The sequence below is a fragment of the Pseudoalteromonas sp. MMG033 genome (assembly GCF_057197785.1).
In genome coordinates this window covers 65,172-122,842 of record NZ_CM170070.1, presented here as the reverse complement: position 1 = coordinate 122,842, position 57,671 = coordinate 65,172, and the positions used below count along the sequence as shown (strand labels likewise).

General features: G+C 41.7%; 50 protein-coding genes (2 of these 50 cut by a window edge). 19 read left to right on the top strand and 31 right to left on the bottom strand.

The genetic code is table 11. The features are described from left to right. The 12 genes from lipB to leuS form a co-directional block, all read right to left on the bottom strand. A protein-coding gene (lipB, locus tag AC2CZC_RS00480; RefSeq protein ID WP_063361825.1) for a lipoyl(octanoyl) transferase LipB crosses the window boundary here: on the bottom strand, window positions 1–100 show its 5' end (the start). 554 nt of this gene lie to the left of the window's left edge; the window shows 100 of its 654 coding nt (coding positions 1–100); it begins with the start codon at window positions 98–100; the stop codon falls past the left edge of the window. A 12-nt stretch (window positions 101–112) separates the two neighbouring features. Next, entirely contained in the window at window positions 113–391 is a 279-nt protein-coding gene (gene ybeD / locus AC2CZC_RS00475; RefSeq protein ID WP_484583432.1) for a DUF493 family protein YbeD, read from the bottom strand. Between the two features lie 162 nt (window positions 392–553). Then, window positions 554–1,717, bottom strand: a complete 1,164-nt coding sequence (locus tag AC2CZC_RS00470) for a serine hydrolase (RefSeq protein WP_484584819.1) — start codon at window positions 1,715–1,717, stop codon at window positions 554–556. Window positions 1,718–1,864: 147 nt separating this feature from the next. Beyond that, window positions 1,865–2,620: a septal ring lytic transglycosylase RlpA family protein gene (locus tag AC2CZC_RS00465; protein ID WP_484583431.1), complete on the bottom strand. Its 756-nt coding sequence runs from the start codon at window positions 2,618–2,620 to the stop codon at window positions 1,865–1,867. A gap of 3 nt (window positions 2,621–2,623) precedes the next feature. Continuing rightward, entirely contained in the window at window positions 2,624–3,730 is a 1,107-nt protein-coding gene (gene rodA / locus AC2CZC_RS00460; RefSeq protein WP_484583430.1) for a rod shape-determining protein RodA, read from the bottom strand. Then, window positions 3,727–5,598, bottom strand: a complete 1,872-nt coding sequence (mrdA, locus tag AC2CZC_RS00455; RefSeq protein WP_484583429.1) for a penicillin-binding protein 2 — start codon at window positions 5,596–5,598, stop codon at window positions 3,727–3,729. The genes rodA and mrdA overlap by 4 nt, the downstream gene beginning before the upstream one ends. Window positions 5,599–5,605: 7 nt before the next feature. Beyond that, complete coding sequence (gene rlmH / locus AC2CZC_RS00450; RefSeq protein WP_063361820.1) at window positions 5,606–6,076, bottom strand: 23S rRNA (pseudouridine(1915)-N(3))-methyltransferase RlmH; 471 nt, start codon at window positions 6,074–6,076, stop codon at window positions 5,606–5,608. Window position 6,077: 1 nt separating this feature from the next. After that, the gene (gene rsfS, locus AC2CZC_RS00445) at window positions 6,078–6,395 is read right to left on the bottom strand and encodes a ribosome silencing factor (RefSeq protein WP_063361819.1); all 318 of its coding nucleotides are present in this window, start codon (window positions 6,393–6,395) and stop codon (window positions 6,078–6,080) included. A gap of 88 nt (window positions 6,396–6,483) precedes the next feature. Then, window positions 6,484–7,113 (bottom strand): nicotinate-nucleotide adenylyltransferase, encoded by a 630-nt coding sequence (gene nadD / locus AC2CZC_RS00440; protein WP_484583428.1) that lies wholly within the window; start codon window positions 7,111–7,113, stop codon window positions 6,484–6,486. Then, the gene (gene holA, locus AC2CZC_RS00435) at window positions 7,113–8,171 is read right to left on the bottom strand and encodes a DNA polymerase III subunit delta (protein ID WP_484583427.1); all 1,059 of its coding nucleotides are present in this window, start codon (window positions 8,169–8,171) and stop codon (window positions 7,113–7,115) included. Before holA ends, nadD begins: the two co-directional genes overlap by 1 nt. Continuing rightward, the gene (locus tag AC2CZC_RS00430) at window positions 8,171–8,731 is read right to left on the bottom strand and encodes an LPS-assembly lipoprotein LptE (protein WP_484583426.1); all 561 of its coding nucleotides are present in this window, start codon (window positions 8,729–8,731) and stop codon (window positions 8,171–8,173) included. Before AC2CZC_RS00430 ends, holA begins: the two co-directional genes overlap by 1 nt. Next, window positions 8,731–11,319 (bottom strand): leucine--tRNA ligase, encoded by a 2,589-nt coding sequence (gene leuS / locus AC2CZC_RS00425; protein ID WP_484583425.1) that lies wholly within the window; start codon window positions 11,317–11,319, stop codon window positions 8,731–8,733. The genes AC2CZC_RS00430 and leuS overlap by 1 nt, the downstream gene beginning before the upstream one ends. 342 nt (window positions 11,320–11,661) lie before the next feature. On the opposite strand from leuS, the gene AC2CZC_RS00420 reads away from it, so the two are divergent. The 4 genes from AC2CZC_RS00420 (at window position 11,662) to AC2CZC_RS00405 (ending at window position 15,498) form a co-directional block, all read left to right on the top strand. After that, the gene (locus AC2CZC_RS00420; protein ID WP_484583424.1) at window positions 11,662–12,120 is read left to right on the top strand and encodes a zinc ribbon-containing protein; all 459 of its coding nucleotides are present in this window, start codon (window positions 11,662–11,664) and stop codon (window positions 12,118–12,120) included. Window positions 12,121–12,166: 46 nt separating this feature from the next. Then, window positions 12,167–14,578 (top strand): Lon protease family protein, encoded by a 2,412-nt coding sequence (locus tag AC2CZC_RS00415; RefSeq protein WP_484583423.1) that lies wholly within the window; start codon window positions 12,167–12,169, stop codon window positions 14,576–14,578. An 8-nt stretch (window positions 14,579–14,586) separates the two neighbouring features. After that, window positions 14,587–15,066 carry a BamJ family beta-barrel-assembly machinery protein gene (gene bamJ, locus AC2CZC_RS00410; RefSeq protein ID WP_484583422.1) on the top strand — a complete coding sequence of 160 codons (480 nt, stop codon included), beginning with the start codon at window positions 14,587–14,589 and terminating at the stop codon, window positions 15,064–15,066. 66 nt (window positions 15,067–15,132) lie between these two features. Beyond that, window positions 15,133–15,498: a hypothetical protein gene (locus AC2CZC_RS00405; protein ID WP_484583421.1), complete on the top strand. Its 366-nt coding sequence runs from the start codon at window positions 15,133–15,135 to the stop codon at window positions 15,496–15,498. 34 nt (window positions 15,499–15,532) lie between these two features. Here the strand turns inward: AC2CZC_RS00405 and AC2CZC_RS00400 are convergent, their stop codons facing one another. Next, window positions 15,533–16,156, bottom strand: a complete 624-nt coding sequence (locus AC2CZC_RS00400; RefSeq protein ID WP_484583420.1) for a TIGR04211 family SH3 domain-containing protein — start codon at window positions 16,154–16,156, stop codon at window positions 15,533–15,535. A 328-nt stretch (window positions 16,157–16,484) separates the two neighbouring features. On the opposite strand from AC2CZC_RS00400, the gene AC2CZC_RS00395 reads away from it, so the two are divergent. Both AC2CZC_RS00395 and AC2CZC_RS00390 read left to right on the top strand, forming a co-directional pair. Next, a complete protein-coding gene (locus AC2CZC_RS00395; RefSeq protein ID WP_484583419.1) occupies window positions 16,485–18,002 on the top strand; it encodes a CYTH and CHAD domain-containing protein in 1,518 nt (505 codons plus the stop codon). 269 nt (window positions 18,003–18,271) lie between these two features. Beyond that, on the top strand, window positions 18,272–19,117 hold the full coding sequence (locus AC2CZC_RS00390; RefSeq protein WP_484583418.1) for an HDOD domain-containing protein: 846 nt from the start codon (window positions 18,272–18,274) through the stop codon (window positions 19,115–19,117). 43 nt (window positions 19,118–19,160) lie between these two features. Here AC2CZC_RS00390 and metK read toward each other — a convergent pair whose 3' ends face one another. Further along, window positions 19,161–20,312, bottom strand: coding sequence for a methionine adenosyltransferase (metK, locus tag AC2CZC_RS00385; RefSeq protein ID WP_484583417.1), 1,152 nt, complete (start codon window positions 20,310–20,312; stop codon window positions 19,161–19,163). Window positions 20,313–20,572: 260 nt separating this feature from the next. On the opposite strand from metK, the gene tkt reads away from it, so the two are divergent. Next, window positions 20,573–22,564 (top strand): transketolase, encoded by a 1,992-nt coding sequence (gene tkt, locus AC2CZC_RS00380; protein WP_484583416.1) that lies wholly within the window; start codon window positions 20,573–20,575, stop codon window positions 22,562–22,564. A gap of 126 nt (window positions 22,565–22,690) precedes the next feature. On the opposite strand, the gene AC2CZC_RS00375 is transcribed toward tkt, so the two are convergent. From AC2CZC_RS00375 to lptD, 7 genes are all read right to left on the bottom strand, one after another. Continuing rightward, a complete protein-coding gene (locus AC2CZC_RS00375; RefSeq protein WP_484583415.1) occupies window positions 22,691–24,706 on the bottom strand; it encodes a methyl-accepting chemotaxis protein in 2,016 nt (671 codons plus the stop codon). A 115-nt stretch (window positions 24,707–24,821) separates the two neighbouring features. Continuing rightward, window positions 24,822–25,622, bottom strand: coding sequence for a symmetrical bis(5'-nucleosyl)-tetraphosphatase (locus tag AC2CZC_RS00370; protein WP_484583414.1), 801 nt, complete (start codon window positions 25,620–25,622; stop codon window positions 24,822–24,824). 2 nt (window positions 25,623–25,624) lie between these two features. Further along, entirely contained in the window at window positions 25,625–26,014 is a 390-nt protein-coding gene (gene apaG, locus AC2CZC_RS00365; RefSeq protein WP_063361804.1) for a Co2+/Mg2+ efflux protein ApaG, read from the bottom strand. Further along, window positions 25,998–26,804: a 16S rRNA (adenine(1518)-N(6)/adenine(1519)-N(6))-dimethyltransferase RsmA gene (gene rsmA, locus AC2CZC_RS00360; RefSeq protein ID WP_484583413.1), complete on the bottom strand. Its 807-nt coding sequence runs from the start codon at window positions 26,802–26,804 to the stop codon at window positions 25,998–26,000. The genes apaG and rsmA overlap by 17 nt, the downstream gene beginning before the upstream one ends. Next, the gene (gene pdxA, locus AC2CZC_RS00355; protein WP_484583412.1) at window positions 26,801–27,793 is read right to left on the bottom strand and encodes a 4-hydroxythreonine-4-phosphate dehydrogenase PdxA; all 993 of its coding nucleotides are present in this window, start codon (window positions 27,791–27,793) and stop codon (window positions 26,801–26,803) included. Before pdxA ends, rsmA begins: the two co-directional genes overlap by 4 nt. Before the next feature lie 12 nt (window positions 27,794–27,805). Then, the gene (gene surA, locus AC2CZC_RS00350; RefSeq protein ID WP_484583411.1) at window positions 27,806–29,098 is read right to left on the bottom strand and encodes a peptidylprolyl isomerase SurA; all 1,293 of its coding nucleotides are present in this window, start codon (window positions 29,096–29,098) and stop codon (window positions 27,806–27,808) included. 14 nt (window positions 29,099–29,112) lie between these two features. Then, window positions 29,113–31,368, bottom strand: coding sequence for an LPS assembly protein LptD (lptD, locus tag AC2CZC_RS00345; RefSeq protein ID WP_484583410.1), 2,256 nt, complete (start codon window positions 31,366–31,368; stop codon window positions 29,113–29,115). Window positions 31,369–31,464: 96 nt separating this feature from the next. On the opposite strand from lptD, the gene AC2CZC_RS00340 reads away from it, so the two are divergent. Genes AC2CZC_RS00340 through djlA form a run of 3 tightly spaced genes read left to right on the top strand, consistent with a single transcriptional unit; the run spans window position 31,465 to window position 34,041 of the window. Then, window positions 31,465–32,505, top strand: coding sequence for an aminoglycoside phosphotransferase family protein (locus AC2CZC_RS00340; protein WP_484583409.1), 1,041 nt, complete (start codon window positions 31,465–31,467; stop codon window positions 32,503–32,505). After that, a complete protein-coding gene (murU, locus tag AC2CZC_RS00335) occupies window positions 32,502–33,179 on the top strand; it encodes an N-acetylmuramate alpha-1-phosphate uridylyltransferase MurU (RefSeq protein ID WP_484583408.1) in 678 nt (225 codons plus the stop codon). The genes AC2CZC_RS00340 and murU overlap by 4 nt, the downstream gene beginning before the upstream one ends. Then, window positions 33,169–34,041, top strand: a complete 873-nt coding sequence (djlA, locus tag AC2CZC_RS00330; protein ID WP_484583407.1) for a co-chaperone DjlA — start codon at window positions 33,169–33,171, stop codon at window positions 34,039–34,041. Before murU ends, djlA begins: the two co-directional genes overlap by 11 nt. A gap of 5 nt (window positions 34,042–34,046) precedes the next feature. Here the strand turns inward: djlA and AC2CZC_RS00325 are convergent, their stop codons facing one another. Beyond that, window positions 34,047–34,919: a DUF3530 family protein gene (locus AC2CZC_RS00325; protein WP_484583406.1), complete on the bottom strand. Its 873-nt coding sequence runs from the start codon at window positions 34,917–34,919 to the stop codon at window positions 34,047–34,049. A 130-nt stretch (window positions 34,920–35,049) separates the two neighbouring features. Here AC2CZC_RS00325 and AC2CZC_RS00320 point away from each other — a divergent pair, with 130 nt between their 5' ends. Beyond that, a complete protein-coding gene (locus AC2CZC_RS00320) occupies window positions 35,050–35,979 on the top strand; it encodes a DUF368 domain-containing protein (protein WP_484583405.1) in 930 nt (309 codons plus the stop codon). 287 nt (window positions 35,980–36,266) lie between these two features. Beyond that, on the top strand, window positions 36,267–37,712 hold the full coding sequence (gene nhaD, locus AC2CZC_RS00315) for a sodium:proton antiporter NhaD (RefSeq protein WP_484583404.1): 1,446 nt from the start codon (window positions 36,267–36,269) through the stop codon (window positions 37,710–37,712). Window positions 37,713–37,723: 11 nt separating this feature from the next. Here nhaD and AC2CZC_RS00310 read toward each other — a convergent pair whose 3' ends face one another. The 5 genes from AC2CZC_RS00310 to AC2CZC_RS00290 all read right to left on the bottom strand — a co-directional run bounded on the left by AC2CZC_RS00310 (window position 37,724) and on the right by AC2CZC_RS00290 (window position 47,121). After that, window positions 37,724–38,716, bottom strand: a complete 993-nt coding sequence (locus tag AC2CZC_RS00310; RefSeq protein WP_484583403.1) for a 6-phosphofructokinase — start codon at window positions 38,714–38,716, stop codon at window positions 37,724–37,726. 69 nt (window positions 38,717–38,785) lie between these two features. Then, window positions 38,786–40,654, bottom strand: a complete 1,869-nt coding sequence (locus AC2CZC_RS00305; RefSeq protein WP_484583402.1) for a choice-of-anchor I family protein — start codon at window positions 40,652–40,654, stop codon at window positions 38,786–38,788. A 159-nt stretch (window positions 40,655–40,813) separates the two neighbouring features. Next, window positions 40,814–41,212, bottom strand: a complete 399-nt coding sequence (locus AC2CZC_RS00300) for an MmcQ/YjbR family DNA-binding protein (RefSeq protein ID WP_063361791.1) — start codon at window positions 41,210–41,212, stop codon at window positions 40,814–40,816. A gap of 801 nt (window positions 41,213–42,013) precedes the next feature. After that, window positions 42,014–44,254 (bottom strand): sensor domain-containing protein, encoded by a 2,241-nt coding sequence (locus AC2CZC_RS00295; protein WP_484584818.1) that lies wholly within the window; start codon window positions 44,252–44,254, stop codon window positions 42,014–42,016. Window positions 44,255–44,430: 176 nt separating this feature from the next. After that, window positions 44,431–47,121: an insulinase family protein gene (locus tag AC2CZC_RS00290; RefSeq protein ID WP_484583401.1), complete on the bottom strand. Its 2,691-nt coding sequence runs from the start codon at window positions 47,119–47,121 to the stop codon at window positions 44,431–44,433. A 144-nt stretch (window positions 47,122–47,265) separates the two neighbouring features. Between AC2CZC_RS00290 and sixA the strand changes: the two genes are divergently transcribed. The 6 genes from sixA to yegD all read left to right on the top strand — a co-directional run bounded on the left by sixA (window position 47,266) and on the right by yegD (window position 54,217). Further along, the gene (gene sixA, locus AC2CZC_RS00285) at window positions 47,266–47,733 is read left to right on the top strand and encodes a phosphohistidine phosphatase SixA (protein ID WP_484583400.1); all 468 of its coding nucleotides are present in this window, start codon (window positions 47,266–47,268) and stop codon (window positions 47,731–47,733) included. Between the two features lie 664 nt (window positions 47,734–48,397). Continuing rightward, window positions 48,398–50,716, top strand: a complete 2,319-nt coding sequence (locus AC2CZC_RS00280; protein WP_484583399.1) for a TonB-dependent receptor — start codon at window positions 48,398–48,400, stop codon at window positions 50,714–50,716. Window positions 50,717–50,850: 134 nt separating this feature from the next. Further along, window positions 50,851–51,150, top strand: a complete 300-nt coding sequence (locus AC2CZC_RS00275) for a hypothetical protein (RefSeq protein WP_063361786.1) — start codon at window positions 50,851–50,853, stop codon at window positions 51,148–51,150. A 23-nt stretch (window positions 51,151–51,173) separates the two neighbouring features. Then, window positions 51,174–51,827 (top strand): HAD family hydrolase, encoded by a 654-nt coding sequence (locus AC2CZC_RS00270; protein ID WP_484583398.1) that lies wholly within the window; start codon window positions 51,174–51,176, stop codon window positions 51,825–51,827. 111 nt (window positions 51,828–51,938) lie between these two features. Beyond that, window positions 51,939–52,781, top strand: coding sequence for a DNA ligase (locus AC2CZC_RS00265; protein WP_484583397.1), 843 nt, complete (start codon window positions 51,939–51,941; stop codon window positions 52,779–52,781). 74 nt (window positions 52,782–52,855) lie between these two features. Beyond that, entirely contained in the window at window positions 52,856–54,217 is a 1,362-nt protein-coding gene (gene yegD, locus AC2CZC_RS00260) for a molecular chaperone (RefSeq protein ID WP_484583396.1), read from the top strand. Here yegD and AC2CZC_RS00255 read toward each other — a convergent pair. From AC2CZC_RS00255 to AC2CZC_RS00245, 3 genes are all read right to left on the bottom strand, one after another. Further along, window positions 54,214–54,672 (bottom strand): methylglyoxal synthase, encoded by a 459-nt coding sequence (locus AC2CZC_RS00255; RefSeq protein ID WP_484583395.1) that lies wholly within the window; start codon window positions 54,670–54,672, stop codon window positions 54,214–54,216. The genes yegD and AC2CZC_RS00255 overlap by 4 nt on opposite strands. 8 nt (window positions 54,673–54,680) lie before the next feature. Continuing rightward, window positions 54,681–55,319, bottom strand: coding sequence for a LysE family translocator (locus tag AC2CZC_RS00250; RefSeq protein WP_484583394.1), 639 nt, complete (start codon window positions 55,317–55,319; stop codon window positions 54,681–54,683). 249 nt (window positions 55,320–55,568) lie between these two features. Further along, complete coding sequence (locus AC2CZC_RS00245) at window positions 55,569–56,747, bottom strand: multidrug effflux MFS transporter (RefSeq protein ID WP_484583393.1); 1,179 nt, start codon at window positions 56,745–56,747, stop codon at window positions 55,569–55,571. A gap of 295 nt (window positions 56,748–57,042) precedes the next feature. On the opposite strand from AC2CZC_RS00245, the gene AC2CZC_RS00240 reads away from it, so the two are divergent. Beyond that, window positions 57,043–57,510 carry a hotdog fold domain-containing protein gene (locus AC2CZC_RS00240; protein ID WP_484583392.1) on the top strand — a complete coding sequence of 156 codons (468 nt, stop codon included), beginning with the start codon at window positions 57,043–57,045 and terminating at the stop codon, window positions 57,508–57,510. Here the strand turns inward: AC2CZC_RS00240 and AC2CZC_RS00235 are convergent. Further along, window positions 57,507–57,671 carry the 3' portion of a bactofilin family protein gene (locus AC2CZC_RS00235; protein ID WP_484583391.1) on the bottom strand. 222 nt of this gene lie beyond the right edge of the window, so only the last 165 of its 387 coding nucleotides appear in the window; its start codon lies off the right edge, out of view — the gene reads right to left on this strand; its stop codon occupies window positions 57,507–57,509. The genes AC2CZC_RS00240 and AC2CZC_RS00235 overlap by 4 nt on opposite strands.

The following is a 57,671-nucleotide window of genomic DNA, read 5'->3' as shown; positions in this document are numbered from 1 at the left end:
CTGAGTCATCACGCTGATCAGTAAAGTGCTGCATTTTTTGCCAAATAGGCTCGTAACTTTGTCGCCCTAGGTGGCGAATGATGACGTTATGGTTGCTCATGGACTTCCTTCACTACAGTACGTAACGAACAGCTTCGATACTACCTAGCTCAGTGTATATCTGCTCAATGTGCTCTTTTGACGTCACTGTTGCAACCAAAGTGACAGATTCGTATGTGCCTTTGCTACTCGGTTTAATTTTTGGCGCATAATCGCCAGGCGCAATGGCTTGCATTTTCGTAAGAACCTGATCGGTTAGATCAACATTAGCCAAGCCCATGACCTTAAAAGTAAACGGGCAGGGAAATTCTAAGTACTCATCAAACTTAGTGTTTTTTACAGGTGTTACCACGACGGTTTCCTCACTACAGATACTAAGCAATGATTATGTAATGTGAATTGTTTTCACTTAGGCATCATTACCTCAATAATGGCGGCATTCTATCATTTTTATGGCAAAAAAAAACGCCTCAAATAGAGGCGCTATTGCTTTATATACGTACTAGGTACAGGGTTATTGCATGATCTGTAAACGTAAGTAGTCGTAAATGCGGCTGAAGAAACTACCTTCTTCAATTTCTTCAAGGGTGACAAGTGGATATTCGGCAATATCTTCACCGTCTAGTTGCAAGAATAGCGTACCTACAGTACTACCTTTAGCAAGTGGGGCAGTTAGCGTTTGGTCTAACTCAAAATGTGCTTTTAAGTTTTTACGCTGACCGCGTGGAATAGTAATTGGCGTATCTTGTGTGATACCCAAAGAGACAGTCTCTTTATTACCCATCCAGATGCGTTGATCGGCGAAGCTGTCACCTGCTTTGTAAGGTGTGATTGTTTCAAAAAATCTGAAGCCGTAGTTTAAAAGCTTTTTACTTTCGACTTTTCGAGCTCTTTCACTTTCAGTACCCATGACAACTGCGATCAATCTCATATCGCCTTTGGTTGCTGAAGTGACTAAGCTATAACCCGCTTCTGCTGTATGGCCTGTTTTAATGCCGTCAACATCTAAGCTTGCATCCCACAATAGTGAGTTTCGGTTATATTGTTTAATGCCGTTAAAAGTAAATGACTTTTGCTTGTACAGCGCATACTCTTCAGGTACATCACGAATAAGTGCGGCACCTAAAGTTGCCATGTCTCTTGGTGTTGTATACTGTTCTGGCGCATCTAAACCGTGGCTGTTAATAAAGAAGCTGTTGGTCATACCGAGTTTTTCAGCATGTGCGTTCATTAAGTCAGCGAATGCCCCCTCACTGCCTGCAATATGCTCTGCCATTGCAACACATGCATCATTGCCAGATTGAATGATAATACCGTGGTTTAAATCATCAACACTGACTTTTTTGCCCACTTCGATAAACATTTTTGATGATTCAGGAAAATTTTTCGCCCAAGCTTTTTCGCTGATGGTCACCATATCTGTTGGCGCGATGTTTCCAGCTAGAATCTCAGTACCAATGACATAGCTGGTCATCATTTTTGTTAAACTAGCAGGCAAAAGTTTGGTATCTGCTTCACCTTCTGCAATCACTTTACCGGTTGTAAAGTCGACGAGGAAATAACCTTTTGCACTCATTTGCGGTGGAGAAGGTATGATCTGTGCGCTTGCCGAAAATAATGACAAAGAACACACGACACCAAGGATTTTTTTAACTACTTTTGGTTTAAATACTGTCATCATGCTCGCTTTTTAATTTAGTTTGGGCAATGACTTGCTTTTGCACTACCCAGCAGGTTTTATTTTTGTTCTACATGCCATTCAGTATACTTACATGTTGGCTTTAAGTCGCGGAACAAAAATTACGTAATTCAGATTACGAATATTTTAAAGTTCATATTCGCTATAAAGCAAGAAGGCTTTGTTAAATTCACCTTCTTGTAAGGTTTTTAGCACCTTTTGTGCTGTCTGGTCATCTAAAATCGGTCCAAGTCGCAATTTGTAAAGATTATCTTCAAAAGCGATAGGGGTACCTAATTCAAATTTATTAGACAACTGAGAAGCCAACGCCTTCACATTTTCCATGTTACTGCCAGCTGCAACTTGTACATACGTCAAACGTGGATTTTTACGGTCAATAGTAATGGCTTCAATCTTAACCTCCGCTGTACCTTGCAAATGGTATCCAAGCTTGTAAGCGGCTGCATAAGAGAGATCTATGATTCGGTCGTCATGAAATGGGCCGCGGTCATTTACTCTGACAATTACGCTGACATTATTTGCTAAGTTAGTGACTTTCACAAAACTAGGTAAAGGAAGTGTTTTGTGCGCAGCTGTCATATCAAACATATTGAAGGTTTCACCATTGGAGGTGTAGTAACCATGAAATTTGCGTCCATACCATGACGCAGTCCCTGTCTGTGTAAAGTCTTTTTCATCTGAGATAGGCGTATAACTTTTGCCCAGCACAGTATAAGGGCGACCCGCACTGACGCTTTTTGGTTCGTTGGTAACTTTTGCATCTTGCATTTCAAGCTCGGTCGGCGCACGTAATGGCGCCTTATCTTGGCTTGTATGGTATCTGCTGCTACAAGCGCTCAAAAGTAAAATGGCACTTAATGGGAGAAGTAATGTTTTTTTCATAGGTTATTTTAGTAGCATTTTTTTATCTGTTGCTATCGCCATGATGATACCGAAACCAGCCATCAGTGTAACCATTGAGGTACCGCCATAGCTGATAAGCGGCAAAGGTACGCCAACCACGGGCAATAATCCTGAGACCATTCCAATGTTGACAAAAATATAGACGAAAAATGTGAGTGTGAGCGCCCCAGCGAGTAATTTACTAAATGCCTCTTGTGCATTGACAGCTATGTACAGCCCTCTACCAATAATAAATAGATAAACACTCAATAGCATAACGACGCCAAGTAAACCGAACTCTTCGCTCAGTACTGAGAATATAAAATCTGTGTGGCGCTCAGGTAAAAACTCAAGTTGAGACTGTGTGCCATGCAACCAGCCTTTTCCTTCAATGCCACCGGAACCGATGGCAATTTTTGACTGAATAATATGGTAACCAGCGCCGAGAGGGTCGCTCTCGGGATCGAGTAAGGTTAAGACTCGTTGCTTTTGATACTCGTGCATGACAAAGTGCCACATGGCAAATGCACCGGGGATGGCCAATAGGACGCTACTGCCGATCAATCTCCAGCTCAGGCCAGATAAAAATAAAACAAAAATGCCTGAGCTTGCAATGAGCAGAGAAGTTCCTAAATCTGGTTGCTTTTGAATGAGGATGGTAGGCACCAGCACAATGGCAAAGCCGATAATGATATGTAAGATTTTGGGTGGTAGCTGCTGCCGACCAATGTACCATGCTACCATCATGGGTACGCCCAATTTCATAATTTCTGAAGGCTGAAAACGGGTAATGCCAATGTCTAACCAGCGTTTAGCACCGTTAATCGTAATACCAAAAAAGAATACCCCGATAAGCATGATCAGCCCCACTGTGTAGAGCGGAAATACCAGTCTCTTGAGCGTATTCGGTGAGATTTGAGCCATCACAAACAGTGCAATAATAGCACCGAGCATACGAGTTGCATGGCGAGCCATCATATCCATATTTTGACCGCTGGCACTGTAAACGACCGCAAGGCTTCCAGTCATCATGACAAGCAGTGCGATAAGTAATGGCAGGTCAATGTGAATGCGTTGCCAGAACGAGCGTCGTTGTCTTAATTGATTCATTTACCCTCCGTGTGACTTGGGTAAGTTTCGAAGTAATAATCCATGAGCTTTCGCGCAATTGGTGCCGCAATGGTTGAACCGCCACCTTGGTTTTCAACAATCACGGTAACGACGATACGTGGGTCACTGTAAGGAGCGAAGCCAACATAAATGCCATTATCTCTGTGCTTTTCTTTGAGGCTTTCTGCGTCGTATTCTTCACCTTGTGCGATACTAACAATCTGGGCTGTGCCTGTTTTTCCAGCCGGATCATACGTCGCCCCTAAGAAAGCTTTATGGGCTGTGCCTCGGGCTTTTTTCACTGTATTGTGCATCGCATCCAAAGCTATCTTCCAATGGTGCGGATTTTTTAATACGACGGGCGGTTTTTCTTCCGTGTACATTTGCTCAACATCATTGTTTTGCTTTGCAACTTGCACCAAGTGTGGGGGGCGGTGTATCCCTTTATTCACTAAAATTGAAACGGCGTTAGTAATTTGCATTGGTGTAGCCGTCCAATACCCTTGTCCTATGCCGACAGATATGGTGTCGCCAGGCCACCAAGATTCTTTAAAGCGTTGGCGTTTCCACTCTGTGGTTGGCATGATGGCAGCTGTTTCTTCATGAATATCAATACCGGACAGATCGCCAAAGCCAAACTGACTCATAAAGTTACTGATTTTTGTGATGCCAAGCTTATAAGCGGTCTCATAGAAATAGGTGTCGCAAGATTGTTCAATCGCTTCATAGACATCAACATGTCCATGTCCCCATCTTAACCAGTCACGCCAGCGGTGCTCTACATTAGGAATTTGGAAGAAGCCTGGGTCCCAAATTTTGGTTTCCTCTTTTACGATGCCTTCCTCTAATGCCAAAATGGCAAGGTGTGGCTTCACGGTAGAAGCAGGTGCATACCTACCTTGCGTTGCGCGATTGATCAAAGGTCTGTCAGGGTTGAGCAGCGCTCGGTAGTCTTTGCTGCTAATGCCATGTACGAATAAATTGGGGTCGTAGCTTGGATTTGAATATAGGGCTAAAATCCCGCCATCTTTAGGGTCCATCACCACGATTGCGCCCCTAACGCCCTCCAGTACTTCTTGAGCTATTTTCTGTAAACCAATATCTAAGGTGAGCACTAAATCTTCCCCAGGCTTCGGGTGCTCGATACTGAGGGAACGAATAATTCGACCACGGTTATTCACTTCGACGCGTTGTGAGCCAACTTGGCCATGTAAGCGTTGTTCGTAGAACTTTTCGATACCTAACTTGCCAAAATCATGTGTGGCACGGTAATTCTTAGCAAGTCCTTGAGATTCAAGTTCACTGAGCTCTTTTTTATTGAGTCTGGAGACATAGCCCAGCGCATGCGTCAGCGCATCACCATATGGGTAGTGTCTGGCAAGTCTGGCTTCAACACTAAAGCCGGGGAAGCGGTGCTGATTAACGGAAAAAATTGCAACTTCTTGCTCGTTCAGCCGGGCCTTTAAAACTTGGCTTTTAAAGCGTCTAGAGCGACGATTACTTTTTATGACAGCGTTTTTTTGTGTCTCGGTAATGCTAATGATTGCACCGAGTTGTTCTAAAGACTGCTCTAGATCTGTGACTTGCTCAGGGATCACTTCAAGATTATAAACTGGCCTGTTTTCCGCAAGCAATACGCCATTTCTGTCGTAGATTAAGCCACGATTCGGCGCGATTGGAATGACCTTTATCCGGTTATCATTCGAACGTGTTTGATAGGTCTCGTGCTTCTCAACTTGCAGAGTATAGATGTTATTAAGAAGCACCCCGATAAGGATCACGACAAAAACAAAGCCAACAAACGCGCGGCGCGCAAATAAATTGGCTTCAGCGCTGTGGTCGCGGATCGTTGGCCGGTTTTTTATCATGAAATACTTATTCTCTGTGATAAGGGTGGTTGTTGTTTAAGCTCCAGCCACGGTAGAGGCTTTCAGCTACGACAATTCTTACCAGCGGATGTGGCAGAGTAAGGTTGGAGAGTGACCACTTTTGTTCTGATGCAGCAATACATTCTGGTGCCAGCCCTTCAGGTCCACCAATCAGTAAACTGACATCACGGCCATCCAGCTGCCATTTTTCCATGTTGTTCGCTAATTGATGCGTATCCCAAGGTTTGCCGGTAACCTCTAAGGTAACGATCCGATTTCCCTTTGGGATTGCTGCGAGGGTTTTTTCACCCTCTTGTTGCAAGATCCGTTTGATGTCAGCGTTTTTACCGCGTTTACCCGCAGTAATTTCAATCAGCTCTAGTGGCATGTCTTTGGGGAAACGGCGTTGATATTCTTTGAACCCCGTTTCAACCCATGCAGGCATTTTTGTACCAACAGCGATTAACTGAATTTTCACTCTAGCCCCAAAGCTTTTCTAAGTCGTAAAAATCACGCGTTTGGTCTTGCATAACGTGTACAACAACATCACCTAGGTCGACAAGTACCCATTCACCACTGTCTTGCCCTTCGTGACCAAGTGGAGTTTCACCTGCGTGACGCGCCTCTTTTGCGACGTGTTCAGCAATAGATTGAACATGACGTTTTGAGTTGCCAGAACAAATGACCAAATAATCTGTGATTGAAGATGTTTCTCGCACATCTAGCTTTACAATATCACGGGCTTTCATATCGTCGACTTTATCAAGCGCAAAGTCTAATAGTTGTTTTGAATCCAAATCAGGGTCTCTTTACTAATATACACTTCAAATAAGGGCGCAATTCTAACATGATTTCCAACAGAATTCCCAAGCGGATCAGCGGCGATTAATACGCGTACAACCCATTCTTATTAATATAAGCTATGACTTTCGGTGACAACCAAGGTTCAATGGATTTACCAGATTTTATTGCTAAGCGTATTTCACTAGATGCCGCAGAAAATGTTTGACCAGTTAAAAAATAACACTTACCAGCTGTAGCTTGGTGCAAAGATGCAGGAGCGGATACTTGTGCCTTTGCTAAATATGATGCCAATTGTTCACAAGGCGCATATGTATCTCCAGGTCTTGCGTAAACAACAATATGACAAAGCTGGGTGATTGCTTGCCATTGATACCAGGTATGTAAGCTGTTAAATGAGTCCATGCCCATTAAAAAGGCAATAGGGGTATTTGGGTGCTCATTTCTTAGTTCTTGCAGGGTTAAAAATGTATATGAAGGCTCTGTTCTAACAATTTCTCTGGTATCAATAGTGAACTTTGGCTCAGTGTCTGTAGCCAGTTTTAACATGGCTAGACGATGCTCTGTGGTGATGCTTGGCCCTTGTTTATGAACGGGCGTTGCATTAGGTATAAAGGACAAAGTGCTTAAAGAAAGCTCTTTCAAGCACTGCTCTGCCATATTGATATGGCCTAAATGAATAGGATCAAAGGTACCACCAAATAGTGCTATCATTAATTTGCAGCTCCAACTTGCTTGCTCTCATCAGAAAATGGCATTGGGAAGTTAACAGGTTGACAAAAACTCAACGCAATATGTGCCAAGCCTTGATAGGGTGCACTGAGCAAGTTGCTTTTATATGCAGAATCAAATTGTGCCAGTAAGCCAATGATGGTCTCTAGCTGGGTTATTGGTAATCTATCCAGCGCCTGTTGCGTTGATGCTTGCTGATTTTTCCAAATATTATACTGCTTAAAGAGTTGATTAACTGGCTGACCTTCGACTAACGCACGTTTAATATTTAGAAGCGTTTGTGTTTGATTTTGGATGGTCCATGCAACGCTGGTTGGCTCGACATTGTCTTTGGCTAACTTGTTCAGTATTTTAATAATGTATTTTGCATTACCTTTGAGTAAGCCATCATTTAAGTCAAAAATATCAAATTTAGCTTGGTTTAACAGCCCGTTCATTAACTGCTGTTGGTCGATAAGTGCATCTTTATGAAGCAAAGACAGTTTTTCTAGTTCTTGAGAAGTAGCGAGCAAGTTCCCTTCGGTTGCCAGCAGAAGGCTGCGTTTGGCATCGCTTTTTAGGTTCACTTTTAATCGCTTACATTCTTCATCTAGCCATTTCTCTAAATGGTAACCTGTTAAAGCATAACAAGGGACAAATAAGCCTTTTTTATCGAGCGCTTTGAACCATGCAGAACGCTGAATATCTTGGCTGGCTTTTGCGCCTTTTAAGATGAGGATAACATCTGGGTTGATACTCGCCGCGAGTTCTTTGAGTATGTTTACGCCTTGCATTGGCGGTTTTTGTTGGTTTAGGTCGAGTTCAATGATGGTTCGAGCGCTGAACAAAGACATACTGTTGTATTGTGCGATTAACTCTTGCCAGTCAAAGCCAGGCAATAGAGCAAACTTAATTACCTCGTCAAAACCTTGTTTTTTAGCCGCTTGACGAATGTTGATTACACAGTTATTTTCTTGGAATGGCTCCTCGCCAAATACCAGATAAAATGGGTGCAGGTCTTTACTTAATTGACCTGCTAATTGATTTGCATAACAGCGCATTAGAGTTGTGATAGTTCTCGAATAATTCGTTTGGTGGCAAGCTTACGCATTTCACCAAGAATAATTTCTAACTCTTTTGATTTAGCAAGCGAGTTAGTGGGATCATCTTGATAATTACGATATAACTCAAAGCTTTGTTCAATAGGGTCTTGATCAGGGCGTACGAGACGGTATGACACTTTATACGCAAGTTCATACTGAGCAACCTGGCCATTTGGAAACAAACTTAATGTTTGCCTATTTAGTTCATCTTGATATAAGTGCAGCTCTGCAGTGTACTTTGTTTGTTTATGTTCAATTTGGTCGTTAATTTTTACTTGTGAACGTTGTAACTCGTACTTTAGCTGCTCGAATAATGCAGATTTCTGGTCATCTCCAGTGAGGTGCAACACTCTTAAATCTTCAGGGATATAAGATGCTTGCTTGAGGTGAAAACCACAGCCTGAGACAGCAAAACAGACCAGCAAAATTGCCAGTCCGTTTTTAATGTCTGCAAGCGTGCGAACAGCGGAGCCAATTTGGCCCGCTGTTGAAATGACTTGCTGAACAAAGCCAATCATTAGTTTGCAACCACATTGAGTAGTTTGCCTGGTACATAAATTACTTTACGGATGGTTTTTCCGTCAGTGAATTTAGTTACGTTTTCTTCGGCAAATGCAATCGCTTCTACTTGCTCCTGAGTTGCATCAGCTGCGACAGTCAGTTTTGCACGAAGTTTGCCGTTAACTTGAACAACGATAAGCTTTTCGTCTTCAACTAAAGCACTTTCATCGACAACAGGCCAAGACGCATCTAATACATCACCTTCGTGGCCAAGTTGTAGCCATAACTCGTGACACATATGAGGCGTAATTGGCGCCAACATAATGATGATTGCATTGAGTGCTTCATTTGCAAGCGCGATATCTTGTTCGCTTTCAAGTGGCGCTTTAAGCAGTTTGTTTAGCAGTTCCATGATTGCAGCAATCGCTGTATTGAATGTTTGGCGACGCTCAACATCATCAGAAACTTTAGCAATGGCTTTATGGACTTCACGACGTAGTGCTTTTTGGTTGCCAGAAAGCTTGCTTAGATCAAGGTCTGCTTGGCCAGCATTTTTTACATCGACTGCATATTTCCATACACGGCGGAGGAATCGCTGTGCACCCTCAACACCAGAATCAGACCATTCAAGCGTTTGTTCAGGCGGCGCTGTAAACATCATAAATAAACGAACAGTATCAGCACCGTATTGTTTAATTACAGTTTGTGGGTCAATACCATTGTTCTTAGACTTAGACATCTTACCCATGCCCGCAGACATGACAGGCTCGCCATCGTCTTTGTGCCATGCTTTGATGATACGGCCTTTATCGTCTTTTTCAGTTTCAACATCAAGCGGAGAAATCCAGATATCACCGCCTTTTTCGTCTTTGCGGTAGTAAGTATCGGCTAATACCATGCCTTGACATAGTAGACGCTCAAACGGTTCGTCAGAATTAACTAATCCGAAATCTCTTAGTAGCTTGTGGAAGAAGCGAGAGTAAAGTAGGTGCAATATCGCGTGCTCAATACCACCAATATACTGGTTAACAGGCAACCAGTAATTAGCAGCGCCTGGCTCTAGCATACCTTCATCATAACGAGGGCTACAATAACGCGCATAGTACCAAGAAGACTCCATGAAGGTGTCGAATGTATCTGTTTCATGGAATACTTGCTCACCATTCACAGTTGTTTTTGCCCACTCAGGATCTGCTTTGATTGGTGACGTTACACCATCCATCACTACATCTTCAGGTAGGCGAACTGGCAGCATATCTTCACTTGCAGCTAGCTCAGAACCATCTTCTTTATTTAGCATTGGGATTGGAGAACCCCAATAACGTTGACGGCTTACACCCCAATCACGAAGACGGAAGTTTACTTTGCGCTTACCTGCATTTTGAGCTTCAAGCTTATCTGCAATTGCATTGAAAGCCCCGTCAAAGTCAAGACCATCAAACTCACCAGAATTGATAAGCACGCCTTTCTCAGTGAATGCTTCTTTGGCTAAATCAGCTGACTGTTCAGCGTCTGCAGCAGGGCTGATGACTTGTTTGATTTCAAGGCCATAAGCGGTCGCAAATTCATAGTCGCGTTGATCATGACCAGGTACAGCCATCACCGCGCCAGATCCATAATCCATTAATACAAAGTTGGCGATCCAGATTGGTACTTCTTTTCCTGTTAATGGATGAATCGCAGTAAAGCCAGTCGCGATGCCTTTTTTGTCCATTGTTGCTAAATCAGCTTCAGCCACTTTGGTATTTTTGCACTCATCAACAAATGCAGCAACTGCTTCATTATTTTGTGCAGCCTCCAAAGCAATTGGGTGACCTGCCGCAACAGCAACATAGGTTACGCCCATAAATGTATCGGGACGTGTTGTATATACGGTGAAGCTTTCGTTGTTGTCAGCGCGTTTGAAATCGATCTCTAAACCTTCAGAGCGGCCAATCCAGTTGCGCTGCATGGTTTTTACTTGCTCTGGCCAGTGATCTAGTTTGTCTAAATCGTCTAATAGCTCTTGCGCATAATCAGTAATTTTAATAAACCACTGAGGAATTTCTTTTTGCTCAACGAGTGCACCTGAACGCCAACCGCGACCATCAATCACCTGTTCGTTTGCAAGTACTGTTTGATCAACGGGATCCCAGTTTACTGTAGACATTTTTTTGTATACCAAGCCTTTTTCGTAAAGCTTAGTAAAGAACCATTGCTCCCACTTGTAGTATTCTGGGTGGCATGTCGCAATCTCACGATCCCAATCGTAGCCAAAGCCTAACTGCTTTAACTGTCCACGCATGTAATCGATATTTTCGTAGGTCCACTTTGCTGGTGCCGTATTGTTTTTAATTGCCGCATTTTCTGCAGGTAGGCCGAATGCATCCCAACCCATTGGCTGCATGACATTTTTGCCTTGCAAGCGCTGGAAGCGTGACACAACATCACCGATCGTATAGTTACGGACATGACCCATGTGGAGTTTACCACTTGGGTAAGGGAACATAGACAAGCAGTAGTATTTTTCTTTGCTTTCGTCTTCGACTACTTTAAATGTTTTGTTTTCTTCCCAATAGGATTGAACCTTGGGTTCGATTTCTTGTGGGTTGTATTGCTCTTGCATTGACGTTTCCAGACTTCTTGCAAACTGATTGTAAAATTGGTCAATAGCATACCCGAAAACTAAGCTTGATCACAGCGTCTGATAAGCATTTTCAGCTGATTAATTCGATTTTAGTGGATTTCGATTGGTTTCACTCTGTGTATGCTAAAAGTAACTTGATGCAGGCTCAATGGCCCTTTCTCAAAGGTGCTCTATACTTGGTTTATATATGCAAAACTATCCAACACAGGTTGTGATGACTTCACAAGTTAGTTGCTTCAACAGCTTGTTAGCATGATATTCGGTTTTTTATCTGAGTAGCGTAGGCAATTAATTGTGATGTGTCGTTGAGTAGGGGGCGGCATGGCGGATTATCAACAATGGCTAAGTGACTTTTCTAAATGGTGTAAAGATGTCAAAGAACATGAACTTAAAAAGTTGATGGAGGACTTTTTACAGGAAGAGGAAAAGTGGCGGCAGTTTGGGAAAAACAAGTTAAGTGATTACCGGCACTATTTTAAACGTGACCTACATCATGTTTCTGAGTTTCAAGACCATTATGAAGGCGTGGCGTGGGAGCAGTTCAAAGAGTCAATTTTATATGAACTGGCTTATTTAGAAGATAGGACGCAGCTTGAGTGGCATGCACTGATGAATGACTTTGCGCATGATGGTATTTATAAAGAGGGGGAATGGATAGCTTTGGGGCAATTAGTGTGTAAGAATTGCGGCAATAAAATCGATGTTTATCACTCTATTGAAATAAAAGCGTGTAGCGAATGTGGACATGATACGTTTTCAAGAAAAGCGCTCACGCCTTAGCCAAAGTGCTTTGATTTTACTAAGGTGAACAATAAAGAAACCAGGAATGACTAAAACAAATAAGCCACTGAGTTCGGAGCAATTGACTCCGACAGTCTCTTTGCAGCATATACGTTCATGTATGCAAAACCCCTATCCAGAGTCTTTACCTTTTATCGGCCAGCAACGCGCGCAGAGTGCGCTTGACTTTGCGCTTGGTATGGAGCTACCCGGTTACAATGTTTTTGTCATGGGTGAAGCGGCCACAGGGCGCTTTACCATGGTCAAAGACAAGCTAGAAGCGCACAGTAAAACTCGCCCGACGCCCAAAGAGTGGCTTTATGTCAATAACTACGACGATCACCGTGAGCCCATAACAATGTTTATGCAGCCTGGCGAAAGTCGGCAGCTCGCAGATGATATTGATGCGTTTTTAGATGAAGTGGTTGATACGTTCCCAGCTGCGTTTGATAACCCAGGTTATCAGCGTAAGAAAAAGTCAATCGATAGAGATTTTGATAATAAATATAATGCAGCACTCACAGCCGTTGAACAGTTAGCTATACAAAAAAGCGTTGTAATGCTTGAAGAAAATGGGGCTGTGAGCTTTGTTCCTGTGGTGAATGGCAAGCAGCTTGATGACAATGAATTTGCCGCTTTGAGTGAACAGGCACAGACACAGTTCTACGATGCGATTGATGAGTTAGAAGATGGGTTAATTGAGGCATTAATTGAACTTCCAAGGTGGAAAAGAGAATCCTCTGAAAAGCTGAGGAAATTAAAAAAAACCACCATAGAGTTGGCAACCAAGCCATTACTCAAAGCACTTGAACATAAATATGCTAGCCACATAGGTGTTATTCGGTATTTAAAAGATTTGCGTATTGAAATAGTTGAAGCTGTCTTAGACTGGTTGGATGATGATTCAACGGGTACGGATGAGCAAAAAGATGATTTTGATGCCAAAGGCATGCTCACAGACTTTTTTGCGCCGAATATTTTGATCGAATATAAAGAAGGGGCGCCAGCGCCAGTGGTTTATGAGCCGAATCCGACGTTCGGTAATATTTTTGGCAAAATAGAGTATGAAAGCGCTCAGGGGTCCTTAATCACAAGTTATCGCTCCATTCAAGCAGGGGCTTTGCATCGGGCTAATGGTGGTTACTTAATTATGGATGCGGAGAAAGTGTTGTCATCGCCACAAGTGTGGGATGGGTTGAAGCTCTCATTGAAAACGCATCAGATAAAAAATGACTTGCCATTTCAAGATAGTTCCGTGGGCAGTAGCTTCACCCTGAAGCCTCAGTTGATTCCGATGGATGTGAAAATCATTTTGCTCGGCTCCAGAGATCTTTATTACACCATAAGTGAGTATGATGAAGAGTTTGGGGAGCTGTTTAGAGTACTGGCTGATTTTGATTATTACTTACCGTCAAGCGATCGATTGCAATATCAGTTTGTCAGTAAAGTACAAGAATATTGCGAGCAAACTCTGAATTGTAACTTATCTGCAGAAGCCTTGATCCGATTGCTCAAGTTTAGTTACCGTCAAGCAGAGCATAGAAGCAAATTATCTGCTCGCTTTGCGGATGTGTTAGAGCTCGTAGCGGAAGCCAGTTATTATGCAAAGCAGGATAACGCAGATACCATAGATGAGCATCATATCAATGAAGCGCTCGTTGGAAAGCAATATCGTACGGGGCAGCTGAGTGAAAATATGCTGAGCGATATTGAAGAGGGCCACACCTTGATTGCTACACAGGGCGAAGCGGTTGGCAAGGTCAATGGTTTGACCGTACTCCATATTGGCGATACAGCTTTTGGTACCCCTGCGAGGATCACGGCGACAGTGTATGCGGGCTCTGATGGCGTCATTGATGTTGAGCGAGAAGCCGAGTTAGGTAAATCAATTCACTCTAAAGGTGTTATGTTGCTTACTGGTTATTTAGGGAATAAGTACGCGCAGCGATTCAGCTTAACTTTAAGTGCAAATATTGCGATTGAACAAAGTTATGGCTACATCGATGGTGATAGTGCGTCTTTGGCGGAATTATGTGGTTTGATTTCTGCGATCACGCAACTTCCAATTGATCAATCTTTGGCTTTAACGGGATCTATTAATCAGCATGGTGAAGTACAAGCTGTTGGTGGCGTGAACGAAAAAGTAGAAGGCTTTTTTAAGCTCTGTAAAATGAGAGGCTTAACCGGAAGTCAGGGGGTAATAGTACCTCATTCTAATTTGATTAATTTGGTTTTAGAGGATGAAGTTGTAGAAGCCATAGAGCGCAAAAAGTTTCATTTGTTTGCAGTTAAAAGTGTTGATGAGGCGCTCGAGATTCTGATGGGGGAGGAAGCAGGACAATTAATTGACGGCCTCTACCCTCAAGGTACAATCAATCAGTTGGCGTTAGAAAGGCTTGAGCAAATAGCACAAGTTGTAAATGGTGATGACAAAGAGTCACCTGAAGACAGTGAATAGGAGTAGTTATGTCTGTAACAAGTATTGTAGTTACTGTTTTAGTGCTTGGGTTGGCATGGTTTATTTATAGTGGAAACCAAAAACAAAAACAAATTGCAGAAATTAACCGACTAGATGCGCAAGCTTTTTTAGAAGAAAATACTGAAAAAGCAGGTGTCATTACCACTGAAAGTGGTTTGCAATATGAAGTGATCGAAAAAGGGGAAGGGGATGTTTCCCCCACAATGAACGATAGTGTACGTGTGCATTATCATGGCACATTGCTAAATGGCACTGTGTTCGACAGCTCAGTTGAGCGGGGGAAATCGATAACCTTCACGCCCAAGCAGGTCATTGAAGGCTGGAAAGAAGCGCTCCAGCTTATGGTTGTGGGTGATAAATTTAGGCTCTACATACATCCAGATTTGGGGTATGGAAATAAATCTGCCGGTAAAATTGGCGCTGGATCGTTACTTATTTTTGACGTAGAACTGATCGCTCTAAATTAAGTTTAAGATAGAGAATGTTCCAGGTTTGTTAATTTATACTTGCAATTTCCTTCGTTTGTTATTTTAATGGGAACAGGTATCGTCATGGCAAGGAGGTGGTACTTGACATATCTGTTTTTGATTTTAGCCAATTTTGCAGGGGTTTTGATTTGCAGGAAGGTGAGCAGCCACAAATTAAGTATAATAGAGGGTTACTTTTCTTCAGCTTATCCTAGCTTTTATCAGCGACTGTCGCTTGATAAATTTGGCATTGGTAGTAAATACTCGTTTGTTTATAATTTAGCTGAGTTTTCATCGGCTGGTGAATTACAAAACTTAAACGATTCAAAATTAAAAGAACATGTCTTTGAGTTGTATTTAGCCGACATAGGTGTGATTTTTTTCTCTGTTGGCTCGGCACTGTTTTTATCAGTTATGGTTTTAGGTAAATAATAAAACCCACTTTGGTAGCCAAAGTGGGTTTTTCTTAGCTCCAGCCATCATACCTTTTTCGTCTGGATAGAAACAAAGTCAAAATCACGCCTAATATTAAGCCCGATAACGCAATTCCCCCACCATACGAAAGCAGTTTATGTTGTTCTTGCTCTACTTTATTTTGATTTGATTCGATTTGCTGTTGTAATTGTGTGTTGAGATCTTTTATGGTGTTTTGTAACTCAATATTTTGAGTTTCCAATAATGCATAGTCATTTTGTAAGCTAGGCACTGACTCTTTTAAGCCATCAAGTTGTTGCTGAGCGCTTGCTAAAGAAGCATTTAAGTCTATCACTTGCTGTCGAAGTCCAGCTTCAGCAGTCACAAATTTTGATTCAACCCAACCACTTCTGTTTTTATTGTCAATAATCCTGACGAAATTGTTTTCCTGTTCATTGGTTATCTGAATAGAGGCACCCGCCTCAACAGAGCCAAGAATACGGTAATTTTTTCCAGGGCCGGAGTGTAAAAACAGGTAGAGGTTATCAACGATAAAGCCGTTGGGTGTTATCTGTTGTGCCGCTTGTTCAGTGTTGCTTGTACTATCGTCATCTTGCGCACTGAGCGTAAGGGGCGATAAAACAAGCAGAAGTGGCAATGCGAGGTACTTTATCATTCGCGAGCCCTTATTTTTTAAGGTTTATATGAATTTATGAAAATAGTATGGCTTTAAAAAGCGCTTGGCAAGCGCTGAAAGCCTAATCGTCATTTTTTATTTCAAATCAAGCAGTAAAATGAATTCGATCTGAACATGGTTCATTTGGATCTTGCGAAATAATGCCTTCACTGGGGTTGTAAGTAAATGGAGTGGTAATATTTGGGGTACTTGACAAGATACGGTGATTTATCTTCATTTCTCCATTGTTTATGGTAAAAAGATTGCAAAAATAGGTGTCATTGTATATTTTGATCCTTCTCATATTATATAGGTAACCTACCCCCTGATGGACACTGAAATAGAACTGAAGTTTTTGGTTTCAGATAATGAAGTTCCGCTTATCCCAGCATTGATCACACAATTTGCGAAGCGGGTGAATAACAAACCGGCTAAAAATTTAGAAAATGCATATTATGATACGCCGAGTAGAGAGTTAAGGGCTTTAGATATTGGGCTTCGCACACGTTGCCAAAACGACGACTGCGAGCAGACAATAAAGCTCTCTGGTGAAGTGTTAGGGGGTCTTCATCAACGCCCAGAATATAACTTACCATTAAAAACAAGAAAACCGGATATCTTTGCTTTCGATTCTAATATTTGGCCCATGGGCATGCAACTTGAGTCAATTGCTGAAAACTTATTTCCAATATTTAGCACGAACTTTATTAGAAGAACTTGGCTGATAGAGACTGAATCAGGCAGTTTAATTGAGGTGGTATTAGATAAAGGTGAAGTATCCGCAAGTGGAAAGTCTGAGGCGATTTCTGAGCTGGAGATAGAGCTTGTTGAAGGAGATCGTGTTGATTTATTTTTATTGGCAGAGCAACTCGTTGCACAGATTGGGGTAAGGCTAGGTTACTACTCTAAAGCTGCTAGAGGATATCGTTTAGCTGATGATAAACCGTTGAAAGCTGATAAAGAAATTGGATTTGTACCATTATCTAGTGATATGAACCAAGAGCAGGCGTTTATAAAAACAATTAACTATGCAATTGCGTTAGTACAAAAACATGAGCAATGTTATGTCAATGAGCCAAGCTTAAAAACGCTTAAACGCATCATTGATGGTGTGCGTTTAATTAAGCATGCTTTTTGGTTATTTGAAGAGTTTGTCGAAAGGGAAACCACGGATAGCCTACGCAAAGAACTGAAGTGGTTGTTAGGTGAGCTTGATTGGGTAGAGAGCGCCATATATTTAAAGACTTACACATCTAAACGCCATGCCTACTATAAACGCATTCACGGTGCACCGGAGCTGTCTCAGGTGATTGATGACCTGAAAAGCGTACAGCCTACCAAAACGGACTTAGAAGATCTCTTCCACTGCCCACGATATAACAAGCTGTTATTGTCCTTAACTCGCTGGTTAATTGAAAAAAGTTGGCGACAGCAGTGGGATCAAAATGCAATAAAATCAGCGCAGAGCAATGTGCGTTCGATGGCTAAAAAAACGTTTGATTTAGAGTGGAAAAAGCTCAAATCTATGTTTCTTAACAAAAGTTCAATGTCGCTTGAGCAATATGTGCAAACACGTTCAAGTATTGAAGAGATGTTACTCAGCGGCAGTTGTTTAGGTTCGCTATTTGATGAAGAGCTCAGGTTAAGTTTTAGAGCGCCTTGGATGGATATTCTCGCAGGTATTTATGAGCTGGAGACATTGCATTACTTACAGCAGCTTTGTGAAGGGCAAGAAGCTCAACCATTGTCTGATATTTTGGTTTGGTTGCAGCAAAAATCGGATTTTTTAATTAGTGCAATGGATCAGAGCCGAGACGCGTCAATTAGTTGTGAGCCTTATTGGTAAAGTTTGGGTAAAAACTGCTACATTCAGGGTGTTAAAAGCGCCCTGAATCTGATTCTTTAATCTAAAAATACGAGTCATTAAAAAATAAATATTGTACAAAGCACTTTTCTTTCTTCAGTTACTATTTTGTTGCCAAGTTCAACAATCAATTACTCGAACTATTTCACTTAATCTGATCCAAATTGATGACTATTAGAGATTACTAAATAGTCGCGACAGGTCAAAATTCATCTACTACACTAAAATCAAAGCCACCACATAGGTGACCTATGATAGATATTGATGACAAAGTTTTAGCAGATTTAAGATCCGGCTTTAGTTTACCTGCTAAGCCAGAGATCTTACAAAGCCTCCAAGATGAATTAAATAGAGATGAACCTGAATTAAATCGAGTAGCTGGCATTATTACAGAAGATGTCGCTACGTCTGCTGCTGTATTAAAAGTTATCAACTCTCCTGCATATGGCATGTCTAGAACTGTGACAGACATTAAGCAGGCTGTGATGTTTTTGGGGATGAATTGTATTACTCAAGTGGTGACTGGGCATTTGCTAAAAAGTGCGTTTGCGCAAGATGACTGTTGTATTTCCTTGCAGCGTTTTTGGGATAGTGCGTCTGATATTTCACAAGTTGCCATGCTCATTGGAAAAAAAGTGAATTCGGCAATGCCAATTGAAGATTTGCAATTACTCGGTTTGTTCCATGATGCCGGGATCCCAGCAATGGCGATGCGCTTTGAAGATTATAATGATGTGCTTATGCGTGCTGCACAACGTCCAGAGCACTCGCTGATAGAGTATGAAGCGCAACAGTACCCAACAAATCACACTGTTGTAGGATATTATTTAGCAAGCTCTTGGCATTTGCCAAAAAGAGTATGTCAAATTATTTTGCGACATCATGACTCGTCATTTTTTCAAGAGAGTGATTCTAGCGTCGAAAAACAAATCATGGCGACTTTGAAGCTGGCGGAGAATTTTTGTTTTGAAATAAAGCACTTTAGGAGTTGTGCTGATTGGCATGCATTTAAAGATGACGTGATGCTTGCTTTAGATTTAAGCGATGATGACTATACAGATATAAAAGAAGATGTCGAAGAATACTTGATAGGATAAAAAAGGCGCCAGCGGCGCCTTTACAATAATAAGTAATGACTTATTAAAGACCAGCAGCTGCTTTAAGTGCTTCTGCTTTGTCTGTTTTTTCCCAAGGGAACTCTTCACGGCCGAAGTGACCATATGCAGCCGTTGGCTGGTAAATTGGACGTTCTAGGTCAAGCATAGTGATAAGGCCGTATGGACGAAGGTCGAAGTGTTCACGAACTAGTTCGATCAGACGCGCTTCATCTACTTTACCTGTGCCAAATGTATCAATGCTGATAGATGTTGGCTCTGCAACACCAATTGCATAAGAAACTTGGATCTCACACTTATCAGCTAAGCCTGCTGCCACGATGTTTTTAGCAACATAACGACCTGCATAAGCTGCTGAACGGTCAACCTTAGAAGGATCTTTACCTGAGAAAGCACCACCGCCGTGTCTAGCCATGCCACCGTATGTATCAACGATGATTTTACGACCAGTTAAACCACAGTCGCCCATAGGACCACCGATCACGAAACGGCCAGTTGGGTTGATAAAGAATTTAGTCGCGTCAGTGATCAACTCTTTTGGTAGAGTTGGTTTGATGATAGTTTCCATTACCGCTTCTACTAGGTCATCTTGAGACACTGAGTCACAGTGCTGAGTAGATAGTACTACTGCATCGATACCCACAGGTTGGCCATTTTCATAGGCAAAAGTAACCTGTGATTTTGCGTCTGGTCGTAACCAAGGTAACGTGCCGTCTTTACGTACTTCAGCTTGACGTTGAACTAGACGGTGAGAATATGTAATTGGTGCAGGCATTAAAACATCAGTTTCATTACATGCATAACCAAACATCAAACCCTGGTCGCCAGCACCTTGGTCTTCAGGGCGAGAGCGGTCTACACCTTGGTTAATATCAGGAGACTGCTTACCAATTGTGTTTAAGATTGCACAAGAATCAGCGTCAAAGCCCATATCTGAATGCGTATAACCAATTTCGCGAACTGTTTTACGAGTTAGCTCTTCGATGTCTACCCAAGCGCTTGTGGTTACTTCACCACCAACCATGACCATACCTGTTTTTACATAGGTTTCACACGCAACACGTGCTTTTGGGTCTTGCTCAAGAATTGCATCTAATACTGCATCTGAAATTTGATCCGCAATTTTATCCGGATGGCCTTCAGAAACTGACTCTGAAGTAAATAAGTGTTTCGCCATTATTTTATACTCACAAAAAGTGCGCTTCGCGAACATGCGTAAAACAGCGCTTGAAAATCTAGGGAGTTATTCTAACTAAAACAGGGTTGTATGCATAGTTTTTTTACGCCTAGACGTCTATTTTTAGATAGTTGCATTTTGTGCATTAAAAACAATGTGAATTTATAACTTTTATTGTGATTTTAATTGCAGTGGTTATTTTATTAAGTAAGAATGGGCCTTTAAAACCACCGTGCAAACACTTAAAGGTAGGAGAATCCATGCCATCTCGCAAAGAACTTGCAAACGCAATTCGCGTTCTATCCATGGACGCTGTACAAAAGGCTAAATCAGGCCACCCAGGGGCACCCATGGGCATGGCAGACATCGCAGAGGTACTTTGGCGCGATTATTTGAAGCACAACCCGAATAATCCTGAGTGGGTAGATAGAGACAGATTTGTATTATCAAATGGTCACGGCTCAATGTTAATTTATTCTTTATTACACTTGAGCGGTTATGAGTTATCGATTGATGATTTAAAAAATTTCCGTCAGATGCACTCTAAAACACCTGGCCACCCTGAATATGGGTATGCACCAGGTATCGAAACTACAACGGGTCCTCTAGGACAAGGCATTACAAATGCTGTTGGTATGGCAATTGCCGAAAAGGCACTTGCGGCACAATTTAACCGTGATGAATACGATATTGTAAACCACTTTACTTATGCATTTTTAGGTGATGGCTGTCTGATGGAAGGCATCTCTCACGAAGCGTGCTCACTGGCGGGCACTCTAGGGCTAGGTAAGTTAATCGCATTTTGGGATGACAATGGCATTTCAATTGACGGTGAAGTTGAAGGGTGGTTCAGTGATGATACACCTAAGCGCTTTGAGTCTTATGGTTGGCATGTTATTCCAGCTGTGGATGGTCATGATAGCGAAGCTATTAAAGAAGCGATTGAAGCTGCGCGAGCTGAAACAGGCAAGCCAACGTTGATTTGTTGTAAAACGGTTATTGGTTACGGCTCACCTAACAAATCAGGTAGCCATGACTGTCACGGTGCGCCATTAGGTGATGATGAAATTAAAGCAGCGCGTGAGTTTTTAGGTTGGAAGCATGATGCTTTCGAGATCCCTGAAGATGTTTACGCTAAATGGAATGGTGCGGCACACGGCCAACAAATTCAAAGCGAATGGTTGGTTAAATTTACAGAGTACCAGATGCATTATCCAGAGCTTGCTGCTGAGTTTGAGCGTCGTACCAAAGGTGAATTACCTGCTAATTGGACTGAGCAAACCGAAGCTTATATTGCTGAGTTACAGGCAACCCCTGCTAACCCTGCAACACGTAAGGCGTCGCAAAATGCACTAAATGCATTTGGTCCAATTTTACCAGAGTTTATGGGTGGTTCAGCAGACCTTGCAGGCTCTAACCTAACAATTTGGGAAGGCTCTAAAGGTCTAACTGCGGATGACGCATCAGGCAACTATATTTTCTACGGTGTGCGTGAGTTTGGTATGTCTGCAATCATGAATGGTATTGCCCTACATAAAGGCTTTATTCCTTACGGTGCTACATTCCTAATGTTCATGGAATATGCACGTAATGCCGTGCGTATGGCTGCATTAATGAAGCAACCAAGTATCTTTGTTTATACGCATGATTCAATTGGTCTAGGTGAAGATGGACCGACACACCAACCTGTAGAGCAACTTGCTAATATGCGTTTGACACCTAACTTAGTTAGCTGGCGTCCATGTGATCAGGTTGAGTCAGCAGTATCATGGCAGCAAGCGATTGAGCGTAAAGACGGTCCTACATCTTTAGTATTTACGCGTCAAGGTCTTGCACAGCAAGCTCGTACTGAAGAACAAGTTGCTGCAATTAAGTGCGGTGGCTATGTGTTAAGTTGTGATACAAACCCTGAGGTTATTCTTATCGCAACCGGCTCAGAAGTTCAATTGGCTGTAGAAGCAGCAGAGCAATTACGTCAAGAAGGTAAAAAAGTACGTGTTGTTTCAATGCCTTCAACAGATGTATTTGATGCGCAATCTCCAGAGTATAAAGAATCAGTATTACCTGCATCGATAACTCGTCGAGTTGCAATTGAAGCGGGCATTGAAGATTTCTGGTACAAGTATGTGGGTTTAAACGGTGCTATTGTTGGTATGAGCACCTTTGGTGAATCGGCACCTGCTGGTGAGCTATTCAAGCACTTTGGCTTTACTGTTGAAAACGTAGTCGCCAAAGCAAACGCTTTGTTTTAATCGCGTTTAAGAAATTAAAAAACCGCCCAACAGGGCGGTTTTTTTGTGCATAAGTTTTACTTTGTATTTTTAAACGATAAGCCCAAATGACAAAAATGGACTTATCGCATAATTAAGTCAGTCTATTTACACTCTAAACTGTGATACAGATTGACGTAACTCTTCAGCAAGCTTAGCGACTTCCGAGCTAGAAGTTGAGGTTTGATTTGCCCCTTCAGCTGTTTGCTCAGCAATCGTTACGATTGACTCAAGGCGTTCGCTTATCTCTTGAGATACTTGCTGCTGTTCGTTTGCTGCAGTTGCAATTTCCTCACTCACATCGTGTGCTCTTGAGACAGCATCAGTGATAGAGTTCAGCGCTTCGTTGGCGATATCGCTCTGAGCCACACATGATTCTGCTTGCTGTTGTCCTTTTGACATTGCGGTAACCGCTTCTTCAGCCCCAGCTTGCAATGATTCAATCATTGATTGGATCTCTTGGGTTGATTCTTGTGTTTTACTTGCCAAAGAGCGTACCTCGTCTGCAACTACTGCAAAGCCACGGCCTTGCTCACCTGCACGAGCAGCCTCAATTGCAGCATTGAGCGCGAGTAAGTTAGTTTGTTCAGCAATTCCGCGAATAACATCCAAGATCCCGCCAATAGCAGAGCTATCATGGTGGAGTTTATTGATAACGGTAGAAACCTCTTCTACTTCATGTGCCAGCTGCTCAATCGTTCTCTTGTTGTCATGTGAGATGCCCTTAACGCGCTCAGCTTCTTGATCTGCGTTTTTAATTTCATCAAGTGCCTGATGAGCACTGTTACTCACACCGTGTGCCGTACTGCTCATTTCTGTTGTTGCTGTCGCGGCTTGTTCAACTTGAGATTGTTGGCTCTTTATTGCGTGGCTAGACTCTGAAGTAATTGCTGAAGTTTGCTCTGACGCCGCTGCCAACTGTGTTGAGCGCGAAACGATGCCTGTGATCAATTCTTTTAAACTGGCTATTAGCGTATTACAGCTTTGTGCTAGTTCTCCGAATTCATCTTTTGCAGAGGCATCAAGCGAGTGTGTCATATCACCTCTGGCAACGATATCTAGTACGCGGTTTACTTCTGCAAGTGGTTTAGTGATTCGGCTAACAGTGAAATAAGCAATACCAATCGCCAGTAAAGTTGCGGCAATCATACCCGTCCAGGTCGCAATATTGGCCGATGACACATCCTCAGTCACTTCGCTTTGGATTTCAAACGCTAACTGTTTTGATTGCGCAACAAGCTCACCGAGTTGTTCAAGTGCTTTTTTAGTTGCCTGTTCTGCGCTATTAAGCTCATTTTGTGTATTGATACGCGCTGTGATTAAGCGTTGGCGATTGTTTGCAATACTGTCACTACCCTGAAGTTGCTCTTTGAGCGCTTCATAGTATGAGTCAAGGTCATTGAGCAAGTCTTCATCCAGTTGCGCAACGGTCGAGCGCATTAGTTCAATATTACGATCAATATCCTCAAATACGTAGCTTTGCTCTTTTTTGACGATATCTAAGGTGCTTGACTCATTGATAGTGAGTATATCAGCACTGCTGGTAGCCAATGAACTAAAAGAGTTTTCTAATTTATTGGCGGCTTGATATGCGCGTGAGTTTAGCGACTCAAAGCTATCCAAGTCTAAGATATCAACCACAACCGTAGCGGCATCGTCAGCGGCAATTTCTGCTTCCTCTAATTGCGCTATAAGTTGTTTATTTAAACTCATTTCAAGTGATTTGTCGGCAAATAGGGAAGTAACCGATTTAGAGAACGTACCGAAACTTTTAGCGACATCCTGGCTGCTGCCGGACAATGTTGGTTCGTCTTGGACAATCTGGTTCAGAGCAGAATAACTTTGCTCAAAGGTTTTTTGACGTGCATTAAAAGCAGATTTTAAACTACCCAACTCGTCACTGGATTGCGTGTAAAAACTAGCTTGGGCGATTTTACTCATTTGAGTAAATTCAATTTGTAAAGCTGCGCTCCTATCTAGCGCGGGAAGAGAAAGATTGTTGACCAGCTGAGTTGAACTATCGATATTTGCGATCCTGAGCAGCGAGTTCACTCCGATGGACAATAAAAGTAGGGTAATTATTATAAAGCCACCCCAAATACGTTGGCTAACGGTTAAATTCATACAAACATACCATCAAGTTAAAGCAGTACAACCACTTATCGGATTTATTGCGCATTAGTTAAGTATTTTATAGCAGATGTGAATATAAAATTCAGTAAAAACGGATAGGTTTTAATTAATTGCTGGTAATTTGTTCGTTTGTAGACAAATTAAGCAAAGTCATTGGGCCACCCCAGACGCATCCTGTGTCTAAAGCAATGACTTGATCTAGGGAGGTTTTCCCTTCTAATGCTGCCCAGTGGCCAAAAATGAAACGAGTTTGGCTTGTTTTAAAGCGTGGATGTGTAAACCAAGGCTGTAATTGCTCACTGTCTTTAAGCGTGCCCTTATTATCAAAATCGAGCAGCCAATTTGGCGTTAAAAAACGCATTCGTGTGAACACATTGACTATGGTATTAAATTTAATTTGCGGATCGTCGTCTGGTAAATCAATATTTGAGTTTTTACCGTACATATTTGCTAAAAATCGCGCAGAGTTAGCGCCTTGATAACAAGATTGTCCCCATTTTGACAACTTGATGGCTTGCTCAATATTCCAATGAGGATGTATTCCTGCATGTGAAATAAAACAATCGAACTCTGGTAAATATGTACATAAAGGTTGTGACTGCAAAAAAGCTAAATACGTGGTCAGTGACGTACTTGATATTAATGCGTCTAGTTTATCTTTGGGGTTGGCTTGTTTGGCATTAAGCACTGTCGACATCAAGTGTAGGTCATGATTACCCAAAGTCACGGTGACTGAGTTTTGTAATGAATATACGTATTGCATACAGGCTAGGGAGTCAGGTCCACGTGCAACCAGATCCCCAACCAAATACAAGTGATCTTGACTTGGGTTAAAGTCGACAAGCGCTAAAAGCTGTTTAAATTGCGTATAGCACCCTTGTAAATCACCAATTACGTAGCTCGCCATTATCAGTGCAATATATCTGGACGATTAAGCCTAAACACTTTAATAGGTGCTTTGAATTCAGACCCAAATTCATTGCGCATCAAGTAGTAGCCTTCCATAGTACCTACAGGAGTGTCTAAAACTGCACCACTGGTATATTGATAGCTTTCTCCAGGGCGAATCGTTGGTTGCTCACCAACAACACCTTCTCCCTCAACCTCTGTTTCTTTGCCATTTGCATCAGTGATTAACCAATAACGGCTTTCAAGCTTTGCGCTACAAAGGCTATGGTTCTTGATGGTGATAGTGTAAGCAAAAACATACTTGTCTTTTTCTGGTTGAGATTGTGCTTCCACATAAAATGTCTCAACCGAGACTTTTATTGGTGTGCCTATTTCACTGTTTGTTGTCATAGATCCAGTTTGCGATTTCAATAAATTGAGAAAGGGAGATATTTTCCGCACGCAGTGACGGATCAATCCCAAGCTGTGTTATCTCTTCTACTGTAAGTAAATTTGAGAGGCTATTTCGCAGAGTTTTACGTCTTTGGTTAAATGCCTCAAGACAAACGGTATTGAGTATTTTGGTGCTTTTTGCACTGCGTTGACTTGCATCTTTAGGGATCAGCCTTACCACTGCCGAGTCAACCTTTGGCGCAGGTTTGAAACAGGTAGGTGGCACTTCTATGACTGGCATAGCATGGCAGTAATATTGTGTCATCACACTTAATCGACCATAGGCCTTAGAACCTGGTCCTGCGACCATTCTATTCACTACCTCTTTTTGCAGCATAAAATGCATGTGTTCAACATGGTCCGCAAACTCAAAAAGATGGAATAATAGAGGCGTTGAAACGTTGTATGGTAAGTTGCCAAATATCTTTAACTTTGCTGTTTCACTAACCAGGCTAGAGAAGTCAAACTTCATTGCATCGCCCTGATGAACGTTGAGTTTACTGCCCATTGTTGGGTGAGCAATGAGACGCTCTGCAAGATCTCTATCTAGTTCAACAACTGTCAACTTACCGCTGAGCTCAACGACTGGCTCGGTGATTGCACCAAGACCTGGGCCAATTTCAACGAGGTTGTCGTTAGGTATTGGATCTATCGCCGTAACTATCTTATCGATGATGTTGTCATCATTTAAAAAGTTTTGGCCGAATCTTTTACGGGCTCGGTGGCCCAAATGTACTTTATCTGTCATGAATTCTGTATTTTCTTGCTTGCAAGCTTAATTGCTTCGTGAATTGCCAGTTCAAAACTACCAACTTCAACATCTCCGGATGCTGCCAAGTCAAGGGCTGTGCCATGATCAACGGAAGTTCTGATAAAAGGCAATCCCAAAGTGATATTAACTGAGTTACCAAATCCTTTATATTTTAACACAGGTAATCCTTGATCGTGATACATCGCCAGTACCGCATCCGCATTATCAAGATACTTAGCTTGGAAAAGCGTATCCGCAGGGAGTGGACCAATGAAGTTTTTACCTTCGTTGTTAAGCTTTTCCAATACGGGTGAGATGGTATCGATTTCCTCATTACCTAAATGTCCACCTTCGCCTGCGTGTGGGTTCAATCCACAAACAAGTATACGCGGGTCCTGTACACCAAACTTAGTTTGTAAGTCATGGTATAAGATATTAGCGACTTTGGTGAGTCGCTCTTGTGTAATTGCTTTAGAAACATACGCGAGAGGAATATGCGTGGTCGCCAGTGCTACTCGTAGACCTGTTGTTGCAAGCATCATAACAACATCGGGTGTATTTGACTGGTGAGCGAAATATTCTGTATGTCCACTGAACGAGATGCCAGCTCGATTGATAATGCCTTTATGAACAGGGCCTGTCACAACGGCATCAAAGGTACCATCCATATTTTTTTCTGAGGCAATACGTAATGTATCTAAGACATATTGTCCATTTTGCTCATCCAGTTGTCCTGGAACGACGTCACAACCTTTATCAACCTGAAGATAATATAGTTGCTTTGCTGCAGCAGGCTTGATGGGTTCTTGAGGGTCAAATGCAAGTAGTTCAATATCTAAACCAAGCTCATTTGCTCTTTGTTCTAAGATGGTGCGATCAACAACAGCGACAAGCTGGGCAGGCCAGCTTTGTTGTGCTAATTTGATTACCAAGTCAGGGCCAATTCCAGCTGGCTCACCAGGCGTAATTGCTATTCTCAAGCTCATATGTGCTCTTCTTTATTTGCTATCAAGAACTTCAACGTGAGCTTGCTCTCGCATTTCTCTCATCCATTTGAAGCTTTCTTCTTTGAATTTTCTTCTGAATAATAGCTGGTGAGCTCGATTCATTTTCGCTTGCTCTGTTTTATCAGCTACGCGTTTGTCTAGAAGTTCTACAATATGCCAACCAAATGTACTGCGAAATGGCTCACTTACCTCATTTTGCTCAAGGCCCAGTAGAGTATCTCTGAAAGCAGGTACGTAAGTTGATGGATCTGTCCAATCATATTCACCACCTTTTAACGCAGAACCAGGATCTTCAGAGTGTGCTTTTGCTAGTTCTGCAAAATCGGCTTTGCCTGCTCTTAAATCTGCCACAAACCCAGCCAGCATATCGCGGGCTTTCTCTTCACTCAAAATAATTGATGGCTTCAATAAGATATGTCGAGAACGTACTTCAACTGTCTCTACAACTTCTCGGCCACGTACATCTTGGACCTTAACAATATGAAAACCAGCGCCAGAGCGAAGAGGGCCAACTAGTTCATCTTTTTTCTTCCCTTTAATTGCCTCAGCAAATAATGTTGGCATTTCATTGATGCCCATCCAACCAAGTTGGCCACCATCTAATGCATTTGCACCGCCCGATGAAGCGATTGCGATACGCTTAAATTCTTTTCCTTCATTTAAGAACTTAATTACATTTTCTGCGCGCTTTCTCGCATCTTCGACTTCTTCAGGATTTGCTTTACCATCAATCTTAATGAGGATGTGGCCGATATTGTACTCTTCACTTTGGCCGCTTTGCTGCTCTAGAATTTTATTTAAGTTATCTATCTCTTGTGGGCTGATATACACTCTTCTATCAACGGCACTACGCTTAACTTGGCTTATTGTGATCTCTTTTCTTATTTCTTCTCTATAGGCTTGAAAGCTATCTCCAGCTTCTTCAACTGACCGACGTAGATCACTTATTGTGCCGCCTTGCTCTTTGGCAATATTTGCTAGGGTTTGGTCTAGGTGGGCATCCGAAATGATCATGCCCATGCGATTAGCAAGTTGCAGGATAAGGGTTTCATCAATGAGTTTGTCAGTTGCTTGAATACGTAAAACTTTATCTGAGGGTAGCTCCGTACCTTGCTGACTTGCTTGCTCTTTAACTCGGTTTAAAATTTGGTCAACTTCACTTTGAAGTACAACACCATCATTAACTGTGGCAACGACTTTGTCAATTTGTATACGTTCTGCAAATGCTGGCTGACACAGCGCAACACTTAATACGGGAATGAGTAACAGCTTTTTGAAATTCATAAGAGTCTTTGTTGTTAATTATTTAAAAAATAGGGCCTACGGTAGCCAAAGATACCTTGTTTAAGTAAATGGCTCGCATCATATCTCGACTTACTTCCCAACCCTTTTAGCACAAAATTAAAGTTTATGCTTGAGTCGAAAACGGGGTCTTGAAAATTGGTGGATTGATTCAAATCAGTTTCAATTGTTCTGTTTCCTGTAATTTGAATAGCCCAACAGCAAGATTCGTACTGTAGACCAGCAAATACTTCTACGCTTCGCTTACTTGTCAAATCACGATGATAGCTCGCAACAACTTGCCAGTTATTATCAATTGGTAAACTGGTAAATACGCCCACCTGATCAATCTCATTACCTGAGACATCGTTTACGTAGTGATGGTTCAACTGTACCAGTTTTTTATTATTACCTCGATAATCAATTGTCATGTGTGAGCGGATCAAATCTTTTTCGTCTGCGTCATATTGTATTCCACCAGAGAAATACCATCTTGGGTGCCAGTGAATTTTGGTTTCTGCGGCGAACAGTGCATTATAATTGTTATCGCCAAAGCGGTTATTAAGTGTATTTTCTGTTGGTTTGACAGAGTCACTTAAATAGATAATTTGGCCGACACTTAAGCTAAAGCGCTCAGTATTTTTATCATCTAATAAGCGAGTAGTAGCACCTAACGTAACTTGGTTTGCTTCTGAAATGTAATCAACGCCAGAAAAGCGACGTTCTCTGAACAAACCAAAAAAGTCATCTTGCATTTTCACAGTATCGTAAGACCCTATTTTGCTCTGGTCTTTCTCTGGTGTATATAAATACTGGATCTGTGGTTCTAGCGTTTGTGTTCCATCGTTTAGAAGAAAGTGTGTACTGCGCTCCAAATTTAATTGCCCATGCAGCCTCACCTGTGGCAGTGTTCGGGACGTTGAGTCTTTAAATTCACTATCATTAAAATCACCATTTTGCTCATAATGTGTGTGTAATAATGCTAGTTTTGAATCAAATGACCATGCATAGTCACTGATGTTATAGGTGACACTTGGCTCAAGATGAACACGTGTTGCATCTGTAATTGTTGCATCGCTATTTTTGAAATGACTCATTTGCCCAGTGAACTGCCAGTCTAGACCAAGGTATTCTTCAGGGATACGGTTTTTTATCGTAATTTCAGGGAATGCAGAATACGATTCCGCATGATTGCCTAACACTTCAAAATTTTGCAATTGCAGGTCGACGAGCCAGTCTTCGCCAAGGTAACTTAGTTGGCCCTTTCTAGCTAACTGTGTATCTGTCTGATTGGCGTAGCTAGAGCCAAGATCGGTTAGATAGTTATCATCGCTGACATTGGTTACATCAAAATTGGCACGCCAAAAGTCATTGAAATAGCTTTTCTGTTGCCAGTGTACTAAGTATCGCTCATCTAGATTGGGTTCTGATTTATCGTTGGTGAGTATTTCTGTTGCCAGCGTACCTGTATGTTGTTCGGTCAAATACCTAAACTCAGCTTGCAATTGCAGCCCTTTATTTGACATATATCTGGGTGTGAGTAACGCGTCGTAGTTTTCTGCCAGATTAAAGTAATAGGGGGTGACGATCTCGATACCATAACGGTTTGAGCTTGATAAAGTTGGCGTTAAGAGTCCTGATTTTCTTTTATCATCGATTGGAAACGTAAAATAAGGAACATAGACGACTGGGGTGTTTAATATTTTTAATACGGTGTTGTACGTTTCGCCCCAACCTTTTTCTTTATCTAGTGTGATTGTACTTGCTTCAATTTGCCAAAATGGTGACTGGCCAGGACATGTCGTAAAGCTTGAATTAAATAAATCTACTTGAGTGCTGGTCGCGCGTAATTTCTCGGCTTTTCCTTTACCCTGCTGTTGGGTTAATTGATATTGTGCGCCGAGCAAGCTAAATTCGCTTCTGTTGAGATCTGCATACATGCCCGTGCTATCAACCGTTGTATAGTCATCTTGAAATAGCAATGGCCCTGAGGCATTTAGAAGGCCTTTACGCTTGTCGACCAATGCGCTTTGTGCAGTGACAGACATTGCATTAGTATTGACCTCAACATCACCAGAAAATTCTGCACTGTCAGTGCCTTGCAGTTCAACTTTATTTGCTTGAATATCGATGGTGTCTGGCAGTATACCTTCCATAGGTTGCCAGTCTTTTGGCTGCAGATAGTCTTTACAGAGTCCGCCAACAGTGTTCGAATTAGCGAAAACCTGTGTACTAATAAGGGGTAGGACTAAAATGCCCCAATTTTTGCTCATTTATCGACCTTGTCTACCTTGCACCACGATTCAGCAAGACATGATAAATGAAAACAGTGTTAAATACAGTAATTAAGATCAGTAATTGGTGAAAATATGGCGAGTTTTACTCCATCGGACAGATTAGAAAGAGAACATCACAGACAACAGTTTATTGAAACCCAGTTCAAGCGCCTGTTTGGTGATATTGGTGAGTTCGATATTACCGCTATCACAGGCGATGCAAGCTTTAGGCTTTACTTTCGCATTCAAACTGCTGAGGCTCATTTTATTTTGATGGATGTGCCACCTGAAAAAGGCACTGTTTGTGAATTTGTGCATTTAAATGAGGTCTTTGCCGAAGGTGGTCTTACTGTGCCAGAAGTGTTGGCTTTTGATGATAAATTAGGGTTTGTTTTACTTGAAGACCTGGGGGCGATCCATCTTGCTGACCTTATCGAATCTGAGCACAGAGAAGCGCATTACCTGACACTATTGTCTTGGCTGCCCCAAATAGCAAAACTACCTGCATCGCAATGGATGAAAGAATATGATTCGGCATTTATTTTACAAGAAATGGATATTTTTAAATCTTGGTTATTAGAAAAATGGCTTGGTTACGCATTGGATGATGAAAAAGCGGGCAGGTGGCAGCAGTTAACCGAGAGTCTAATGCAGTGTATGTTGGCTCAACCACAAGTTGTCATGCATCGTGACTTTCACAGTCGAAATGTAATGTATCATCAAGGAGAAGGTCGCTTAATAGACTATCAAGATGCGGTCATGGGTCCTGTATGTTACGACGCCGTTTCATTACTTAAAGACTGTTACGTAAAGCTGCCAGCAGACGAATTTGAACGTTTAAAAAAAGTCAGTTATCAGCAACTATTTAGTAATGGGCTTCTAGATGGTATTGAGTATACGCAATATGTTGATTACTTTAACCTTACAGGCCTTCAAAGGCATTTAAAAGCAGCAGGCATTTTTGCTCGGTTAAATCTACGTGATGGTAAGCCTGGATACTTACCCAATATTTTACCTACCCTAGATTATATTGTGGAAGCAGCTGGTGCATATGCGGATTATCAATGGCTTGCAACTTGGCTTCAATCCGAGATAATACCTATGGTACAAGATAAACTAGCAGAGTCTTTATGAAAGCAATGATCCTAGCTGCTGGGCGAGGCCAACGTATGATGCCTTTAACTGCACAGATGCCAAAACCCATGTTAACAGTGGCAGGCAAGCCTTTGATTGCGTATCACCTTGAGCGACTAAAGCGTGCAGGTATTGATCAAGTTGTCATTAATCTAGCGTGGCAAGGTGAAAAGATCGAACAACATTTCGGTGATGGTAGCCAGTTGGGTATGCGCATCGAGTATAGCCATGAACCTGAAGGCGGGCTTGAAACAGCTGGGGGTATTGCTATGGCACTACCTAAATTATGTATAGAGGAAGATGTTTTTGTGGTTATTAACGGTGATATCTTTACCGATTATGACCTGCATGCGTTGACTCAGTTGCAGCTTATGTCTGGTGAGGCACACATTGTACTGGTCGAAAACCCTACACATAACCCCGATGGCGATTTTCGTTTAACGCATCAGCCACTCAATGAACAGACCTATACATTTTCTGGCATAGGTTTGTATCACAAAGATTTTTTTAAAGATGTGACGATTTCAAAAAGGCCGCTTGGCCCGATGTTGCGAGCAGCGATAGAGGAGCATATGTTATCTTGCGAGCTGTTTTTAGGTCCGTGGCATGACATTGGCACACCTGAAAGACTTAAGGAAATTAACATCGTGATGGAGTCTTGTGATGTGGGGTAAGCTGATAGGTGCAGGCTTTGGCTTCTTGTTTGGCAAATGGTTAGGCGCGATTTTAGGTTGCTATCTGGGTCATCTGTTTGATAAAAGCTTAAAACAAGACTTCGATAAAGCTGGTGGTTTTCAAGGTTTTTTTAGTGGTGATGACCTTAACGAACGTCAGGCACTGTTTTTTTCTAGCTGCTTTGCTGTGATGGGGCATATTGCAAAATCAAATGGTAGAGTCAGTGAAGTACATATCCAAGCTGCTTCTGCCTTTATGGATGAAATGGCCTTGCACGGAGATGATAGAAGAGAGGCGCAAAGTGCCTTTAATGCCGGTAAACATGCTGAATTTTCCATTAAAGAGTCGGTACACGATTTTAAAGAAGCTTTTGCTAGGCGATACGATTTACTACAGTTATTTTTGGAAATCCAAATCCAAATGGCTTTTTCTGATGGTCATCTATCAGCTAAAGAGCTAGAGCTTTTGAAGTTGGTAAGTAAATACTTAGGTATTAGCGGGAAGCATTTTAACTTTGTCTTGAAACGCTATCAGGCAGAATTTAAGTTTCGCCAACAGCGTGCGCAGTGGCAATCTCAGCAGAGCAATCGGCAGTCTAATCAATCACACCGAAGTGGATATCAACAGTCGCATCACAACACAGTGGCACCTGAGCCTGAGATTTCTCGAATTCAAGCATTGGCTGTACTTGGGCTAGAGCAGGGAGCTAGTGAGAAGGAAATAAAACGTGCTTATCGTAAGCTTATGGCACAGCATCACCCAGACAAATTGGTTTCGCAGGGCTTACCTGAGCATATGATGGAAGTTGCAAAAGCAAAATCGCAAAATATACAAGCAGCTTATGAGGTCCTAAAAAAGTAGTGTTGTTATAATTGTCGCAAAAAACCTGACAATTCTTTTTGTAGCCGATAATGCTGGTTTCTTTGTGTATTTTGACCAAATAACTGCCTTTGACGGTAATCGTATTTACTGTTTCTTTTTGCCCAGCGGCGCCTATCTTTCACCGTATGGAGCACAGCAGGGTTATCATAAGAATAAAATACATCTAATAATGCTGGACTCACTAAAGAGAGGCTGGCTGCAAGGTGCTTGTTCCTATTAGGGTTGGCAAGTTGTGCACTGACAGTGATCAAAGCATCTACTCGTATCTGTGGCAGTGTTGCGAGGTGTTCTGCAAACAGACCTGCACTGTTACCAAAAGCTAAAATGGCGATATGTTCGTTTTCTCTCAATGCCAGTGTCTTATAAAGTGCATCGAAGCGCGCTACTAACTCCATCTTATAGTCATTGAGCGCTGATTCACTGACAGAAGAAACAACATTTTGCTGCCTTGACTTCGGTTGGTTTTGCTCTGTATCGACTATACCGTCTTGAATCATATTTGCGTTGATATTCAGATCCGGAGATGGGATAACGTATGTATCATAACCATCATCGTTAAGCGCTTCTCTTAGGTAACTTAACCCATTGCCATGCAGTGGTGATTGTTCAATCCCTGGAAGCATTACGATAATACCGCGCTTACTGCCACTCATATACTCAGAAAACAGCACAGGAACCTCTCGTTCGTCATCTTTGATGGTTATAAACGAGTCATTAGCTAGCCAGTACCCTAGATCAGATTTGATGATCTCTGTTTTTGGCGGGGGAGCAATATGCTCTGCTGCTTGACTAAAACTGTTAAGTGCAAACATGACACTGAAATAAAGTGTCAAACATAACTTGGTTTGTTTTCTCATGGTGCCAGCGAATAAAACTCTATTAATTAGTTTATCTATCGACTAAAAGCCATTGAGCTTTAGTATTTTAATTTGGGAATTTGATACAATAGACAAATATGCAGTAATGGAAATGAGAGGACGTCTAAATATGGCAGACAGTAAGCGCGATTACATTTGGTTGTTTTTTAAAGGAGCAGGCATGGGGGCTGCCGACCTTGTCCCCGGTGTTTCTGGCGGGACCGTGGCGTTTATTACAGGCATATATGCCCGCCTATTAGCAGCCATTAAAAGCGTGGATGTGACAGTATTAAAAATGGTCTTAAAGGGCCAAATTAGAGAAGCATGGTCACATATCGATGGTAACTTTCTGCTTGCGGTATTTGGAGGGTTATTTACAAGTGCCTTAGCCTTATCAAAAATCATTGCTTATTTACTCGAGCACCACCAAACTTTTGTCTGGTCGTTCTTTTTTGGATTGATCATTGCCTCATTTGTTTACATTGCCAAGCAAGTTAAACGTTGGCAGTTACAGCATATTGTCAGTTGCACATTGGGTGTGATAATTGCGGTAATGATAACATCGTTAAGCCCAGCAGAAGCACAAGCACAGCCATGGTTCTATTTTGCTGCTGGAAGCATCGCTATTTGCGCGATGATATTACCAGGTATCTCAGGTAGTTTTATTTTGTTGTTACTGGGTATGTACGGCCATGTATTAACTGCGGTCAATGAACGAGAGTTTATGCTCATTGGTTTGTTTTTGCTGGGATGTGTATGTGGACTGATGGTATTTTCAAGGTTTTTATCTTGGTTATTAGCAAGATTTGAACAGGTAACTTTTGCATTGCTAGCTGGCTTTTTAATTGGCTCACTTAATATGTTGTGGCCATGGAAAAAAGTGGTTTCTACCTATGTTAATTCAAGTGGAGTAGAGAAACCATTGATGCAAAAAAATATCTCGCCTATGGAGTTCTCTCAGTTGACAGGCCAAGATGCGCAATTAGGCATTTGTATCGCACTTGCTGTATTTGGACTCTGCCTAATCCTTGTTCTGGATAAACTTAGTCATCAGGATTAACTCCGTCATCAGCACGTTGCTCATCAGGCTCAAATGCAACGTGCTACTCTTACTACTTCCTTTATTTTTAACCCCATCGCAATACTTATTTTGTGGTATGCAATAAATTCAAAGTAACAATATAATCACATTTGTGGTTTATCATGTAATACAAGGCAAAATGCCATGCTTTAACCTGTAGTTTCGTAAACTAGCTGTAAAATTAGACTAGAGTACAATGTCGCAAGTGTAAAAAGTGTGTTACTTTCTGGCGAAGATGTACTCACTAAACAAGGAAACACCTTGAAATGAAACTTGTAGGGATCAGTTGCCTGCTATTGTTCTGTTTGCTGGGGATCAATTTCTCAGCGTTCGCTTCTACCACCCAACTCGACTTAACTGCTAATACACTAGGGTTTGTATGTATCGCCATTTTTGTCGTTGCATATACACTGGTGATGCTTGAAGAAAAGCTACATATGCGTAAATCCAAACCTGTCTTGGTCGCTGCAGGTTTAATCTGGATTTTAATTGGTGCATTTTACATTGAGCAAGGCATGCCGGATGCGACTGAGCATGCGTTTCGTCATAACTTACTCGAGTTTGCTGAGTTGATGCTGTTCTTACTGGTTGCGATGACCTATATCAATGCGCTTGAAGAGCGCAGATTGTTTGATGCGCTTCGTGCTTGGATGGTGAGAAAAGAATTTAATTATAAGACCCTATTTTGGTTAACTGGATTTCTATCATTTTTTATCTCCCCAATTGCAGATAACTTAACGACCGCTTTGCTTATGTGTGCTGTGGTGATGAAAGTTGCAGAGGGCGATAAAAAGTTCATTAATTTGAGCTGTATAAATATTGTTGTGGCTGCAAATGCTGGTGGTGCATTTAGTCCCTTTGGGGATATTACCACCTTGATGGTGTGGCAAGCTGGCATGGTTAAATTTAACGAGTTTTTTGTCTTACTTGTGCCATCGATCGCCAATTATGTGGTTCCAGCGGCGATTATGAGCTTTTTTGTTGCAGATAAGAAACCTGCAGCAAGCTGCGAAAGTGTCGAGCTTAAACGCGGTGCGCTGCGTATTCTTACGCTCTTCTTACTCACGGTTGCTACCGCAGTAATGTGCCATAGCTTACTGCATTTACCTCCTGTGCTTGGCATGATGATGGGGTTGGGGTATTTACAGTTTTTCGGTTATTTCTTGAGAGTGACATTGCCCGGGTCTCTGGCTCGTAAAATGGCAATGGCAGAGCGTGAAGGCGATAAAGAGCGATTGAAAAAGCTCGGTAGTGTTGTGCCTTTTGATGTCTTCAGTAAAGTATCAAGGGCTGAATGGGATACTTTACTGTTCTTTTACGGCATTGTTATGTGTGTTGGGGGGCTTGGCTTCTTAGGATATCTAAATCTCATGTCTCATGTGCTGTATGGCGGCTGGTCAGCAACAGGAGCGAATGTTTTCTTAGGTGTTATTTCTGCTGTTATTGATAATATTCCTGTTATGTTTGCAGTATTATCGATGCAACCCGAAATGTCTCATGGACAATGGCTACTGATAACTTTGACAGCAGGTGTAGGCGGAAGCCTACTCTCTATCGGATCCGCTGCTGGGGTAGCCTTAATGGGGCAAGCTAGGGGTAACTACACCTTTTTTGGCCACTTAAAATGGACCCCAGTTATTGCACTCGGTTATGCTGCCAGCATTGTAGTGCATCTTTGGTTAAATGCTGATTTATTCACTATTTATGGCTAGCAGATGTCTAGTTAGTGGTTTAATTTAGATATATGGTAGTAGGCCGAGTGCAGTGCTTGGTCTACTGGCTTGTTTTGCTCAGTAGCTCTGATAATACAATGTCGCGATATTTGACCACTGACTTTCCCCACCATGATCCCTGTACTATTTTTTGCCGCTCTCAGCGCTTCAATACCTAACTCTGTGGCTAAGATACGATCCTCAGGGCAGGGGCTTCCACCGCGTTGTATATAGCCCAATACACACACTGCGCTTTCAATGTCAGCTGTGTCTTTTAAAGCTTGTTGCAGTCCATGGGGCCCGTTGGGCCAGAGGTTTTCAGCTAATACAATCACAAAGCCTGTATGTTGCTCTACTAGTTGCGATTGTATTTGAGCTATTAGATGAGATTTAGCTTGTTCTAATTGCTTGAGGTTGCAGTTCTCAAATGAAAGAATGGCTTCAGCACCTGCTGCCAAGCCGACATTAAATGCAATATGACCACTGCGACGACCCATGACTTCGACAATAAAAACGCGTTCAAATGCATTGGCTGTGTCACGAATTTTATCTATAGCCTGTGTTGCCGTATGAACGGCACTGGCAAAGCCAATCGTTTTATCTGTACAAGCAATATCATTGTCTATGGTTGCGGGCACACCAATAAGGTTACCCGACCAGTAGCTCTGTAGTGCCATCATGCCTCTAAACGACCCATCCCCGCCGATGACGATAAGTGCATCTACCTTGTGTTTTGTGAGCGTGTTGGCAACTTGTTTTACCCCTGCATCCTGATGCATCTCTTTACAGCGAGCACTTTTTAAAATGGTGCCCCCGCGCTGGATAATGGGGGAAACACGCTCGGGCGTTAGAAGTATGAACTCGTCATTTATTAGGCCATTATAGCCATGGTAAAAGCCGAGACATTCGATATGTTGATCATGGCATGAAAATACAATCGCGCGTATTACAGCGTTCATGCCAGGCGCATCGCCGCCACTGGTTATAATTGCTATGCGTTTCATTAATTCCCTCAATAAAAAAGGAGCATGCAAATTTTAGCCTAGACAGCGATGCATAAATGTCAAAGTTGTTTACTGGCTGGTTAAAGACCAAATTGACACACTACCTGAAATCTCATTACCTACTATTAGCAAAGCTTCTCCTGTTGGGCTTTGTGCTTGATCAATGAATACCATGCCTTCAGGGGCGAGGTCACCACTTATTTGTGCACCAGCTTCTAGCCCTCTGTTGATCATATAGGTGTTCATGGTGACATTAAATGGGTTGCTAACATCATAAACCAAAATGCCGCCCATTCTTTCTAAGCCAATAAATGCATAAGTACGATCATTGATTTGACCGATTGCAAGTGCTTCAGGTTCGGCGCCTTTTGCGTCTGAACGTGTATCACCCCTGTTTTCATCTTCATCATTATTGAAAGCTTCGCCATGGATGGATGCTGTGATTTTGCCAATGTCATCGCCTGAGTCATATACTCTATGACCATGATGATCCCAGATTGAAAACGAGCGGGCACCATAGGTGTAAAGCGCTTCATATTGGCTGTCGTTGTCTGAATCACCCAGTACGGTACTTACTTTTAGCCTGCCGATATCTTGATCATCATTGTTAAGGTAATCGAAGTTGTCGCCAAGTGTTAAGTCTTTTGCTCTTATCTCATCAGTGTAAGCAAGACAGCCGTCATCGTTGTCGAATTCCAGCCCGCCTTCAGCTAAACAAGTTGCTTCGTCAGGAGAATCAAAAAAGTATTCCCTCCCATCGCCTTCATTAGCGGAGATAATGAAGTTGGCGCCTTGCCACTGGTAGGCTGCAATCGTATCTGGTTGATACATACCGTATAAGCCAGGGTAAGCTGCGAAGTTAATTGCGTTGTCTTTATCTGATGCATCAAGCGTCGATTTACCCCAGTCTTTAAAGCCAAGACCAAGTATGGACAGGCTATTGTCTGTTAAGTCGACTTTGGCGATTGCATTATTTTCTTGCAGTGAAACATAGGCATAGCGACTATCTTTGCTGATTGTGACATATTCAGGCTCTAGGTCCATCGATACAGTCGTATTAACGGTATTGCCTTTGATTGTACGCCCAGTTGGATTGGCAAATACAACACCTTGTGCTTTCAGCGCAGCTAACTGACTATCAAATTGATTGAAATTTAACATGCTTGCAGTGTCGGATACTTGACCGTTATTTATATCGATGACTGCAATGCTACCTTCTGGGTCGATACTATAATCCCCTTTGGGTTCACCTTCATTTGCGACTACGATTTTTTGCCCGTCAGGGCTAAATGTAACCATGTCCGGCAGATAGCCAACAGTCACCGTTTTTATAAACTTAGGCGTGTCAGCAATATCGAAAAATACGATTTTACCTGATTGGCCTGTGTCTTTGGCGATTGCGACCGCGAGTAAGTTATCGTGAATAGCTAGGCTGTTTGCATCGCCTGTTTCAAATTCACTCAGGTTGATACTGGCATTGCTCTGTAAATTGGTATTGGTTACCACACCTTCTGCATTTTTTGTCAGTGTTTGTGGATCCATGTCTGCAATATTGATTATTTCAATTGTCGCTGGTGAAGAAGAGCTGTTCAGGGCAAAGATGCGCTGACCTTGAGCGTGGTAAGCAACTATCTCTGCAGCGCCTTCTGGACTGTCTGCGTTGAGCACTGCTCGGCCAATAAGCTTTGGAGTAATTTGTTGGAGTGAGTCTAATCCTGGAGCACCATCTACACCATCTACACCATCTACACCATCTACACCATCTACACCATTTGTACCTGGATCCCCTTTATCTCCCTTGTCGCCAGTGCTACCAGTCTCTCCGATCTGGCCGTTGCTTCCATCTTTGCCATCGACTCCATTTCTGCCATCTTCGCCATCAAAAGTACAGCCTGCAAGTAAAGCTGAGATAAGTAATGGAAGTACAAGTTGCTTCATTTTCGTTTAGTCCCAAAATATTATTGAATTTAGGAACATAATTAAACATAAATAATTTACAGGTAAGTGACAAAGAAGCGTTTAGACACAAAAAGTACATATTTGAAGGGGAGTTGATATAAGTTAAATGGCCCTCGCACTGAGTGCGAGGGAGGCCAATTAATTACCACCAGCGGTGATACGGTTCAACTCTTCACGCTGCGCTGTAGGCAGGTTGTCTACAACAATGTTGTAAGAGTCATCAATCAATTTTTTTAACTCATCTTCGGGAATACTGCCATCAAGCACGATGGTGTTCCAAAGACGTTTGTTCATATGGTACCCAGGTACAATCGACGAATACTTGTCACGCAGTAACAATGCTTCGTCTGGATCGCACTTTAAGTTTAGCCACCAAACTGGCTCACCATTTTCGTTTGTTTGGCCTTCTTTACCTTCATAAAGTGTTGCAAACATTTTGTGTTGCACTTTATACACATCTACTTCTTGTGCAAATGGCTTGGTAATAAAGGTCCCAGGCTTTGCCTGTAAATAATTATGTACACTCTTCTGATCCATAGCCCGTGTCCTTGAAAAACTATATTAATTAAAACAACATGGGGCTAATTTTAGCAGCTATTGAGAGAATTCTGTAATGAGTAAGACTTCTTATGTAAAATGTCATGAAATAACAAACATAGTTGACAAATCTAGGTTCGATACTATCCACCTAATTACATAAATCAAATTCACAATCCATTGAAATTTATTAAATTAGGGAAGATAAGTTCGAAAAATTTGTCTAATAGACTTTTCTCATCATTAAACTATCTCAAGTAGGCATTATCTGCACTACTTTTGGGGTAGCTGCAAACTACACCATGACCGACTGATCTAACAAGTACTACCTGAACTACTTACTACTAACTTTAGTCTAGTATTCGTAAATACACTATTACGATTTACCAAACCTGGTTTTACATGGTAAAACAGTGAATGCATGTCACTGCCCTTACCGCAATTTGCAGCTAAATTGTATCTGGTTACACTTTTTTATGATGCAATAAAGCGGTATTTAATGATCAAACTCTAATAATAAACTGTTTATTATAGGGTTTTTCATTTTATAGACCATGCCGTCCCTATTTTAGCACTAAATATTTTGCAATAACTTGTTTCTTCAAGGCTGGTATTAAATTAAATAATGCAATATTTTGCAACAATTTTATGGTTTTGATTGGTTTTTATCCGTAAAATGATGGTTTTGTATGATTTTAATACTGCATTTGTGACATTACCTCTGCAGGCTTAATTTGACTCGCTGAAAGCTGAAGATAGGTTTGAATAGTAAAATGTGATTAAATTTAGATTATTTAGCAATTAATTAACGAGTTGTAGGCTTGGTTTTATATCGTTTTCTGCTTGTAAGAAGTGTTCAAACTCATCGCTAGAAAGCGGTTTGGAATAGTAGTAACCCTGTATTGTTTGACACTCTAACTGTTTTAGTAAAGCCAGCTGCTCTTCTTCTTCAACACCTTCAGCAACCACATGAAGATCTAGGTTATGTGCAATAGTGACGATAGAATCTACCATATTGCGACCTCGCTCGCTGCCCATATCATCTATAAAAGCCTTATCAACTTTGAGTGTATTAAGCGGAAATTGCTTTAAATAGGCCAATGACGAGTATCCAGTACCAAAGTCATCCATTGCAAGGTGAATTCCTCGGGAGCTCAGTGACCGCATAATTGAAATTGCTTCTTGAGGATCGTCCATAACTGTTCCTTCTGTAATTTCAAGTTCAAGAAAATATGAGGGAAGTTGATTTTTTTGCAAGATAATATCAATGCGAGCAGTTAAATCAGGTAAGCTAAACTGTTTGGCAGATAAGTTTACGGCTACTCGGCCATTGAAAAGGCCTTTGTCGACCCAGCGTTTAACATCCTTACATGCTTTATCAAGCACGACTTCACCAATTTCTATAATTTGTCCAGTCTCTTCTGCAATTGGTATAAACACCCCTGGGCTGATGATCCCTTTTTTAGGCGTGATAAATCGGACCAGAGCCTCCATACCGACAAGTTTTCCTGTTCTTATGTCCATTTTGGGTTGGTAGTAAACTACAAAATGATCTTCTTTCAAACCAAATCGCATCAGGTTTTCAATTTGCAAACGCTTGACTGCCTGCTCATTCATAGAGTCATTAAAAAATAAATAGTGATTACCTTTTTGCTTGGCATGGTACATCGCGGTATCTGCATTTTTCAAAAGGATTTCAGGGGTTTTACCATCCTCTGGAAAAAGAACAATACCAACAGAGGAGGTGATCACCAATTCATGATTTGCCATTTTAAACGGGGTTGCAATGGCTGCTAGAAACTGTTTAGCAACCTTTGTGATTGTATGTATGTCATTTGTGCCGGACATGACGAGTGCAAATTCATCACCGCCTAAACGATAGAAAGTATCTTGCTGGCGACATAGTTTGTTTAACCTCATGGAAAGCTTAGAAAGCAAGCTATCGCCCAGTTGATGACCAAGAGAATCGTTTATCTTTTTAAAGTTGTCCAAATCAAAAACCAACAAAGCGTGATGAGTACCTTGCTGAGAGAGCTTTTTTAAATTGGTAAAAAATAAATTTCGATTAGGCAGCCCAGTGATCCTGTCTCTATTTGAAAGATTGTGCAGCTGCGATTCTGCTTTTTTTCTCTCTGTGAGATCTGAGAAGACAACAACATAATTGGTCACATGACCATGGCTGTTCTTAATCTCATCAATCGTTACCTCAATGGGTAACATACTACCTTTATGATCATAAATTTTGAGCTCTTCTTGCCAATGCTCAGTTTCTTTTAGAGCAGACTTTATTTGTCTTATAAAGCGGCTATCGTATCCAGGTAGCTGAAATTCTGACTCGATATACTGTGCCCGTTTTCCGCCAAAGACCCTTAAATAGCTTGGGTTAAGATCGACGAGCTTGAAGTTATGGTCATAAATAGCAATGGCATCGGTCAGTGACTCTACACATTTAGCAAATAAATTAAGGCGTTCTTCGGTACTTTTTAAGTGATTTATATCTCTCACTGTACCGGTCATTCTAAGCGGGTTGAGATTGTCATCTTTACTTATTACTTTTCCTTTATCCAGCACCCAGTGGTATTGATTAAGGTTGTCTCTTAAACGATAAGACGCTTCAAAGAAGGCTGTTTTTTCAGCGAAATGCAATTTAAGCTGTTTTTCGACGAGCGGAATATCTTGTGGATGTATGCGTTTGGCATTGGGAATAAAGTGATTACTTTTCTCTTCATTTAATGCGTATTTATCATTAATACGAATAATATCACCAGATTGAATGTTCCAATCCCACAGTGTGTCACCACTGCCTTCAACGGTACTTTTCAGCCATTTTTCTGACATACGAAGATTGTCCAATTTGCGCTTAGCATTTCGATTTAGGAGCAAAGTGATGAAAAATGGAGCCAAACAGGCTAACGCCACAGCCAAAAAAGGATGTGGAGTACTTAAAAGGGGCTCTAAAAATGCTGATGCGTGTACAGGGGTACTCAAAGCAAAAAGATAAATAAGAGCCAATAAAATTCTTATATTGTTTTTATATACCATAGTGTACAAGATTAATACATTCACCGTTAATCTAATCGAAACAACCAGCCCGAGTCAAAGCATAATTGATGAAATATGGAAACACTCGCGGCAGTTGTTTATTTTATGGCTGTTCACTTTGGTAGTAAGTAAGCTTTTCTACTAGGTAGCTCAAATCTTTCAAGCCCAATCCAAAACTAATTAATGGTTAAAGTAATACTTGGAAACTCCTTGGTGGTGATTTGGCGAATAAAATGCTTCAATTCTTTAAATGTAAGCTTATTGAGCTCATCTAATAACTGAGCTTGCATTGAAAAAGTATGGTCGTCATTTCCGATTGCTATCCAAAAGCGTTGCGAACGTAGGCGTAAATTTTTATCTTTTTCTGCTATTTGTGATTTAAGGCTAGATTTCACATCTAACCAGTGTTGCCCATCAAATACATCAATATTCGTGACAAAGTCATTTAAAAATAGCTGATGGTACTTGAATAAGTCTTCGCTGTGGTAATTCGGAGACTGAATGTAAAAAGCAATACCGGCTCGAGTATTAAATGGCGCATAGCCAGCACCTACTAGATAACCCAATTGTCGTTCGGTACGAAGTTTTTCAAAATAATGCTGACTCACCAGCTGGTTGAAAGCCATTATTTTTATTTTATCTTGTACATCGGGTGTTGGTGCTTGAATATAGTGTAAAAATGCGTGTTCATTGTTTGCGTTCTCAAAGTGCTCAATTTGGCGTTGCTTAATTGTTTCAAGTGGTTTCTTGAGATCTTCTAATATTTCGCTTTTCGCAAAGCTACAGAGTAACTGTTGCTCAGTTACAATTGCGTGTTGACTTTGCCAATTACCATGTAAAAAAGCTTTTGCATGTATTGAAGTGAAAAATGAGTCCCTAAACGTATTAAACTCGTTAAAACACACATTTTGTAGCGCGCTTGCTAACTCATTTGGAGTTGGGTTCCAAGGCATAAGCTTCGCACCTAAAATACTGAACAACTCACTGACTGGCTTATTTTTATTGTGGTTTTGCCAATGTCGGATCAGCTGTTTTTTATATTCAGCAAACCTTGTCGCACTGATAGGTTGTTTTTGCAGGGCTTCAACAAGTTGCGAAACAAGTTTGAGTTGAGATGCAGAGAGCCCGGCAGTGTGCAATGTTAATCCGCCTTGGTGTGATGTCAGATGGTAGCTTAATCCTGCTAATTCAGCCGAATAAAATTGCTCAGCAACACTATCCATAAATAAATCGGCAAACAACCTTGTTAGGGCCATTGAGGTGTGATTTATGATAGAGGTCTCAGAGTCTATCTCTAGATAAAAGTGTCCTTTGGTGACCCTAAATGTTGCATCTTGTTTAAACCAAAAGGCAAAGCCAGGGCGCTCTTGCAGGCGAGTTGGTGTATGTGTTGTTGACTCAATGCCAAAAAGGGTATTTTCTTCACTAAGATAAGGGTTTACATTAGGAAGTCGCATTTCTGGCAATGGTTCATTTATTCGTGCAAGTGCATCTAACCACTGTTGATTGATTTTCACGACTTGATATGGGGTGTTATACCACTGTGCAATTTTGTTTATTGCATTAGCTTCATCTGTTGCTTTAGGATGAATAAGTACAAGGCGCATATTGTTAGGCGTCAAATAGCCCATTAGTTCAGTATGTAGAGTTTGATTAAAGTGTTCCATACAATAGTCACCGTAGAGAGTGTACTCTTCACTGTAGTGATGCATGTTTACGCTGACATTGCTGACCCAGTCAATAAGTTTGTTGACTTCTTGATTGTCAAAGGCTAATTCCATTAGACGTTTCTTATCGGCGTAAAGAGCAGGCAAAGTATGGTTCTGTGCGGTAATTAGGCTTATATACTCGAACAACATTTCAACGATGTCTTCATAAAACTCAATGCCTAAATCTGTGAGCGCAAAGCTGACGTTGAAATCTTTAAAATTACTGCCATTCACACCGCCACCGGCAGATAGGGCGTTGATCCATCCATTTTTTTTCAAAATTGCATACAGTGACCCTTCGCCTTCATATCCTAGTAAATGAGCCAGAAAGCTGAGACTTTTATAGCGATATAATTCATCTATATTGGGCATGGCGAAACTGACGATCAGCTTTTGTAGATGTTTTCTTGGTTTAATTTGTAGTTTTAATCCAAGATCTTGTGGTCGATAAAATGGCACTTTAATCTTGGTCTTTGGTCGATTCCTGTCACCAGAAATGGCGTCGAAGTGCATTCGAGCAAGCTTTTCAAGCTCGCTTAATGTTTGTGGACCGGCAACGACGAGTGTCATCCATTGAGCTTGATAGTGTTGTTTAAAAAATTGAATGACTTCACTGCGAATATCACCGTGTTCATCACCTAAGGTGTCGTGATTGCCGACTGAGAATTTGGTAAATGGATGCGCTGGGTTTGCTGTTTCCTTATGCGCTTGGATGATACGGCGGTTGTCATCTTTTACTTTAAGGTTAAATTCAGCATCTATCGCATTACGCTCATCAAGCAGTGCGCTTTGTTCGAAGTTTGGTGCTATAAAAAAGTCAGCAAAGCGAGGGAGCAGAGAGCCAAGTTCGGCTGCTATGCAATCAAAAAAGTAACAAGTATGCTCTGTACCTGTCCACGCATTACAATTGCCACCGTGCTGATTAACGATTTGAGCAAACTCCCCTTTGATTGGGTATTGCTCTGTACCCAAAAACAGCATATGCTCAATAAAGTGAGCCATACCTTGGCGATCAACTGGATCGTCAAAGTGGCCAACGTTTATCGTTAAAGAGACTGCGGACTTTTCACTGCTAGGGTCTGTGATGAGTAAAGCCTTAAGACCATTGTCCAGTGTAACGTGCTTATAATGTTTATTATCATTGTTGCTTAATTTCAAGTTAACGCCGCCGATATAATAAGTGAGACAGTCTTAAAAGCAGTAAACCGCTTACCAGTTCTAAGTAATTTGTTTTAATATAGCGGACTTGCAGCTAGGTTTACTACTGAATCGAGATAAAAAGCCAATACTTTTCGGAGAGCTATGAAAACAATATTGATAATGCGTCATGGTGAAGCCGGTCCAATGCAAGCAAATGATGCTGCGCGTTTATTGACTGAACGCGGCCAATTAGAGGCATCAAAAATGGGGATGTGGTTATCTAACAACCATAAACCCAGTGCACTGCTTGTCAGCCCATATTTGCGCGCACAACAAACTGCAGATGCTGTAAAGCAAAGTAATGAGTTTTCTTATCAAGAGACGTGTTCTGATATTATCCCGAGCGGCAGTGCCTCTTTTGCCATCGATTATTTAGAAACTCTCATCAGTATGCATGATGAAATAGAGACTTGGCTGGTGATAGCTCATATGCCGATCGTAAGTTATATGATAGATCAACTAGTGCCGGGAGAAATGCCTATTTTTCCAACTGCTGGCGTTGCGGTTATTGAATACTGTCCAAAAACACACAAATCAAACTATAAAGGCTTGCAAGGCCCAAGTGTATAGTGTCAGTTCGACATGTATTTGGGTCAGAGTAATGACTGCCACTATTATTTAGAATTTCTCTTATTGAGAGAGTTTAAATTTATTTTACCCTATTGCGGAACCTTTTTTAAATATCACGTTCAAATCACATATCTATTGCTATCTGCTTAATGAGGTCTAATGTCCTCTTATCTTATTGAGCAGTTAGTTAGTATAGATACGCTTTCATGACACCGGTTACCATTTTGGGCGATGGTAACCTGTGTAACTTAAATTTATTTCGGTTGTGTTTAGCAAAGTCTAAATTTTGCGTATTTTTCTTTATCAACGAAATATTGATCTTTTGTATATTAATTAGGTAAAAAATATTTTCTTGAACATAGTATTGATGAGTTTATAAGGACAAATGTCCGCTTTTTGTAGCTAAATGTTGTAAAATTTTACCTAACGTCGTCGAACGTTGTAAAAATGTGTGTAATTTATGTGTTTATTAGAAGCATTTTTAAAATATGCTGCTATAATTACGCCCGTTGCGTTCAGCCTCGTTTTAACGTTTTGCACTCTCGAGATCGAGGTCCGCGTTGTTTGTCATCAACGCGCAAAATTGAACGCTATAGCCATTGTGATACGGCGCCCAAATATACCGTTGAACTCAAAGAGTGCATAAATAAGGTCAAAAACCAACATGAAAGCAATGAAAAGATCTACGTTAGCAACTTTAATCAATGCGACGTTGTTCTCTGCTGTGGCAGGTACTTCATTCACTACGCTAGCTGAAGAAGAGCAAGCGAAAAGCAATCAACTGGAAGTGATTCAAATTACTGCGCGTAAGCGTGTTGAAAATGCACAAGAAGTGCCAGTTTCAGTGTCTGCCTTACAAGGTGATAATTTAGACGCCTATAGTTCTGCTGGTATGGATATCCGCTTTATGAACGCTAAGATCCCGAGTCTATCGGTTGAATCTTCGTTTGGACGTACATTCCCGCGCTTTTATGTTCGCGGTCTTGGTAACACAGACTTCGATTTGAATGCATCTCAACCAGTTTCTTTAGTTGTTGACGAAGTCGTTCAAGAAAACCCTATCCTAAAAGGTTTCCCTGTTTTTGATATTGAGCGTATCGAAGTATTACGTGGACCACAGGGTACTTTATTTGGTCGTAACACGCCAGCTGGTCTAGTTAAATTTGATTCAGTAAAGCCAAGCCAAGAATTTGATGGCTACGCTTCAGTTGCATACGGTAGCCGCGAGTCTGTTGACTTTGAAGGTGCTGTAGGTACAGGTCTAACGGACAAAATTTCTACACGTGTATCTGTATTATGGCAAGAGCAGCCAGACTACATTGATGTTCGCTCTCCTGAAGGCATTACGAATGAATTTGCAAAAGACAATTCATTAGGTGGCTACAGCGAAAAAGCAGCACGTATTCAATTCTTATACGAAGGTGATGACTTTACAGGTTTGCTAAACTATCACGTTCGTGACCTTGACGGTCGTCCAATCCCTTTCCGTGCAAATCTAATTGAGAAAGGTTCGAACAACATTAACCCTATTTATGATAATGATGTTGTTTATCATGATGCAGCGTCTCGCGCTACACAAGAAGTTGAAACTCAGGGCTTAAGCTTAAAACTTGAGTGGGATCTTGCAGAGCACACTGTGACGTCAATTACCGCTTGGGAAAGCGCTGAGATTTACTCGCGTGCGGACATTGATGGTGCATACGGCAATGAATTTGCACCAACTATGGGACCTGGTAAAATTCCTTTCTCATCTGAAACAGCAGATGCGCTTCCAGACCATGACCAATATACACAAGAATTACGTCTTTCAAGTAACTACTCAGGTGATTTTAATTACCAAGTAGGTGTGTTCTTATTTGAAGAAGAAATGACCATCGAAAGCTTCAGCTTTGACACTGGTGTATTTGATACAGCAGCGGGCCAATATGGCTTACAAAATGGCTATGCTATCCAGAATCAAGACACTTCAGCATGGGCTGTATTTGGCTCTTTTGATTACACACTGTCTGAAAAGTTAGATGTGACTCTTGGTCTTCGCTACTCAGATGATGAAAAAGAGTTTTATGCGAAAAGAACAGATAACCCAACACCTTGGAATGGTTCTCCTGACTTCCTAGAAGGCAGCGCAAACCCGAGTGACAGTCATGTGAGCTGGGATTTAAGTGCAACATACAAGCTGACTGATGATATTAACTTATTCGGTCGCTTAGCAAATGGTTTCCGTGCACCAAGTGTTCAAGGTCGTATTGTATTTGGTGATGAAGTAACTGTCGCTGAGTCTGAAACTACAAACTCAATTGAGTTCGGTGTTAAATCAGATGTACTTGATGGTCAAGGTCGTGTGAATGCGACTGTGTTCTATTACCAAATGGATGATCAGCAGCTGACGGCTGTAGGTGGTGGTTCTAACTTTAACCGCCTAATCAATGCTGACAAAACAACCGGTTATGGTTTTGAGTTGGATACTGAGTGGGTACTTACAGATGAATTAAACGCGACGTTTAATTTGAGCTATAACAACACTGAACTCGATGATGCAAACTTAGCAGTTGCGGTATGTAATCAATGTACAGTGACAGACCCTACTTATATGGTTGAAGGCCCTAATGGACCTGAAGCACGAGCAATTTTGGATGGTAATAGCCTTCCACATGCACCTGAGTGGATTGCAAACGCAACGCTTCGCTACACTAAAGAGTTAGAAAGCGGTGACTTCTTCGTATACGCTGATACTTCTTACCGTAGCAAAATTAACTTCTTCTTGTATGAGTCAGTTGAGTTTGAAGGCAAAGCCTTATTTGAAACAGGCGTGAGAGCGGGTTATGCATGGGCGTCTGGTGACAACGAATACGAAACATCTGTATTCGTACGTAACTTGTTTGATGAGCAAGCTGTTATCGGTGGTGTAGATTTCAATAACAACACTGGTATGTTAAATGAAGAGCGCTTTATTGGTGCTGAGTTCAAGGTTCGTTTCTTTTAATTTGTAACTGAAATGAATTAGTTAATCTTAAACCCGTGTTATTGGATAAATAACACGGGTTTTTTATTTCTTTAATGCAACTGTCGGAATTAGCTGATACAGTCGCATCGTAGTTTAAGTAAGAGGAGTTAAACATGTCTGGGTTTTGGAACTATCGCGTGATTTTTTGTGAGGGTAAAGATAGTGAATCACCGCTATACCAAATTCATGAAGTTGAATACAATATCAATGGTAAAGTGACTAACTGGTCAGAGACAGGTGCAGCTCCTTTTGGTCACACGATTGAAGAGTTACAAGCTGATTCTGATAGACTTAAATCAGCGTTTGAAAAGCCAGTATTAAAAGTGGTTCGCAAGCAACGTGGTTACGAGTTAGTTGAAGTGGAGACGGGTGAAGAGGCGTACGCTGAGCCACCTGCAGCTTTGAAAGGCTAAATAAAAAATGATAAGGAGTGTTTATGGGTTTACAGGCAATATTATTCGATTTTGATGGTACCTTAGTAGACTCAGAGACACTCCATTACACCAGTTGGTGCAGAGTACTCTCTCCATTTAATATCTTCATCAGTGAATCTGAGTTTTGCGATGAATTCTCTGGTGTGCCTACCGTTAAAACTGGCCATATTTTGCAGCAACGTTACAACCTTCCTTATTCGGGGGATGAGTTAGCAACGTTAAAAAATACACAGTTTGTAGAAACTGCTGCTACTGAGAAGCCTAAACTGATGCCACATGCTATGGACGTGCTCTCTCTTTGTGCACAACATTATAAGTTGGCTTTGGTTACTGGCAGTACACGAGCAGAAGCGCTTCCCGTGTTAGCACATTATCAACTGCGCGAGTTTTTTGACTATATTGTTTGCAAAGATGATGTAACCAACCCTAAACCACACCCAGAACCCTACTGTTTGGCCATGGCTAAACTCAATATTAGCGCACAAGAAGCGATTGCCGTAGAAGATTCACAAACAGGGCTAGCATCTGCCACTGCTGCAGGGTTGAAAACGGTGGTGATCTCTCACTTACACTCAGCAGGCCAAGATTTTACAAAAGCTGCGTGGCGAAGTGAGAGTTTGGAAGCGATGTGGCAGCAAATCGTAAAGCCAAGTTAAACTGTACAAGTCCGATAAAGGTGCTATTTTAAAAAGAGACATTGAAACGCTAACAAGGTGTTTAGCGGTGATGGCCTTTATTGTCTGTTTTTATCTGCAAAGGAAAGTAGCATGAAACACGTCTTTTTTTGGCTGTGTACAGCCCTAGTTATTTGCGTCAGCCCAACTTCTTTTTCCAATAGTGCACCTGATGTTCAACTCGCAAAAGTGTATGCGCAACAAAAACCCGTCAGCGATTATTTGGTAAGTGAAAAGTATGATGGCGTACGTGCAGTTTGGGATGGCAAGTTGCTTAAAACCCGAACAGGGCATATTATTCACGCGCCAAAATGGTTTACGGCTGTATTACCTAATCGGTGGTTGGATGGCGAATTATGGGCTGGGTATAACAACTTTGCGTTTGTTAGTAGTTTGGTGCGCAGAAAAGTCCCTGATCATGAGAATTGGCAGCAGGTTCATTACCTTATTTTTGATGCCCCAGATCCACTGCTGACATTTGTGCAACGCTTTGAGAAATACCAAGGTATCGTCAATGGCTTACACAGTATCCATGTGAAGCCAATTCCTCAGCACCATTTTACTAATAAAGCGCAGTTAGATGAATTTTATACGCAAGTATTGTTGCGTGGTGGCGAGGGGGTAATGCTACATGAAAAGGCTGCTACCCACCAGGCTGGCAGAACCGCTCAAGTACTTAAATACAAGCCTAAGTTTGATGCTGAAGCGGTTGTTATCGCACATTTGCCAGGAAGAGGTAAGTATCAGGGAATGATGGGGGCAATCAGGGTTAAAACGATGGAGGGGGTCATATTTAACATCGGAACGGGATTTACAGACGAGCAGCGTGTCTCCCCGCCAGCCATCGGAAGTACAATTACATTTCAATACCAAGGGTTTACCAAATACGGCAAACCGAGATTCGCGAGCTTTTTACGAATGCGTGACGCTTTGTAAGGAGGGATATCCTTTAAAATCGATCTGAGCTATGGTAAATTTCGTCCTTTTTTGCGAGCGGACGCGAGGTAAGAATGGTCGTTGGGTTTGATTATGGTAGCTCAAATTGTGCAATGGGTGTAATGCGTGCAGGCGCAGTCGAGTTGATCCCTTTGGAAAACTCTAAGTATTACCTTCCTTCTACTTTATATGCACTACATAACTCGCTTATTTCTGACTATGTTGCAAAAGGCATTCAAGAGAGTGCCCAGTCTCAGTACAGAGCACAGAGAAGTGGCATATTGAAAAGCGCACAGTTTGCTCGTAGCGACTTAGACTTGATGCCACAAGAAAGTGGTGTTTTTGTTGGTCAAGAAGCGATTGAAGAATATATCTCTATGCCTGAAGAGGGCTATTTTGTTAAATCGCCTAAGTCCTTCTTTGGCGCAATAGGGCTAAAGCCTGAGCAAATCGCATTTTTTGAAGATATTGCCACAGCCATGATCATGGCGCTGAAAATGCGAGCTGAGAAACACTTAGGTTCAGCACTAACGCAAACGGTGATTGGTCGCCCAGTGAATTTCCAAGCGGTCGGTGGAGAGGATAGCAACCGTCAAGCTATATCTATTTTAACTACAGCGGCGAAACGTGCGGGTTTCACTGATGTGGAGTTTCTCTATGAACCCCTGGCAGCAGGTATTGATTTTGAATCAGATCTGCAACAGGATAAAAAAGTGCTCGTAGTTGATATTGGCGGTGGTACAAGTGATTGCTCATTTGTACAAATGGGCCCAAGCTATCGAGATTGTGAAGATAGGAGTGCTCACTTCTTGGCTCATACGGGAAAGCGGATTGGTGGCAACGATTTAGATATTGCTTTGGCGTTTCATAAGTTAATGCCTGTGTGTGGTTTAGGTGGACAATTTAAATCTGGTTTGCCTTTACCGAAGCAAGCTTTTTGGCAAGCATGCAAAATCAATGACATTCAATTGCAGAGTGATTTTTACAGCAGTGCCTTCGGCCGTGAGCTGAACACCATGCTCCGTGATGTCTGTGAGCCTGAAAAGCTAAAGCGCTTGCAAGTGATCCAAGAAAACAAGATGACACATCAATTTGTTAGGCAGGCTGAACTAGCGAAAATTGCGTTGAGCGATGATAGCACGCATCAAGTTGATTTATCATTTATTGAAAATGAATTGGTGCAAAACCTCAATCTTACTCAATTAACCGAGTCTGTTGAGTCGAGTTTACAACAGGTTGTGGCACTTGCCGAGCAAGCGATTTCAGATGCAGGCACTCAGCCTGATGCCATTTATTTGACTGGGGGCAGTGCACAATCACCGTTGTTAAAAAGTGCATTACAGGCAAAATTGGGCGATATTCCAATGTTGAACGGTGACAACTTTGGTAGTGTCACCGCTGGCTTAACAAAGTGGGCTGAGCGTATTTATCGTTAACGAATACGATTAGAAATATACGCTGAATAATCGGGCTGTGTTCTTGGCAGCTCAGTATTCATCAAAGTTGAAGTCAGCAGCATATCTGCACTGGCTTCATTACACGCAACTGGAATATTCCAAACAGCAGCCAGTCTTAATAGCGCTTTCACATCTGGATCATGGGGCTGAGATGACAAAGGGTCCCAAAAAAATATCAACATGTCTATTTGTTGTTCAGCAATTTTGGCGCCTATTTGTTGATCTCCCCCCATTGGCCCGCTCAGTAACTGTGTCACTTCTAGCTCTGACTGTGACGCTATCAGTGCGCCTGTTGTGCCGGTCGCACTCAAAATATGCTGGGCTAAAATGGCTCTGTGCTTTTTACACCAATTAGCCATACTTGATTTTTTGCCATCGTGGGCAACTAAAGCAATGCGCTTGGTCGCAGGAATGTTAGCTTGTGTGTATTTCATAAGTTTCCTTAGAGCAATAGATTAACAGCCAATGCGATAAAAATGGCTGCAGATATTCTATCTATCCATATAGGCGCTTGTGGATGACTTCTAAAGTAGCCTGCAATTTTATCTCCACCATAGACGTATACACAATCAACAGGAAAAGCCAATATGGGGTAGAGTAGACCAAATAATGCTAATTGAACTGTTGTAGATGTATCTAAACTGGTATCAACAAATTGGGGAATAAAGGCGATGAAAAAAAGCGCAACTTTAGGGTTCAGTACTTCGGTCATCATTGCCTGAAAGGTCACGTTCTTACTGGATTTACTCGGTGTACTATTATCCCCCTCAGAGTGTTCGTCATTGGTGTTCGATAAGGTTGCTTTAAAGGTTATTATCCCGAGATAAGCAAGATATCCGGCACCGAGGTACTGGACTGCTGTGTAGGCTGTTTCAGACGCTTTTAAAATAGCAGATAAACCAATGACGGCAAAAATAGTGTGTATCACGCCACCGAGCGCAAAGCCCAATGCACTTTGCATCCCAGCTGTTTTGCCATGGGTAAAGGTTTGCGCCATTAAAAATGCATTTGAGGGCCCGGGTGCGATAGCAATAATGAAGCTTGCAAACAAGAATGAAATCAAAAGTTCAGGATTTAGCATAATAGAGTAAATGTAATACAGTTAGATGCTAGTTTAATCACTCGGGAACAGGTTGAAAACGCTTTATTGCGCTTTTTTTAAAACTATGCGGGCCAAATGAACCCGCATAACAAGGTTGGGGGATTTTGATTCAATATAAATGCTAAAAAAGAAGTCCTATGTCTTCTCAACAACAGCCTGTGCAGCTATTAGATACAGTATGCCGAGTTGATGTGACAGTTTTACGACTAGTTAGCAAAAAGTGTCACGTTAATTTGCACTGTGTAACGCTTGGCGATGTTTTGAGAATAGCAGTATCAAAAAAGGCAATCCCATGCACAGGTGCAGTGCTAATTGCAATGGTGCAGTCAGTCCCAACGGCTGAGTTAATACAGCTAATAGCCCGGCACCGCTCATTTGCATGAGGCCAATTAATGCGGAAGCTGTACCAGCTTGTTTAGGGAACTCTGCTAACGCATTGCCTGCCGCTGCACCGATGGTAAAAGCAAACCCTATTGAGGCTACATACATTGGCAGCATGTAATAAGCGGCTGCTATTTGCGGCAGTATGAGAATGATGGCACCTGCACTACAAAATAAAGAGAGCCCAAATTGCAAAGCGCGACGACTATGACGTTTAATAAATTGCGGTGCTACAAAACTAGATACAATACTGATAAATGCGTTAAGGGCGAACCAGAAAGTAAAGTCCGCCATAGGGAGGTTTAAATGAGACATTATCCACCCTGGTGCACCGACTACAAACACGAGCATTGCCGACATACACACCATGGTAATTGATGCGTTAAACATAAACTTGGGACTGCTTAGCATAGGGCCAAAACGGCGGAGATCGAGGATGTGGCCTTTGTAAATGGAATCCTCTGGTTTCGTTTCTTTAAAAATGAAAAACAATATAATTAGGCCAATTACCGCAAAGACAAATAAAAATGCAAAATTACTGCGCCAGCCAAGCTCCACAGTTAGCCATGCGCCTAAAATAGGGGCTAATGCTGGAATAAAGCAAACAATGCCATTTAAATATGTGATCATTTGGCCACTGCCTTTGTTACCAAAGCTATCTCGCACAACGGCAAAAGCACTGACAAAAGTAGCACATGCGCCAAGACCTTGAAGAACTCGAGCAAACATCACTGCTTCCCATGTATCCACAACCGTGGCCAGCGCTGCACCAATCATAAATAGGCTTACACCAGAGAGGGCAATTGGTTTACGTCCATACTTATCTGCCAGTGGCCCAGCAATTAATTGCCCGAGTCCCACTGCAAGCATATAAATACTGACAGTTTGTTGAATTTGAGCTTCGCTTACTGCCAGTGCATTTTGCATGTCAACAAAGGCAGGTAAGTATAAATCAATACCAAGCGGGCAAAATATGACTAACAGAGCGAGGATGAAAATAAGTGATTTACTGGTGTGGTGTTGCATGCTGTCTCCTTTTCGACGCTATTGTATTGTGCGCAGAAAAAAAAGACAGGACAAATCGCCGTAATACAATAATATTTTATTAATCGAAAGGGTTTAATAAGAATTATGAATGAATAGTAGTCATTAAAACAGTGCTTTACCTTTTATTGACCCAAGTTGTTTATTGTACTTTTTCTTCTAAAAGGCGCTTCCTTCTTATGTAGTCTGTTTAGGTATATGGATATTTTTATATTCTGATAACACTAGAGTTAACTGGTCTGATGTGTTAGGTTTAATCAAAAAGGCAGGATAGTTTATGGCAAGTTCACTGTTAAATACTTATAAAAAATTTCGTTGGCTACCTTTTGGAAATTGGTTATTCAGCAAAGCGGTATGTAAGAGAGCCCCTTACTTTGCGACTATTAAACCTAAAATCACACATTTAAGTAGTGGTAGAATTTGCGCGCAAATGCCCAATCGTCGTGCGGTGCATAATCATATTGGTACAGTGCATGCCATTGCCCAGTGTAATTTGGCAGAGCTATGTGCTGGAGTCGTGACTGATGCAACAGTTCCTGTAAATACCCATAGATGGATCCCCAAAGGGATGACAGTGCAATATCTAAAAAAAGCGGATAGTGACCTTAAAGCTGAAGCGGTGATCCTGTTGCCACATCAGTGGCAAGATAAAGAAGATTTAATCGTACCAGTTGAAGTGTTTAATGCTGAGGGCGTGAAAGTGTTTCACGCCGATGTAACAATGTATATAACAGCGAGAAACTAGGCCTGCTCTTGCTTTTCAATCGGGGTGACATTTGAAAGGTCTGTTTTATGCGTAAGTTGACCTTCAATATGCGCCCCAGCTTCGATGCTTAGTGTATCGTGAATTATGTCGCCATGTACTTTAGCTGAAGGTTCTAAACGGACTTGCTGTGCAGTAATACA

Excerpts from the sequence above, each read along its gene's own strand:
- AC2CZC_RS00470 (WP_484584819.1), bottom strand. The coding sequence starts at position 1,717 with ATGACAGTATTTAAACCAAAAGTAGTTAAAAAAATCCTTGGTGTCGTG.
- AC2CZC_RS00465 (WP_484583431.1), bottom strand. The coding sequence starts at position 2,620 with ATGAAAAAAACATTACTTCTCCCATTAAGTGCCATTTTACTTTTGAGC.
- rodA (WP_484583430.1), bottom strand. The coding sequence starts at position 3,730 with ATGAATCAATTAAGACAACGACGCTCGTTCTGGCAACGCATTCACATT.
- mrdA (WP_484583429.1), bottom strand. The coding sequence starts at position 5,598 with ATGATAAAAAACCGGCCAACGATCCGCGACCACAGCGCTGAAGCCAAT.
- nadD (WP_484583428.1), bottom strand. The coding sequence starts at position 7,113 with ATGATAGCACTATTTGGTGGTACCTTTGATCCTATTCATTTAGGCCAT.
- holA (WP_484583427.1), bottom strand. The coding sequence starts at position 8,171 with ATGCGCTGTTATGCAAATCAATTAGCAGGTCAATTAAGTAAAGACCTG.
- AC2CZC_RS00430 (WP_484583426.1), bottom strand. The coding sequence starts at position 8,731 with ATGATTGGCTTTGTTCAGCAAGTCATTTCAACAGCGGGCCAAATTGGC.
- leuS (WP_484583425.1), bottom strand. The coding sequence starts at position 11,319 with ATGCAAGAGCAATACAACCCACAAGAAATCGAACCCAAGGTTCAATCC.
- AC2CZC_RS00420 (WP_484583424.1), top strand. The coding sequence starts at position 11,662 with ATGGCGGATTATCAACAATGGCTAAGTGACTTTTCTAAATGGTGTAAA.
- AC2CZC_RS00415 (WP_484583423.1), top strand. The coding sequence starts at position 12,167 with ATGACTAAAACAAATAAGCCACTGAGTTCGGAGCAATTGACTCCGACA.
- bamJ (WP_484583422.1), top strand. The coding sequence starts at position 14,587 with ATGTCTGTAACAAGTATTGTAGTTACTGTTTTAGTGCTTGGGTTGGCA.
- AC2CZC_RS00405 (WP_484583421.1), top strand. The coding sequence starts at position 15,133 with ATGGGAACAGGTATCGTCATGGCAAGGAGGTGGTACTTGACATATCTG.
- AC2CZC_RS00400 (WP_484583420.1), bottom strand. The coding sequence starts at position 16,156 with ATGATAAAGTACCTCGCATTGCCACTTCTGCTTGTTTTATCGCCCCTT.
- AC2CZC_RS00395 (WP_484583419.1), top strand. The coding sequence starts at position 16,485 with ATGGACACTGAAATAGAACTGAAGTTTTTGGTTTCAGATAATGAAGTT.
- AC2CZC_RS00390 (WP_484583418.1), top strand. The coding sequence starts at position 18,272 with ATGATAGATATTGATGACAAAGTTTTAGCAGATTTAAGATCCGGCTTT.
- metK (WP_484583417.1), bottom strand. The coding sequence starts at position 20,312 with ATGGCGAAACACTTATTTACTTCAGAGTCAGTTTCTGAAGGCCATCCG.
- tkt (WP_484583416.1), top strand. The coding sequence starts at position 20,573 with ATGCCATCTCGCAAAGAACTTGCAAACGCAATTCGCGTTCTATCCATG.
- AC2CZC_RS00375 (WP_484583415.1), bottom strand. The coding sequence starts at position 24,706 with ATGAATTTAACCGTTAGCCAACGTATTTGGGGTGGCTTTATAATAATT.
- AC2CZC_RS00370 (WP_484583414.1), bottom strand. The coding sequence starts at position 25,622 with ATGGCGAGCTACGTAATTGGTGATTTACAAGGGTGCTATACGCAATTT.
- apaG (WP_063361804.1), bottom strand. The coding sequence starts at position 26,014 with ATGACAACAAACAGTGAAATAGGCACACCAATAAAAGTCTCGGTTGAG.
- rsmA (WP_484583413.1), bottom strand. The coding sequence starts at position 26,804 with ATGACAGATAAAGTACATTTGGGCCACCGAGCCCGTAAAAGATTCGGC.
- pdxA (WP_484583412.1), bottom strand. The coding sequence starts at position 27,793 with ATGAGCTTGAGAATAGCAATTACGCCTGGTGAGCCAGCTGGAATTGGC.
- surA (WP_484583411.1), bottom strand. The coding sequence starts at position 29,098 with ATGAATTTCAAAAAGCTGTTACTCATTCCCGTATTAAGTGTTGCGCTG.
- lptD (WP_484583410.1), bottom strand. The coding sequence starts at position 31,368 with ATGAGCAAAAATTGGGGCATTTTAGTCCTACCCCTTATTAGTACACAG.
- AC2CZC_RS00340 (WP_484583409.1), top strand. The coding sequence starts at position 31,465 with ATGGCGAGTTTTACTCCATCGGACAGATTAGAAAGAGAACATCACAGA.
- murU (WP_484583408.1), top strand. The coding sequence starts at position 32,502 with ATGAAAGCAATGATCCTAGCTGCTGGGCGAGGCCAACGTATGATGCCT.
- djlA (WP_484583407.1), top strand. The coding sequence starts at position 33,169 with ATGTGGGGTAAGCTGATAGGTGCAGGCTTTGGCTTCTTGTTTGGCAAA.
- AC2CZC_RS00325 (WP_484583406.1), bottom strand. The coding sequence starts at position 34,919 with ATGAGAAAACAAACCAAGTTATGTTTGACACTTTATTTCAGTGTCATG.
- AC2CZC_RS00320 (WP_484583405.1), top strand. The coding sequence starts at position 35,050 with ATGGCAGACAGTAAGCGCGATTACATTTGGTTGTTTTTTAAAGGAGCA.
- nhaD (WP_484583404.1), top strand. The coding sequence starts at position 36,267 with ATGAAACTTGTAGGGATCAGTTGCCTGCTATTGTTCTGTTTGCTGGGG.
- AC2CZC_RS00310 (WP_484583403.1), bottom strand. The coding sequence starts at position 38,716 with ATGAAACGCATAGCAATTATAACCAGTGGCGGCGATGCGCCTGGCATG.
- AC2CZC_RS00305 (WP_484583402.1), bottom strand. The coding sequence starts at position 40,654 with ATGAAGCAACTTGTACTTCCATTACTTATCTCAGCTTTACTTGCAGGC.
- AC2CZC_RS00300 (WP_063361791.1), bottom strand. The coding sequence starts at position 41,212 with ATGGATCAGAAGAGTGTACATAATTATTTACAGGCAAAGCCTGGGACC.
- AC2CZC_RS00295 (WP_484584818.1), bottom strand. The coding sequence starts at position 44,254 with ATGGTATATAAAAACAATATAAGAATTTTATTGGCTCTTATTTATCTT.
- sixA (WP_484583400.1), top strand. The coding sequence starts at position 47,266 with ATGAAAACAATATTGATAATGCGTCATGGTGAAGCCGGTCCAATGCAA.
- AC2CZC_RS00280 (WP_484583399.1), top strand. The coding sequence starts at position 48,398 with ATGAAAGCAATGAAAAGATCTACGTTAGCAACTTTAATCAATGCGACG.
- AC2CZC_RS00275 (WP_063361786.1), top strand. The coding sequence starts at position 50,851 with ATGTCTGGGTTTTGGAACTATCGCGTGATTTTTTGTGAGGGTAAAGAT.
- AC2CZC_RS00270 (WP_484583398.1), top strand. The coding sequence starts at position 51,174 with ATGGGTTTACAGGCAATATTATTCGATTTTGATGGTACCTTAGTAGAC.
- AC2CZC_RS00265 (WP_484583397.1), top strand. The coding sequence starts at position 51,939 with ATGAAACACGTCTTTTTTTGGCTGTGTACAGCCCTAGTTATTTGCGTC.
- yegD (WP_484583396.1), top strand. The coding sequence starts at position 52,856 with ATGGTCGTTGGGTTTGATTATGGTAGCTCAAATTGTGCAATGGGTGTA.
- AC2CZC_RS00255 (WP_484583395.1), bottom strand. The coding sequence starts at position 54,672 with ATGAAATACACACAAGCTAACATTCCTGCGACCAAGCGCATTGCTTTA.
- AC2CZC_RS00250 (WP_484583394.1), bottom strand. The coding sequence starts at position 55,319 with ATGCTAAATCCTGAACTTTTGATTTCATTCTTGTTTGCAAGCTTCATT.
- AC2CZC_RS00245 (WP_484583393.1), bottom strand. The coding sequence starts at position 56,747 with ATGCAACACCACACCAGTAAATCACTTATTTTCATCCTCGCTCTGTTA.
- AC2CZC_RS00240 (WP_484583392.1), top strand. The coding sequence starts at position 57,043 with ATGGCAAGTTCACTGTTAAATACTTATAAAAAATTTCGTTGGCTACCT.